General features: G+C 64.0%; 51 protein-coding genes, 1 tRNA gene and 1 riboswitch (1 of these 53 running past the window's edge). Of the genes, 32 read left to right on the top strand and 20 right to left on the bottom strand.

Annotated features, from left to right (window positions below; genetic code table 11):
* Positions 1-2 precede the first annotated feature (2 nt).
* The 7 genes from LB565_RS03550 to LB565_RS03520 all read left to right on the top strand — a co-directional run bounded on the left by LB565_RS03550 (position 3) and on the right by LB565_RS03520 (position 8960).
* Positions 3-467 (top strand): MerR family transcriptional regulator, encoded by a 465-nt coding sequence (locus LB565_RS03550; protein WP_224581939.1) that lies wholly within the window; start codon positions 3-5, stop codon positions 465-467.
* A 231-nt stretch (positions 468-698) separates the two neighbouring features.
* Positions 699-2495, top strand: a complete 1797-nt coding sequence (locus LB565_RS03545; RefSeq protein WP_224581781.1) for an acyl-CoA dehydrogenase — start codon at positions 699-701, stop codon at positions 2493-2495.
* A 51-nt stretch (positions 2496-2546) separates the two neighbouring features.
* Positions 2547-3719, top strand: a complete 1173-nt coding sequence (locus LB565_RS03540) for an acyl-CoA dehydrogenase family protein (RefSeq protein ID WP_224581780.1) — start codon at positions 2547-2549, stop codon at positions 3717-3719.
* A 33-nt stretch (positions 3720-3752) separates the two neighbouring features.
* Positions 3753-4961 (top strand): acetyl-CoA C-acetyltransferase, encoded by a 1209-nt coding sequence (locus LB565_RS03535; RefSeq protein ID WP_224581779.1) that lies wholly within the window; start codon positions 3753-3755, stop codon positions 4959-4961.
* Positions 4962-4973: 12 nt separating this feature from the next.
* Positions 4974-7193, top strand: coding sequence for a 3-hydroxyacyl-CoA dehydrogenase NAD-binding domain-containing protein (locus tag LB565_RS03530; RefSeq protein ID WP_224581778.1), 2220 nt, complete (start codon positions 4974-4976; stop codon positions 7191-7193).
* Positions 7194-7428: 235 nt separating this feature from the next.
* Positions 7429-8070, top strand: coding sequence for a helix-turn-helix transcriptional regulator (locus LB565_RS03525; protein WP_224581777.1), 642 nt, complete (start codon positions 7429-7431; stop codon positions 8068-8070).
* A 5-nt stretch (positions 8071-8075) separates the two neighbouring features.
* Complete coding sequence (locus LB565_RS03520) at positions 8076-8960, top strand: thermonuclease family protein (RefSeq protein WP_411970601.1); 885 nt, start codon at positions 8076-8078, stop codon at positions 8958-8960.
* Here the strand turns inward: LB565_RS03520 and LB565_RS03515 are convergent.
* On the bottom strand, positions 8923-10572 hold the full coding sequence (locus LB565_RS03515; RefSeq protein ID WP_224581775.1) for a lysine--tRNA ligase: 1650 nt from the start codon (positions 10570-10572) through the stop codon (positions 8923-8925). The genes LB565_RS03520 and LB565_RS03515 overlap by 38 nt on opposite strands.
* Before the next feature lie 210 nt (positions 10573-10782).
* On the opposite strand from LB565_RS03515, the gene LB565_RS03510 reads away from it, so the two are divergent.
* The gene (locus tag LB565_RS03510; RefSeq protein WP_224581774.1) at positions 10783-11196 is read left to right on the top strand and encodes a tellurite resistance TerB family protein; all 414 of its coding nucleotides are present in this window, start codon (positions 10783-10785) and stop codon (positions 11194-11196) included.
* A gap of 14 nt (positions 11197-11210) precedes the next feature.
* Here LB565_RS03510 and LB565_RS03505 read toward each other — a convergent pair whose 3' ends face one another.
* Positions 11211-12032 carry a transporter substrate-binding domain-containing protein gene (locus LB565_RS03505; protein ID WP_224581938.1) on the bottom strand — a complete coding sequence of 274 codons (822 nt, stop codon included), beginning with the start codon at positions 12030-12032 and terminating at the stop codon, positions 11211-11213.
* Positions 12033-12310: 278 nt separating this feature from the next.
* Between LB565_RS03505 and LB565_RS03500 the strand changes: the two genes are divergently transcribed.
* From LB565_RS03500 to LB565_RS03490, 3 genes are all read left to right on the top strand, one after another.
* Positions 12311-13042, top strand: coding sequence for a LuxR family transcriptional regulator (locus LB565_RS03500; RefSeq protein ID WP_224581773.1), 732 nt, complete (start codon positions 12311-12313; stop codon positions 13040-13042).
* 98 nt (positions 13043-13140) lie between these two features.
* Entirely contained in the window at positions 13141-13779 is a 639-nt protein-coding gene (locus LB565_RS03495; protein ID WP_224581772.1) for an acyl-homoserine-lactone synthase, read from the top strand.
* A gap of 11 nt (positions 13780-13790) precedes the next feature.
* Complete coding sequence (locus LB565_RS03490) at positions 13791-14540, top strand: enoyl-CoA hydratase-related protein (RefSeq protein WP_224581771.1); 750 nt, start codon at positions 13791-13793, stop codon at positions 14538-14540.
* 100 nt (positions 14541-14640) lie between these two features.
* On the opposite strand, the gene ppk2 is transcribed toward LB565_RS03490, so the two are convergent.
* On the bottom strand, positions 14641-15546 hold the full coding sequence (ppk2, locus tag LB565_RS03485; RefSeq protein WP_224581770.1) for a polyphosphate kinase 2: 906 nt from the start codon (positions 15544-15546) through the stop codon (positions 14641-14643).
* A gap of 201 nt (positions 15547-15747) precedes the next feature.
* Between ppk2 and LB565_RS03480 the strand changes: the two genes are divergently transcribed.
* From LB565_RS03480 to LB565_RS03470, 3 genes are all read left to right on the top strand, one after another.
* On the top strand, positions 15748-17013 hold the full coding sequence (locus tag LB565_RS03480; protein ID WP_224581769.1) for an ATP-binding protein: 1266 nt from the start codon (positions 15748-15750) through the stop codon (positions 17011-17013).
* 108 nt (positions 17014-17121) lie between these two features.
* Positions 17122-17844, top strand: coding sequence for a phosphate signaling complex protein PhoU (gene phoU / locus LB565_RS03475; protein ID WP_224581768.1), 723 nt, complete (start codon positions 17122-17124; stop codon positions 17842-17844).
* 86 nt (positions 17845-17930) lie between these two features.
* Complete coding sequence (locus LB565_RS03470; RefSeq protein ID WP_224581767.1) at positions 17931-18935, top strand: magnesium and cobalt transport protein CorA; 1005 nt, start codon at positions 17931-17933, stop codon at positions 18933-18935.
* A gap of 111 nt (positions 18936-19046) precedes the next feature.
* Here LB565_RS03470 and LB565_RS03465 read toward each other — a convergent pair whose 3' ends face one another.
* Positions 19047-19565, bottom strand: coding sequence for a GcrA family cell cycle regulator (locus tag LB565_RS03465; RefSeq protein WP_224581766.1), 519 nt, complete (start codon positions 19563-19565; stop codon positions 19047-19049).
* A 355-nt stretch (positions 19566-19920) separates the two neighbouring features.
* Here LB565_RS03465 and LB565_RS03460 point away from each other — a divergent pair, with 355 nt between their 5' ends.
* The 3 genes from LB565_RS03460 to LB565_RS03450 all read left to right on the top strand — a co-directional run bounded on the left by LB565_RS03460 (position 19921) and on the right by LB565_RS03450 (position 23200).
* A complete protein-coding gene (locus tag LB565_RS03460) occupies positions 19921-21120 on the top strand; it encodes an aspartate aminotransferase family protein (protein ID WP_224581765.1) in 1200 nt (399 codons plus the stop codon).
* Between the two features lie 16 nt (positions 21121-21136).
* Positions 21137-22048, top strand: coding sequence for an ornithine carbamoyltransferase (gene argF, locus LB565_RS03455; protein WP_224581764.1), 912 nt, complete (start codon positions 21137-21139; stop codon positions 22046-22048).
* 123 nt (positions 22049-22171) lie between these two features.
* Positions 22172-23200 carry an Hsp33 family molecular chaperone gene (locus LB565_RS03450; protein ID WP_224581763.1) on the top strand — a complete coding sequence of 343 codons (1029 nt, stop codon included), beginning with the start codon at positions 22172-22174 and terminating at the stop codon, positions 23198-23200.
* 189 nt (positions 23201-23389) lie between these two features.
* On the opposite strand, the gene apaG is transcribed toward LB565_RS03450, so the two are convergent.
* A complete protein-coding gene (gene apaG / locus LB565_RS03445; RefSeq protein ID WP_095765893.1) occupies positions 23390-23782 on the bottom strand; it encodes a Co2+/Mg2+ efflux protein ApaG in 393 nt (130 codons plus the stop codon).
* A gap of 319 nt (positions 23783-24101) precedes the next feature.
* Between apaG and LB565_RS03440 the strand changes: the two genes are divergently transcribed.
* Positions 24102-25244 carry a ceramide glucosyltransferase gene (locus LB565_RS03440; protein ID WP_224581762.1) on the top strand — a complete coding sequence of 381 codons (1143 nt, stop codon included), beginning with the start codon at positions 24102-24104 and terminating at the stop codon, positions 25242-25244.
* A gap of 82 nt (positions 25245-25326) precedes the next feature.
* On the opposite strand, the gene LB565_RS03435 is transcribed toward LB565_RS03440, so the two are convergent.
* Entirely contained in the window at positions 25327-26517 is a 1191-nt protein-coding gene (locus tag LB565_RS03435) for an O-succinylhomoserine sulfhydrylase (protein WP_224581761.1), read from the bottom strand.
* Between the two features lie 57 nt (positions 26518-26574).
* Positions 26575-26652, bottom strand: a riboswitch (SAM riboswitch).
* Positions 26653-26768: 116 nt separating this feature from the next.
* Between LB565_RS03435 and LB565_RS03430 the strand changes: the two genes are divergently transcribed.
* Positions 26769-27863, top strand: a complete 1095-nt coding sequence (locus LB565_RS03430; RefSeq protein ID WP_224581760.1) for a 2'-deoxycytidine 5'-triphosphate deaminase — start codon at positions 26769-26771, stop codon at positions 27861-27863.
* A gap of 165 nt (positions 27864-28028) precedes the next feature.
* Here the strand turns inward: LB565_RS03430 and araD1 are convergent, their stop codons facing one another.
* From araD1 to chvE, 4 genes are all read right to left on the bottom strand, one after another.
* Positions 28029-29024, bottom strand: a complete 996-nt coding sequence (gene araD1, locus LB565_RS03425) for an AraD1 family protein (RefSeq protein ID WP_224581937.1) — start codon at positions 29022-29024, stop codon at positions 28029-28031.
* A 200-nt stretch (positions 29025-29224) separates the two neighbouring features.
* The gene (mmsB, locus tag LB565_RS03420; RefSeq protein ID WP_224581759.1) at positions 29225-30517 is read right to left on the bottom strand and encodes a multiple monosaccharide ABC transporter permease; all 1293 of its coding nucleotides are present in this window, start codon (positions 30515-30517) and stop codon (positions 29225-29227) included.
* Positions 30514-32049, bottom strand: a complete 1536-nt coding sequence (gene mmsA / locus LB565_RS03415) for a multiple monosaccharide ABC transporter ATP-binding protein (RefSeq protein WP_224581758.1) — start codon at positions 32047-32049, stop codon at positions 30514-30516. The genes mmsB and mmsA overlap by 4 nt, the downstream gene beginning before the upstream one ends.
* Before the next feature lie 173 nt (positions 32050-32222).
* A complete protein-coding gene (gene chvE, locus LB565_RS03410) occupies positions 32223-33293 on the bottom strand; it encodes a multiple monosaccharide ABC transporter substrate-binding protein (protein WP_224581757.1) in 1071 nt (356 codons plus the stop codon).
* Between the two features lie 292 nt (positions 33294-33585).
* On the opposite strand from chvE, the gene LB565_RS03405 reads away from it, so the two are divergent.
* Complete coding sequence (locus tag LB565_RS03405; protein WP_224581756.1) at positions 33586-34575, top strand: LysR family transcriptional regulator; 990 nt, start codon at positions 33586-33588, stop codon at positions 34573-34575.
* A gap of 103 nt (positions 34576-34678) precedes the next feature.
* Positions 34679-35014, top strand: coding sequence for a protamine-2 (modular protein) (locus LB565_RS03400; RefSeq protein WP_224581755.1), 336 nt, complete (start codon positions 34679-34681; stop codon positions 35012-35014).
* A gap of 243 nt (positions 35015-35257) precedes the next feature.
* Here LB565_RS03400 and LB565_RS03395 read toward each other — a convergent pair.
* Positions 35258-35331 (bottom strand) — tRNA-Gly (locus LB565_RS03395).
* A 138-nt stretch (positions 35332-35469) separates the two neighbouring features.
* Between LB565_RS03395 and LB565_RS03390 the strand changes: the two genes are divergently transcribed.
* Positions 35470-35739, top strand: coding sequence for a DUF6460 domain-containing protein (locus LB565_RS03390; protein ID WP_181166832.1), 270 nt, complete (start codon positions 35470-35472; stop codon positions 35737-35739).
* 12 nt (positions 35740-35751) lie between these two features.
* Here LB565_RS03390 and LB565_RS03385 read toward each other — a convergent pair whose 3' ends face one another.
* On the bottom strand, positions 35752-36654 hold the full coding sequence (locus tag LB565_RS03385) for a histone deacetylase (RefSeq protein ID WP_224581754.1): 903 nt from the start codon (positions 36652-36654) through the stop codon (positions 35752-35754).
* A gap of 123 nt (positions 36655-36777) precedes the next feature.
* Here LB565_RS03385 and LB565_RS03380 point away from each other — a divergent pair, with 123 nt between their 5' ends.
* On the top strand, positions 36778-38109 hold the full coding sequence (locus LB565_RS03380) for an MATE family efflux transporter (protein ID WP_224581753.1): 1332 nt from the start codon (positions 36778-36780) through the stop codon (positions 38107-38109).
* Between the two features lie 45 nt (positions 38110-38154).
* Positions 38155-38703, top strand: a complete 549-nt coding sequence (locus LB565_RS29990) for an STM3941 family protein (RefSeq protein ID WP_411970605.1) — start codon at positions 38155-38157, stop codon at positions 38701-38703.
* A 21-nt stretch (positions 38704-38724) separates the two neighbouring features.
* On the opposite strand, the gene LB565_RS03375 is transcribed toward LB565_RS29990, so the two are convergent.
* Positions 38725-39831: a quinone-dependent dihydroorotate dehydrogenase gene (locus tag LB565_RS03375; protein WP_224581752.1), complete on the bottom strand. Its 1107-nt coding sequence runs from the start codon at positions 39829-39831 to the stop codon at positions 38725-38727.
* Positions 39828-40175: a DUF952 domain-containing protein gene (locus tag LB565_RS03370; RefSeq protein WP_224581751.1), complete on the bottom strand. Its 348-nt coding sequence runs from the start codon at positions 40173-40175 to the stop codon at positions 39828-39830. The genes LB565_RS03375 and LB565_RS03370 overlap by 4 nt, the downstream gene beginning before the upstream one ends.
* 112 nt (positions 40176-40287) lie before the next feature.
* Here LB565_RS03370 and LB565_RS03365 point away from each other — a divergent pair, with 112 nt between their 5' ends.
* Complete coding sequence (locus LB565_RS03365; protein WP_224581750.1) at positions 40288-40719, top strand: hypothetical protein; 432 nt, start codon at positions 40288-40290, stop codon at positions 40717-40719.
* A 127-nt stretch (positions 40720-40846) separates the two neighbouring features.
* Complete coding sequence (locus tag LB565_RS03360) at positions 40847-41506, top strand: response regulator transcription factor (RefSeq protein ID WP_224581936.1); 660 nt, start codon at positions 40847-40849, stop codon at positions 41504-41506.
* A 12-nt stretch (positions 41507-41518) separates the two neighbouring features.
* On the opposite strand, the gene LB565_RS03355 is transcribed toward LB565_RS03360, so the two are convergent.
* The gene (locus LB565_RS03355) at positions 41519-43030 is read right to left on the bottom strand and encodes an MFS transporter (protein WP_224581749.1); all 1512 of its coding nucleotides are present in this window, start codon (positions 43028-43030) and stop codon (positions 41519-41521) included.
* A 142-nt stretch (positions 43031-43172) separates the two neighbouring features.
* Here LB565_RS03355 and LB565_RS03350 point away from each other — a divergent pair, with 142 nt between their 5' ends.
* Entirely contained in the window at positions 43173-44075 is a 903-nt protein-coding gene (locus LB565_RS03350; RefSeq protein WP_224581748.1) for a LysR family transcriptional regulator, read from the top strand.
* 39 nt (positions 44076-44114) lie between these two features.
* On the opposite strand, the gene LB565_RS03345 is transcribed toward LB565_RS03350, so the two are convergent.
* Both LB565_RS03345 and LB565_RS03340 read right to left on the bottom strand, forming a co-directional pair.
* Complete coding sequence (locus LB565_RS03345) at positions 44115-45368, bottom strand: MDR family MFS transporter (RefSeq protein WP_224581747.1); 1254 nt, start codon at positions 45366-45368, stop codon at positions 44115-44117.
* Between the two features lie 115 nt (positions 45369-45483).
* A complete protein-coding gene (locus LB565_RS03340) occupies positions 45484-46140 on the bottom strand; it encodes an O-methyltransferase (protein WP_224581746.1) in 657 nt (218 codons plus the stop codon).
* Positions 46141-46220: 80 nt separating this feature from the next.
* Between LB565_RS03340 and LB565_RS03335 the strand changes: the two genes are divergently transcribed.
* Positions 46221-46856 carry a TetR family transcriptional regulator gene (locus tag LB565_RS03335; RefSeq protein WP_224581745.1) on the top strand — a complete coding sequence of 212 codons (636 nt, stop codon included), beginning with the start codon at positions 46221-46223 and terminating at the stop codon, positions 46854-46856.
* Positions 46857-46863: 7 nt separating this feature from the next.
* Here the strand turns inward: LB565_RS03335 and LB565_RS03330 are convergent, their stop codons facing one another.
* Positions 46864-50349, bottom strand: a complete 3486-nt coding sequence (locus LB565_RS03330) for a PAS-domain containing protein (RefSeq protein WP_224581744.1) — start codon at positions 50347-50349, stop codon at positions 46864-46866.
* A gap of 307 nt (positions 50350-50656) precedes the next feature.
* Here LB565_RS03330 and mscL point away from each other — a divergent pair, with 307 nt between their 5' ends.
* Together mscL and LB565_RS03320 are read left to right on the top strand one after the other, a co-directional pair.
* Positions 50657-51079 carry a large conductance mechanosensitive channel protein MscL gene (gene mscL / locus LB565_RS03325; RefSeq protein ID WP_224581743.1) on the top strand — a complete coding sequence of 141 codons (423 nt, stop codon included), beginning with the start codon at positions 50657-50659 and terminating at the stop codon, positions 51077-51079.
* 103 nt (positions 51080-51182) lie between these two features.
* A complete protein-coding gene (locus LB565_RS03320) occupies positions 51183-52349 on the top strand; it encodes a pyridoxal phosphate-dependent aminotransferase (RefSeq protein WP_224581742.1) in 1167 nt (388 codons plus the stop codon).
* An 11-nt stretch (positions 52350-52360) separates the two neighbouring features.
* Here the strand turns inward: LB565_RS03320 and hemA are convergent, their stop codons facing one another.
* Entirely contained in the window at positions 52361-53638 is a 1278-nt protein-coding gene (gene hemA, locus LB565_RS03315; RefSeq protein WP_224581741.1) for a 5-aminolevulinate synthase, read from the bottom strand.
* A 334-nt stretch (positions 53639-53972) separates the two neighbouring features.
* Between hemA and galE the strand changes: the two genes are divergently transcribed.
* Both galE and LB565_RS03305 read left to right on the top strand, forming a co-directional pair.
* A complete protein-coding gene (gene galE, locus LB565_RS03310) occupies positions 53973-54968 on the top strand; it encodes a UDP-glucose 4-epimerase GalE (RefSeq protein WP_224581740.1) in 996 nt (331 codons plus the stop codon).
* Between the two features lie 96 nt (positions 54969-55064).
* Positions 55065-56321 (top strand): D-amino acid dehydrogenase, encoded by a 1257-nt coding sequence (locus tag LB565_RS03305; RefSeq protein ID WP_224581739.1) that lies wholly within the window; start codon positions 55065-55067, stop codon positions 56319-56321.
* Positions 56322-56356: 35 nt separating this feature from the next.
* Here the strand turns inward: LB565_RS03305 and LB565_RS03300 are convergent, their stop codons facing one another.
* Positions 56357-56552, bottom strand: the end of a protein-coding gene (locus LB565_RS03300; protein ID WP_224581738.1) for an FGGY-family carbohydrate kinase. 1163 nt of this gene lie beyond the right edge of the window; only the last 196 of its 1359 coding nucleotides appear in the window; its start codon lies off the right edge, out of view; its stop codon occupies positions 56357-56359.

Genomic DNA, 56552 nt, shown 5'->3' with positions numbered 1-56552 from the left:
CCATGAAACTTGTTTCGCCCGGCGAAGCCGCGGCCAATACCAATGACGTTCCGGCCGAGGCCGGCGAGGAATTCGTGCGCATCGGCGAGATGGCCAAGAAATACGGCGTGACGCTGCGCACGCTGCGTTTCTACGAAGACAAGGGCCTTCTCAATCCGCATCGCGACGGCTCGACCCGTCTCTACACGCGCCGCGACAAGGCCCGGCTGAAGCTGATCCTGCTCGGGCGCAAGGTTGGGTTCTCGCTGCGCGACGTCAAGCAGATGATGGATCTCTACGATCCGACCGGCACCAACACCAAGCAGTTGCGGCTGGCGCTCGACAAGTCCGAGAAGCAACTCGCTCGCCTGCAGAAGCAGCGCGCGCTGATTGATGACGCCATCGGCGAGTTGAGCAATTCGATGTCCATCGTGCGACAGATGCTCAGCGAGCGAACCGCTGCGCCGCAGGCGAGCGCCGCCGGCTGATCGCCCGCTCTCAGTAAATACCCCGGACGTAGAAGCCGCGTGGCTATAGCCGCGCGGCTTTTTTGTCGCCACAATGCCTGCCCGCTCACAAAAATTTTTGGTTGCGACGAAGTTGACGTTTACGCAAACGTCAATATTTGCTATCGGGCATCGACATTGGCCCGGCCTTCTGTCCAGGACATGGGACAGGCGACTTGCTGGCTGGCCGGGACCGTAAGGGCGGAGGAAGGCATGACGATCTACAGGGCGCCGATCCAGGACACGCTGTTCGTGCTCAACGAGGTGCTGGGCTATCAGCGCTATTCCAATCTTCCGGGCTTCTCGGATGCGACGCCCGACGTGGTCGAGGCGATCCTCGCCGAAGGCGCGAAGCTCGCCGAAACCGTCATGCATCCGCTGAATCGCGTCGGCGACATGGAAGGCTGCGTGCGCCATGACGACGGCTCGGTGACCACGCCGAAGGGTTTCAAGGACGCTTACGACCAGTATCGCGAAGGCGGCTGGATGGGGCTTGCGGCACCCGTCGAGTTCGGCGGCCAGGGCCTGCCCTACACGGTGCACCAGGCTGTTTCCGAATATATGGTTTCCGCCAACATGGCGCTGATGATGTATCCCGGCCTGACGCAAGGCGCGATCGCGGCGATCGTCACCCACGGCACGAACGAGCAGAAGGCGACATGGCTGCCCAGGCTGATCGAGGGCACCTGGACCGGCACCATGAACCTGACCGAGCCGCATTGCGGCACCGACCTCGGCCTGCTGCGCACCAAGGCGGTCCCTAACGGCGACGGCACCTACAGGATTTCCGGCCAGAAGATCTTCATCTCCGCCGGCGAGCACGACATGTCGGACAATATCGTCCACCTGGTGCTTGCCCGCGCCGAGGGCGCGCCGGAAGGCGTGAAGGGCATCTCGCTGTTCATCGTGCCGAAGTTCAAGCTCGATGGCTCGGGCAATCCCGGTGAACGCAACACGCTCTCCTGCGGCTCGATCGAGGAGAAGATGGGCATCCACGGCAACTCGACCTGCGTCATGAACTATGACGAGGCCGAGGGCACGCTGCTCGGCGAGTTGAACGGCGGCCTGAAGGCCATGTTCACGATGATGAACGAGGCCCGTCTCGGCGTCGGCCTGCAGGGGCTTTCGGTCTCCGAGATCGCCTATCAGAACGCCGTTTCCTACGCCAAGGACCGGCTGCAGGGCCGTTCGTTGTCGGGCGCCAAGGCGCCGGACAAGAAGGCCGACCCGATCATCGTCCATCCCGACATCCGCCGCTCGCTGATGACCATGAAGGCGTTCAACGAGGCTGGCCGCGCGCTGGCGCTGTGGACGGCGATCAAGTCCGATGTCGCGCATCGCTCCGGTGACGACAAGGATCGCCAGGCGGCCGACGACTACACCGGGCTGATGACGCCGGTGGTCAAGGGCGTGCTCACCGACAAGGGTTTCGATCACGCCGTCATGGCCCAGCAGGTGTTCGGCGGCCACGGCTATATCGAAGAGCACGGCATGAGCCAGTTCGTTCGCGATGCCCGCATCGCCATGATCTATGAGGGCGCCAACGGCATCCAGGCGCTCGACCTCGTCGGCCGCAAGCTGGCGCAGAATGGCGGCCGCGCCGTGCAGGCCTTCTTCAAGGAGGTCGGCGAGTTCTGCGAGGAAAACCGCGTCAACGAGAAGATGGCGCCCTTCACCAAGGCGCTGAAGAAAGGCCTCAACGACCTGCAGGCGGCCACCATGTGGCTGGTGCAGAACGCCATGGCCAAACCCGACAATGCGGGTGCTGCTTCGACCGACTACATGCATCTCTTCGGCCTGGTGGCGCTGGGCTATATGTGGGCGCAGATGGCGAGGTGCGCGCAGGCGAAGCTGGCGGAAGGCGCCAATGGCGCTGGCGCGTTCTACGACGCCAAGCTCACGACGGCCCGCTTCTTCATGGAGCGCATCATGCCGGAAACGGCGACGCGTCTCGCCCGCATTTCGAGTGGTGCGGACACGCTAATGGCGCTGCCGGCGGAAGCGTTCTAGGTTTGGCGGCCGGCTTCGCCGGCGCACAAATGTCGGAACGCGGAGGAAATCGTGGCGACAAATCCAGCCGAAATTCTTGGTCTTCCGAAGCCCGCCTGGGCGGCGGACGAGGTCGGCATGCTCTACGACATGGCGTCCCGCTTCATGGCCGAAGAGATCGCGCCGCGTTACGACGAGTTCGAGAAGAACGAGATGTTCGACCGCGAGAGCTGGCTGAAGGCGGGGGCTGCCGGACTGCTCTGTGCTTCCATGCCGGAGGAATATGGCGGCTCGGGCGGCACCTTCGCGCATGAGAGCGCCATCATCGAGGCGATCGGCCATGTCGGCGTCGACGGCTTCGGCATCGGCCTGCACAATTCGATCGTAGCACCCTACATCCTCCATTACGGTTCGGAAGAGCAGAAACAGAAATGGTTGCCCAAGCTCGCAACCGGCGAGCTGATCGGCGCGATCGCCATGACCGAGCCGGGCGCCGGTTCCGATCTGCAGGGCGTCAAGACCCGCGCCGAGAAGGACGGCAACCATTACAAGATCAGCGGCTCGAAGACCTTCATCACCAACGGCCAGCTCGCCAACCTGATCATCGTCGTCACCAAGACCGATCCCGACAAGGGCGCCAAGGGCACCTCGCTGATCGTCGTCGAGACCGACGAGGTCGAGGGCTTCGAGCGCGGCCGCAACCTCGACAAGATCGGGCTGAAGTCGAACGACACGTCGGAGCTGTTCTTCAACGACGTGCGCGTGCCGACCTCCAACCTGCTCGGCCACGAGGAAGGCAAGGGCTTCGTCCAGCTGATGCAGCAATTGCCGCAGGAGCGTCTGCAGATCGGCACCGGGGCGATCGCCATGATCGAGCGGGCGCTGGCGCTCACCATCGACTACGTCAAGGAACGCAAAGCCTTCGGCAAGGCGGTCATCGATTTCCAGAACACCCAGTTCAAGCTGGCCGAGTTGAAGACGGAGGCCACGATCGGCCGCGTCTTCTACAATGATTGCGTCGCGCGCCATATCGATGGCGGCCTCGATCCGGTCACCGCCTCGATGGCCAAATACTGGCTCAGCGACCTGCAAGGCAAAGTCGTCGACGAATGCCTTCAACTGCATGGGGGCTATGGCTACATGAATGAATACCCGATCGCCCGCATGTACCGCGACGCCCGCGTCCAGCGCATCTACGGCGGCACCAACGAAATCATGAAATTGCTGATCGGGCGCTCTCTCTGAGCGCGGCGGCCGGCAAAGCCAAGGAGCACGAAAATGACTGAGGCTTACGTCTATGACGCCTTGCGCACGCCGCGCGGCAGGGGCAAGAAGGATGGCTCGCTGCATGAGGTGCCGGCGGTGCGGCTCGCCGCAAGGACGCTCGAAGCGCTGCGCGACCGCAACGGGCTCGACACCGGCAATGTCGACGACATCATCTTCGGTTGCGTCGATCCGGTCGGAGAGGCAGGCTCCGTCATTCCGCGCGCCGCCGCCTTCGAGGCCGGCTACGACACCAAGGCGCCCGGCATGCAGATCTCGCGCTTCTGCGCCTCGGGGCTCGACGCCATCAATTTCGGCGCCGCCAAGATCGCGCAAGGGGCGGATGATATCGTCATTGCCGGCGGCGTGGAATCCATGTCGCGCGTCGGCATGGGCATGTCGGGCGGCGCCTGGTTCATGGACCCCTCCGTCGGCCTGCCCGGCTGGTTCGTGCCGCAGGGCATCTCGGCCGACCTGATCGCCACCAAATACGGGTTTTCCCGCGACGACGTCGACGCCTATGCGGTCGAAAGCCAGAAGCGTGCCGCCAAGGCCTGGGGCGAGGGCCGTTTCAAGAATTCGGTGATCCCGATCAAGGACCAGAATGGTCTCACCATCCTCGATCATGACGAGCACATGCGGCCCACGACCGACATGCAGTCGCTGGCCTCGCTCAATCCATCCTTCGTCATGACCGGTGAAATGGGCGGCTTCGACGCGGTCGCGGTGCAGAAGCATCCGGAAGTCGAGGAAGTGAACCACGTCCACCATGCGGGCAATTCGTCCGGCATCGTCGACGGCGCCGCCGCCGTGCTGCTCGGCTCCAAGAAGGCCGGCAAGGCCATGGGGCTGAAGCCGCGCGCCCGCATCCGCGCCTTCGCCAATATCGGCTCGGAACCGGTGCTGATGCTGACCGGTCCGGTCGACGTCACCGAGAAGCTTCTGAAGCGCGCCAAGATGAAGCAGTCGGACATCGACCTGTTCGAGCTCAACGAGGCCTTCGCTTCGGTGGTGCTGCGCTACATGCAGGCTTTCGACATCCCGCATGATCAGATCAACGTCAATGGCGGCGCGATCGCTATGGGCCATCCGCTCGGCGCCACCGGCGCGATGATCCTGGGCACGGTGCTGGACGAGCTGGAGCGCCGCGACTTGAACACCGCGCTGGTCACGCTCTGCATCGGCGCCGGCATGGGCACCGCAACCATCATCGAACGCGTCTGAGGGAAAGAGACGATGAGCTACACCAATTTCACCCTCGACGTCGACGCCGACGGCATTGCGCTGGTCACCTGGGACATGCCGGACCGCTCGATGAACGTCTTCACCGAGGAGGTGATGCGCGAGTTGAACGCCATCGTCGAGAAGGTGACCGCCGATGCCGCCATCAAGGGCGTCGTCATCACCTCGGGCAAGGACACGTTTTCCGGCGGCGCCGACATCAGCATGCTGCAGAAGATGCTCGCCACCTTCGCCGCCGACAAGGAAAAGGATCTCGAGAGGGCGACCAAGGCGCTGTTCGAGAATGCCGGCTATATGACCGGCCTGTTCCGCAAGATCGAAACTTCCGGCAAGCCTTGGGTGTCGGCGATCAACGGCACCTGCATGGGCGGCGCCTTCGAGATGTCGCTCGCCTGCCACGGCCGCGTCGCCGCCGATACCGACAAGGTGAAGATGGCGCTTCCCGAGGTGAAGATCGGTATCTTCCCCGGCGCCGGCGGCACCCAGCGCGTGCCGCGGCTGACCGACCAGCAGCAGGCATTGCAGATGCTTACCACCGGCCAGAACCTGTCGCCGCAGAAGGCGAAGCAGATGGGCCTGATCCACGAGATCGCCGAGCCTTCGAAGCTCGTCGAGACCGCCAAAGCGATGATCAGGAACGGCCTGAAGCCGGTGGCGCCCTGGGACGAGAAGGGTTTCAAACTGCCGGGCGGTCCGATCTATTCGGCGGCCGGCGCCAATCTCTGGCCGCCGGCCATCGCCATCCTGCGCCGCGAGACCTACGGCAACTATCCGGCCGCGGCCGCGATCCTGAAATGCGTCTATGAAGGCCTGCTCGTGCCGTTCGACGCGGCGCTCAGGATCGAGCAGCGCTATTTCACCGAGATCATGCAGTCGAAGGAAGCGGCGGCGATGATCCGCTCGCTGTTCGTCTCGCTGCAGGAACTGAACAAGGGCGCGCGCCGCCCCGCCGGCGTGCCGGAGACCAAATTCAAGAAGATCGGCATCCTCGGCGCCGGCTTCATGGGCGCCGGCATCGCTTATGTCACCGCGCGAGCCGGAATTCCGGTGGTGCTGCTCGACCGCGATCTGCCGTCGGCCGAGAAGGGCAAGGCGCATTCCGACAGCCTGATGGCCGATCAGGTCAAGAAGGGCCGCGCCAAGCCTGAGGACAAGGACAAGCTCCTGTCGCTGATCACGCCGACCGCGGACTATGCCGATCTTGCCGGCTGCGATCTGGTCGTCGAGGCGGTCTTCGAGGATTCAAGCGTTAAGAAGGACGCCACCGAGAAGGCGGAAGCGGTGCTGAAGTCCTCGGCGATCTTCGCTTCGAACACGTCCACGATCCCGATCACTGCCCTGGCGAAGAATTCGGCGCGGCCGAAGAACTTCATCGGCATCCACTTCTTCTCGCCGGTCGACAAGATGATGCTGGTCGAGATCATCCTCGGCAAGAAGACCGGCGACAAGGCCTTGGCCGTCGCCTTCGACTTCGTGCGCGCCATCAAGAAGACGCCGATCGTCGTCAACGACACGCGCGGCTTCTACGTCAACCGCTGCGTGCTGCGCTACATGTCGGAAGCCTACAAGATGCTGATCGAAGGCGTTCCGGCGCCGATGATCGAGAATGCCGCCAAGGCCGCCGGCATGCCGGTTGGCCCGCTGGCGCTGACCGACGAGACGGCCGTCGACCTTGCCCAGAAGATCATGAAGCAGACCATCAGGGATCTCGGCGACAAAGCCGTCGATCCGAAGCAGATGGCGCTGATCAACACCATGGTCGACACGCATGGCCGCTTCGGCCGCAAGAACGGCAAGGGTTTCTACGACTATCCGGCGAAGCCCGCGAAGAAGAAGCTGTGGCCGGGCCTGAAGGATCTCTATCCGCAGCTGAAACCCGAGAAGGTCGACTATGAGGAGCTGAAGCAGCGCCTGCTGGTCACCATCGCGCTGGAAGCGGCGCGGGTGATGGAAGAGGGCATCGTCACCGACCCGCGCGAGGCGGATGTCGGCTCGATCCTCGCCTTCGGCTTCGCGCCTTTCACCGGCGGCGCGCTGTCCTACATCGACGGCATCGGCGCCAAGCGCTTCGTCAAGATCGCCAAGGGCCTGCAGAAGAAATATGGCGCCGAGTTCAAGGCGCCGAAGCTTCTGCTCGACATGGCCGAAAAGGGCGAGACCTTCTACCAGCGCTTCGACCCCCACCAGAAGGGCGAGGTCAGAGAGGCGGCCTGACGAACGAGGCCGGCATGTATGTCTGGGGGCACACGGCCCGCACCATGGCCACGGCGTCGAGCCGTGGCCCTTACAGGGTCGGCGAGGAAAGCCGGCTCGATTGGTGTGCCGAACCAGGCCCATCTGTGCCGGCGTGTCAACTTTCCATCCCGGTTAATCGCTGCTGGTGGACAATGGCGTGGTCGCGCGCTAGACAGGCTTGAGGCATTTTTTCCTGTTTTGAAGGAGAGCGCGCGTGCTCTCACACGACCGCGTCTGGGCCGCAATCGATGCTCTCGCCGAGCGCTATTCGCTGTCGGCTTCCGGTCTTGCCCGGCGCGCGGGTCTCGATTCGACGGCCTTCAACAAGTCGAAGCGCCTGTCGTCCGACGGCCGGCCGCGCTGGCCCTCGACCGAGTCGCTGGCCAAGATCATCGAGGCCACCGGCGCTTCGCTGGAGGAATTCACCGGCCTGGTCGAAGGACGCGGCGGCGTCTCCGCCGCCCACCAGCGCCGCGCCGTGCCGTTGCTTGGCTTCGCCCAGGCAGGCGCGGGCGGCTTCTTCGACGATGCCGGCTATCCGGCGGGGCAGGGCTGGGATCTGGTCGAGCTTCCGGCGCGGGCGACCGAGACGTCCTACGCGCTGCAGGTGCAGGGCGATTCCATGCTGCCGCTCTACCGCAATGGCGATGTGCTGATCGTCGAACCGGGTGCGCCGACGCGCAAGGGCGATCGTGTCGTGGTCAAGACCACCGCCGGCGAGGTGATGGCCAAGGTGCTCGACCGGCAAACGATGAAATCGATCGTGCTGGTTTCGCTCAACCCCGCCCATCCGGACCGTGACATCCCGACACGTGATATCGAATGGATGGCGCGCATCGTCTGGGCGAGCCAGTAGGGCTTATGCGGCTTCTTCAGACAGCCCTGGCGGTTCTGGCAGTTCCCGCGATGGCGGCTCTCGTTGTTGCCGGCGGACACACGGTCAAGGGCCACGAAAGCGCCGTCACGGTCGATCAGATCGATCCCATTGCCGATGCGCTTCCAACCGGCGGCGACACCCTTTCCGGTTCCGATGCGGTGCAAGAGCCGGCGACTGCGGCCATTCCCGCTCCGGCCGCTCCGCAGCCACCGAAGCCCGCCGCTCATTCGAGGGCCATCGATCCCGACGTCGTGGCTCCGCCGGAACTGTCGGACCAGGAACTCGAACGGGTGGAGCCGCGCGCGCCGCTCAGCGATCTGGCGCTGGCCGGGCCGCCCAAGCCGCCCAAAATGAAGATGCCGGACGACTGGAACGGCACCAAATTGTTCCAGCCGGTCGCCACCGCCGCCGGGCTGATCGAGTCGAAGGGCTATGCCGTCGCCGTATCCGGCGTGGATGTCGTCAAAGCTGACGAAACCTGCAGCGACGAGGGCAAGAGCTGGGCCTGCGGCGCGCGCGCCAGGACCGCCTTCCGCGCATTCCTGCGTGGCCGTGCGGTCGCCTGCACTGTGCCGCCGGACGGCGGTCGCGACACCATTTCAGCCGAATGCCATATCGGCAATCAGGACATCGGCCAGTGGCTGGTCGAGAACGGCTGGGCGCGCGCCGCGCAAGGCGGCCCCTATGTAGAGGCCGAGAACAAGGCCCGCACGGCCAGGAAGGGTATTTTCGGCCCGGCGCCGAAGCTTGACGGCCTACCGGCGCTGCCAGCCGCGTCAGGGCCGGCGCCGGTGGTACCGGATTCGATCCTGCCGGCCGATGGCGGCGCCGTTACGCCGCCAGTTGACCAGCCAGCGCCCGCTCAATGAGCGCGCGCGTCTCGGCGATGCCGTAAAGCGCTGCGAAGGAACCGAAGCGCGGTCCGCGCTCCTGGCCGATCAGCACCTGGTAGATCATCTGGAAGAAGGCGACCGACACGCCGGGTCCGCCTTCCGGGCTCTGCTTGGAATGGTCCTGGTAGCGCTCGATCTTGCGCGCCACGTTGAGCGCGGCATTCTGGATCGCCTCGCCGTCGGCGCCTTGCGGCAGCGCACCGAGCGCGTCGGAAAGCTTGGCCAGCGCGTCGCGCTCCACCTCGTCGGCGGCGCGGTAGACCTTGGTCGGCTTCACGAAGTCGTCGAAATAGCGGATCGCATAGCCGGTCAGCCGGTCGAGCTCCGGATGGGTCTTCGGCGTCACGCCCGGCGCATGCCGCGAGATGAAGCCCCACAGCACCGCCTTGTCGTGCGCGTTGGAGGCGCTGACCAGGTTGAGCAGCAGCGCGAAGGGCACCGGCAGGTCGATGGCCGGCGGGTTGCCGTCATGCATATGCCAGACCGGATTGCCGAGCCGCTCCTTCCAGTCCTGGCGCGGATAGGCGCCAAGGAAAGCGTAGTACTCGTCCACCGCCTTCGGGATGACGTCGAAATAGAGCTTCTTCGCCTGCCGCGGCCGCTGGTACATGTAGAGGCCGAGGCTCTCCGTCGGCGCGTAGGTCAGCCATTCGTCGATGGTCAGGCCATTGCCCTTCGACTTCGAGATCTTCTGGCCTTCCTCGTCGAGGAACAGCTCGTAGACGAAATGCTCCGGCGCGCGCCCGCCGAGGATGTTGCAGATGCGGTCATAGATTACCGCATTGGTCTGGTGATCCTTGCCGAACATCTCGAAATCGACGCCGAGCGCCGCCCAGCGCATGCCGAAATCCGGCTTCCACTGCAGCTTCACATGGCCACCGGTGACAGGCAGGGTCGTCTCGGTGCCTTCGTCGTCGAAGGTGATGGTGCCGGCCTTGGCGTCGACATTTATCATCGGCACGTAGAGCACGCGGCCGCTCTTCGGCGAGATCGGCAGGAACGGGCTGTAGGTCGCCTGGCGCTCCGGCCCGAGCGTCGGCAGCATCACGCCCATGATCTCGTCATAGCGTTCGGCGGCGCGCAGCAGCACTTCGTCGAAACGGCCGGCCTTGTAGTACTGCGTCGCGCTGGCGAACTCGTAGTCGAAGCCGAACGTATCGAGGAACCGGCAGAGCATCGCGTTGTTGTGATCGGCGAAGCTCGCATAATCGTCGCCGAACGGGTTGGGGACCGCCGTGAGCGGCATATGCAGGAAGGGCTCGAGCGCGGCGCGATCCGGGACGTTGTCAGGGATCTTGCGCATGCCGTCCATGTCGTCGGAGAAGCACAGAAGCTTGGTCTTGACCTTGTCCTGCGTCAGCACCCGGAAGGCATGCCGCACCATGGTCGTACGCGCCACCTCGCCGAAGGTGCCGATATGCGGCAGGCCGGACGGGCCGTAGCCGGTCTCGAACAGGACGGTTTCGGGAAAATCCTTGTTCTTGTAGCGGGCGATGATCTTCTTGGCTTCCTCGAACGGCCAGGCCTTGCTCTCGGCCGCCGCGGCGAGCATCTCGAGATTGAGATCGATGATGTTTGATCCCGTCATGTCGAAGTTCCAGTCATGGCCGTCAGCGCGGCGGATAAAATTGTCGACCGGTCTCTAGGCGTGCGAGGCCGGAGCGTCAACGATTTGCGGCGGTTTTCCTTGCGGCGCCATAATGGCGTTCCTACGTTGGAGCGCTATTATCCTGTGCATGTCGCCCCAAAGCGCCTCGCGGTTTGGGGGAAACGACATGCACGCTTCCAGGAGTTTTGAATGCCTTCATTGACGCCGCACGAAGCCCTGATCCACCTGATGGTCATCACATCGGCTTCCGATCGCGACATGAGCGATGTCGAGCTGGCGCGGATCGGCGACGTCGTCCGCTCCTGGCCGGTGTTCGTCGATTTCAACCAGGACAGGCTAGTTCAGGTGGCGCAAGCCTGCCAGAAGGCGCTGCATGAGAAGGACGGGCTGGAAGGCGTGCTGGCGCGCGTCGCCGAAGCGCTGCCGGATCGGCTGCGCGACACCGCTTATGCGGCTGCTTTCGAGGTTGCCGCAGTCGATCTCGAGATGCGCATGGAGGAGGTGCGCGTCCTGCAGCTCATCCGCCTCAAGCTTGACCTCGACACGCTGACGGTCGCGGCAATCGCGCGTGCCGCGAAGGCGCGTCTGCGCACGCTCACCTGAAGAAGCTGACAGGCCTAAAAAAAGCTCACCGGGAAATAACGCAGATAAAACTCGGCGAAGGTGCCTTTGATCGAGATTTCCTGCAGCGCGTAGTCGAAGGCGGCGGCAAGCGCGGCGTCCTTCTTGCGGGTGGCGATCGCCATGCCCGAGCCCAGATATTCCGGCGCCAGATACGGACCGCCGGCGAAGCGGCAGCAGCCGGCGGCGTCGGAGCCGCCCAGCCAGAAGGCAAAGCGCATGCCGTCGCCGAAGGCGGCGTCGATCTTGCCGGCCTTGAGGTCGGCATAGAGGTCTTCCGGTGTGTCGAAGGTCACCACCTGCACGGTGTTGAAGTAGTCGCGCAGCATTTTCTCATGCGCCGAGCCGCCGATGACGCCGACCCGCTTGCTGCGCAGCTTGTCGAGGATCGGCTCGGCGAAGGCCTTCGCCTTGGGCATGATGAAGCGGGCCGGGAATTGCATGTAGGAGCGCGAGAAGGCGTATTTCTCCCGGCTCTCCGGCGTCGCGGCGATGCCGGCGATGATCGCCTCGCCTTCGCCTTTCTGGAGAGCGTCCTCCAATTCGTTCCACGGCAACGCCTGGACCTGGCATTTCTCGACGATGCCCAGCTCCGCGCAGATCGCCCGCGCCAGATCGATGTGGAACCCCGACAGCCGGCCCGAGCCGTCGAGGAAGTTGAAGGGCGGAAAATCGGTGGTGGTGAGGAATCTAAGCCGCGGCAGCGCGGAGAGGTCGGGCTTCGGCAGCCGCTCTTTGGCGTCCCACAATACCGGCACCTGCGGCTCCGCCGCCTGAGTCGCGCCGGAAAAGGGCAGCACCCCACCCAGCGCCGACATCAGGGCCAGAAATATCCACCGCAAGATCACGATATGGCTCCGCACCTGTCCCCGTTCCTTGGCTTTTCGTATGAAAACGGGGCAGGCACAACGGTTTTTGATTTCAAGCGGCCGAATTAGGCGTATGCTTTAGCGTGTTTGCAAGTGACCTTGCGTGCCGGGAGCGCAGCTGCCGGCTTTGTTGAGGAGATTGCGACGCGGGGGTTGATGGCGAAGGGGTGTTCGGGCATCTACCGTCGGTAACGAAAAAGCAGAAGCAACATGGGGTAGATGTTGCGATGGGCCTGTTCGACAGAACTCTGGAATACATAGACCAGTTGCAGCATGCCGGCACCGCAGCCGCGGTTTGCGAGCGGCTGCTCGGCGTCACCTCGAACTTCGGCCTGACCGCTCTGATGGCGGGAACCGTGCCGCAGCCGGGCACGCCGCGCGGCCGGCAGAAACAGCATGTGATGCTTTGCGATTGGCCCGGCGAATGGCTGGAGCGCTATGTGGCGCGCAACTATGTCGATCACGATCCGGTCGTCAGTCACATGAAGCAGCTTCAGGCGCCGTTCCAATGGCGGGACGCCTCCAAGAATGCCCTGATCGACAAGAGCAGCGACGAAGTCATGGGCGACGCCCGCGAGTTCAAGCTGCGCGACGGCCTGGCGTTTCCGCTGGTCACGCTCGACGGACAGATCGTCATGGTCTCGCTGGGCGGCGAATCCGTCGAGCTGTCGGATGCGGAATTCGGAATGGTCTCGCTCGCGTCGACATATGCGATCGGCCGCGCGATGCAACTACACACCAAGGCCGACAGCGTCATCGATCACATAGAATTGACGGCGCGTGAGCGGGAATGCCTGCAATGGGCGGCCGTCGGCAAGTCCGAATGGGAGATATCTCAAATTTTAGGCATCTCGGAACACACTTCCGAGAAACATCTTCTTAACGCCAAGAGCAAACTCGGCGCAGCCAACCGCGTGCAGGCAGTCGCGGAGGCGATTCGGCGCGGCTATATTAGCTAGGTCGGCCGTGCCGACCTAGAAATTCTTGCCTGCGCCTTCGCGCAATATTTTAAGGGACATCACGGCCGTATCTTCCTCTCAAGCCCAGGAGACGGCTAATGCTTTTTGCCCTTACCACTCAGGAATTGATGGAACGTCCCGATCTTTGGGAGGCGGTCCATCGCCTGCGCTACAAGATCTTCGTCGAGGAGATGGGATGGGCCGATCTTGATCGTCCCGACCAGCTCGAAATCGACCAGTTCGATCATGACGAGGCCGAACACCACCTCGTCATCCGCAACGGCGAACTGGCTGGCTACCAGCGCATGCTGCCGACCACCCGGCCGCATCTTCTGACGGACGTCCTGTCGGATCTCTGCGAGGGGCCCTCCCCCTCGGGGCCGAATGTCTGGGAACTCACCCGCTACGCGGTGGCTCCGGGTTTTCGCGACGGCAAACGCGGCGTCTCGACGGTCGGCACCGAACTCATCGCCGGCTTCGTCGAATGGGGCCTGAAGCGCAACGTCAACCAGGTCATCATCGAGTTCGAGCCGATGTGGGTGCTGCGCGCTCTGCAACTGCACTTCCTGGCGACGCCGCTCGGTTACCAGCGCACCTATGGCAACCAGCAGGTCGTGGCGACGCTGCTCACCTTCACCGAGCATACGCTCGATGTCGTGCGGGCCCGCCGCAACCACCACCTGCCGGTGCTGAACCGGGGCTATCCCGGTCTGCTCGGCCTCAAGCAGGCTTCGTGATGGAGGCGGTCATGAGTTTCCATCCCGAACCGGAACTGCGCGGCCATACGCTGGTCGTCACCGTGTCCTCGCATGATGGTCGGCCGGTGCTCGACAGGCATGCCTATGCGAGCCTCGCCAGAACCTTGCACGAGGCGGCGGTCAATGAGGAGGTCCGCGTCGTCATGCTGCGCGGCCTTGCCGGATGCTTCTGCCTTGGCGGCGACTTCTCGGAGTTCCTGGACGCCACCAAGCACCGAGAGCTGATCGCCGCCGTCACCGACATGTTCCGCATGTTGGCGACCTTTCCCAAGCCGGTGCTTGCCTGCGTCGACGGCGATGCCGTCGGCGTCGGCTGCACAATCCTGTTCCATTGCGACATGGTGATCGCTTCCACGGGCAGCACCTTCAGGGTGCCGTTCGTCGATTTCGGCCTGGTGCCGGACGCGGCGACCAGCATTCTGGCGCCCCAGAAGCTCGGCTATGCCGGCGCCTTCCGCTTCTTCTGCCTGGGCGACACGCTCGGCGCCGAAGACGCCAAAGCGCTCGGCCTGGTCGGCGAGATCGTGACGCAAGGCAGCGCCGAGGAGGCAACGCTGGCGAGGGCGAAACAGCTGGCCAAGAAACCTGTGGCGGCATTGCTGCAGACGCGTAGCCTGCTCAAGGGCGATACGGACGTCTTATGCGACCGCATCGAACACGAGATCACGCTGTTCCAGCAGGCGCTCCAGGACGACACCACGCTGAAGCGCCTTCAGCGGATCGCTCGCCTGGCCGCCTGAGCGGCCGGCATAACATCAGCGCCGCGCGGAAGGCGCGCGGCGCTGTAATCGCTCAGGAACTGCTTAAAAACGGAAGCTGGCCAATCCCGGTGTGGCAACGCTAGTCTTTAAGGAACCCTGGCCCCTCGCCGATGATCTTCTTGTCGGGCTTGCCGACGGCGTCGAGGTCCCTTCCGTCATAGGGCAGGGAAAGCAGGATACGCTGCATCACCGCGAGCCGGGCGCGGCGCTTGTCGTTGGCCCGCACGACGATCCAGGGCGAGAACTCCTTGTGCGTGCGCTCGATCATCTGGTCGCGCGCCTTGGTGTAGTCGTCCCATTTGCTGACGCCGGCGATGTCGATCGGCGAGAACTTCCAGTTCTTCAGCGGCGACCAGCGGCGGTCGTGGAACCGTTCGAGCTGCGTCTCGCGGCCGATATTCAGCCAGAATTTGAAGAAATGGATGCCTTCGTTGCAGATCATCCGCTCGAAATGCGGCGTCTCGTCGAGGAATCTCTCGTGCTGCTCCGGCGTGCAGAACCCCATGACCGGCTCGACGCCGGCGCGGTTGTACCAGGAGCGGTCGAAAGTGACGAACTCGCCCGAGGCAGGGAAATGGTCGACATAGCGCTGGTAATACCATTGCCCGGCCTCCGTCGGCGTCGGCTTGGGCAGCGCGACGTTGCGTGCGGTGCGCGGGTTCATATATTGCCGCAGCACGAAGATCGTGCCGCCCTTGCCGGCGGCGTCTCTGCCCTCGAACAGCGCCATCACCCGCTTGCCGGTCGCCTGCAGCCAGGCCTGCGCCTTGACCAGTTCGATCTGCAGCCCTTCGAGCTCCTTTTCGTAGTCCTCGCTCTTCATCTTCTTGTCGTAAGGATAGCCGCCGGCCGTGAGCTTGTTGTCCTCGATCCAGTCAGGCAGCACCGGATTGTCGATGTCGAACGCGCGCTCCTTGCCGTCGATCTTGATCTTGATCGATGCCGTGGCTGGCACCGCGTCAGCCGTTTCCTTGGCCTTTTTCATCCGGACGAACCTTTCCAGTTTGCGGACTCATGCTATGGAGCCTGTGGAGCGCAGCGCGCATTCGGGCGCAAAGACGCTGCAGCATTTTGATTTTGCGCATGAACCTTCGCGAAAATCGATCCTGATTTCCAGGTCCCATGCGTCAGGCCGGTCCAGCGGGCCGGCTGACCGGTCGAACGGGATGCGGGGTGGCGCGGGCCTATGACAGAGACGGGCGCGGGACGAGACAACAAGGGGCAAGCCTGGGCGGCGCGGCTGTCGCGCAACCGCTGGCTGCTTGGCGCGAGTGTTCTCGCGGTCCTTGCCGTTTATTTTTTCGCCGGCGTCTCCGTCTATGTGCTGGTGCTGGCCCTGGCTGCGCTAGCGGCCGCAGCGATGCTGCCCACGGATGCCGGGCGCCAGCCGGCCGATGCAGGAGCAGCGATCGAGGCAAGCGGGCTGCAGAGGCTATCGGGCGAGTATCTGGCGGCCGCGGTCGCCGATCCGCTGATCATCTTCGACCATTCCGCCACCATCGTTCACGCCAACGCCGCCGCCTTTGCCGCCTTCGGCGGGCTGGCGCCGGGCATGTCGTTGTCATTGAAGTTCCGCGCGCCGGAAATGCAGGCGCTGCTGGATGGCATCCTGTCGGGACAGGTCGCCGCCGATGCGGTCGACTACACCGAAAAGCTGCCGGTGGAACGGACCTATCGGGTCAGCGCGTCCACGGTCGGCCATGCCACCGGCCTTTATGTGCTGGTATTCAAGGATCAGAGCGAGACGCGCCGCATCGACCGCATGCGGGCCGATTTCATTGCCAATGCCAGCCACGAGCTGCGCACACCGCTCGCCTCGATCGCCGGCTTCATCGAGACGCTGCGCGGGCCGGCCCGCAACGATGCGGCGGCGCGCGACCAGTTCCTGCAGATCATGCAGAACCAGACCGGCCGCATGGCCCGCCTGATCGACGATCTGCTCTCGCTGTCGCGGTGGGAGATGAAGCCCTATCTGGGGCCGGGCACCGAGGTCGACCTTCGCCAGACGATCGACAGCGTCATCGATTCGCTCGGGCCGCTGGCCGGTGAGAATGGCGTCATAATCGAGCGGGAGTTCGCCAATGGACCGCTTGTCGTTCCCGGCGATCGCGACGAACTGTTCCAGGTTTTCGAAAATCTCCTGGAGAACGCCTGCAAATACGGCCAGTCGGGCGGGCGCGTCACCGTATCGATCGCCGGCAGCGAGGATGGCCAACAGCCGGGCTTCGACGTCACGATAAGGGATTATGGTCCGGGCATCGCCGAAGAACACATCCCGCGCATCACCGAGCGCTTCTACCGTGTCGATGTCGAAAGCAGCCGCACCCAGAAAGGCACCGGGCTTGGCCTTTCGATCGTCAAGCATATATTGACTCGTCATAACGCAAGACTGTCCATCAAGTCGGAAGTCGGCAAGGGCGCGGCGTTCACGGTTCATTTGCCGGCTCGATGATCGTGTATCGGTTGCTCACCGGGATTTTCTTCATTCTGTCATGCGGTTCACGTATCAGCGACGGGATGAGGGAAAGCACCAGCCGGCACAAACCGGGAAGGCATATCCATGCAGTCCGTCCATATTGTCAGTGCCTATGACGAAGAACTGAAATATCTATCGAAGCGCATCGCCGCGATGGGCGGGCATGCAGAACGCATGGTCGAACAGGCGGTGGCGGCTCTGGTGAACGTCGATCACGGCCTCGCTCAGAAGGTCATCCAGGACGATCTCGTCCTCGACGAGGGGCAGCGCGAGATCGACGACAAGGCCATCATCATCATCGCCAGGCGCCAGCCGATGGCGACGGACCTTCGCGAGATCGTTGGCGCCATCCGCATCTCGGCCGATATCGAGCGTGTCGGCGATTTGGGCAAGAACGTCGCCAAGCGCGTTGCCTCCGTCGACGGCCGCCAGCCGAACAGCCTTTTCCGCGGTATCGAGGCGCTTGCCAACCTGGCGCTGACGCAGCTCAAGGAAGTGCTTGACGTCTATGCCTCGCGCTCGGTCGAAAGGATCGGCTTGGTGCGCGACCGGGACGACCAGATCGACGCCATGTATACCTCGCTGTTCCGCGAGCTTTTGACCTATATGATGGAAGATCCGCGCAACATCACGCCCTGCACGCATCTTCTGTTCTGCGCCAAGAATATCGAGCGCATCGGCGACCATGCCACCAACATCGCCGAGACGATCTATTATATCGTCACGGGCGAACAGATGCCCGCCGACCGGCCGAAGGGCGACAAGACCGACAAGATCGTGCTTCCCGGCACGGTGCCGGCTAAGTGAACGGGCGCCTCTCGAACGGCTTCCTAATTTAGGTTAAGCTCCTCCAGGGACAGCGATTTGTCAGTCGCAGTCTCGGGAGGTTTGCGATGGAACAAGTTCGGAACCTGACCCCGGCCCCAATTTCGGGCATCATAGCATCCAGCGTCTATTCGGGCGGCAAGCGCATCGCCGACATCGCCATCGAACAGGCCGGCGAATGGGCGGCAAAACCCGGCCATGTCGTCTGGATCGGCCTGCTCGAGCCCGATCGCAACCTTCTGCTCAGGGTGCAGTCACAGTTCCATCTGCATGACCTTGCGATTGAGGACGCCGAGCATCCGCATGCGCGCCCGAAAATCGAGCAATATGGCGACGCTCTCTTCATCGTTGCCCGCACCGCGCAATTGATCGACGGCCGCGTCACCTTCGGCGAGACGCATCTGTTCGTCGGCACCGGCTACATCGTCAGCGTCCGGCACGGGCCGTCGACCTCCTACGCCGCCGTGCGCCAGCATTGGGAAAGCTGCCCGCATTCGCTGGCCAAGGGCGAGGATTTCGTCCTCTACGCCATCCTCGATTTCATCGTCGACAACTACATGCCGGTGCTGGAGCAGATCGAGGACGAGGTCGAGGCGATCGAGGACAAGGTGCTTTTGAAGCCGATGACCGGTTCCGACATCGAGCGTCTGTACATGCTGCGCCGCGATCTGCTGCGCCTGCGCAATGCGGCGCTGCCGCTGGTCGAGGTCTGCCGTCGGCTGACCAGCGCCGATCTGCCGCAGATCCATGCCGCCATGCATCCGCTGTTTCGCGACGTGACCGACCATATCCGCACCGTTCAGGAAAAGATCGATAGCCTGCGCGAGGTTCTGGCCTTCGCTTTCGAAGCGAGCCTGCTCGTGGGACAGAGCCAGGAAACCGCCATTTCCAAGAAGCTCGCCTCGTGGGCCGCCATCCTGGCGGTGCCGACAGCCTTCGCCGGCATCTACGGCATGAACTTCGCCGACATGCCGGAACTGAAGATGGAATATGGCTATCCGACCGTCCTGGTGGTCATCGCGCTGATCTGCGCGTTCCTGTACTGGCGGTTCAAGAAGAATGGGTGGTTGTGAAGTAGGGGAGTAAGGGAGTAGGGCAGTAAGGGAGTAGGTAATACGGAGCGATTGACTGGCGAAATGTCGCGCGTGAAGCGCTTTTTCCCCTACTCCCCTGCTCCCCTAATCTTACCTTGCCCTGCGCCGCTCCGCCGCTGGCTGGAACGCAACCCGTGAATGATACTTGCAGTAGGGCCCAGTTTCGGCGGCGTCGTTGCCGCAGAAGCTGAAGTCTTCCGAGAGCGGATCGCCGTTCGGCCATTTGCAGGTCCGTTCGTTCAATTCGACGAGCTGCAGGTTGCGCGAGATCGGCACCACGACGTTCTCGACCGGGCGGATATAGTGGCGCGCGACCGGCTCGGCGTCGAACTGCACCTGCAGCGCGGTGGCGCCGATCGTCGTCGTCACATGACGTGTGGCGCTTGCGGCGCGGGTCACCGATTTCTGCATCGAGGCGCCTTGCGTCGCCTTCTTCTGGCGCGCCGGGGCGGCCGTCGCGCGGCCGCGTCCCGACAGCTTCAGGCGATGCACCTTCCCGATGACGGCGTTACGGCTCACTCCGCCAAGCTGTGCGGCAATCTGGCTGGCACTCAGGCCCTCCGACCACAGTTTCCTGAGAAGTTCTACCCGCTCGTCAGTCCAATTCATGGGGCGCGCTCCTGCTGAGGCGTGCGGTAGTCAGAATCCGTTCCCGACCCGGCTCTCGCCGGGCAAACGACACCACATATACCGGGTGATTAGGTCCGCCGCACGAAATCTAGTTATTTCTCGACTACAAATACCTTATGCGCTGACTCGGTGACAAGAGTCCCCAGGGCAACACGATTCGGTTTTTTCGGTTTTCCCCAACTTGCCGCTCGACTTATGAGCCGGCATGGCGTCAGGGCTTTGCCACGCGCTTCTGCATGACGTTTTCGTTGACTTCATGGCCGAAAAACATGATAAGCCGCAAAGGCCGCCGCATTGGCGGCTTTTTTGATTTCCGGTTCCGGAGACGCATATAATGAGCGGTTCGGCGCTTTACGAGACCTTTGCTCGCGCACCCCTGGCTTTCGACCGCGGGGAGGGGACCTGGCTGGTCACCGACAAGGGCGAGCGATACCTCGACTTCGCGGGCGGCATCGCGGTGAATTCGCTGGGCCACAGCCATCCGCATCTGGTTGCTGCACTCACCGAACAGGCCGCCAAGCTCTGGCACGTCTCCAATCTCTACGAGATCCCGGAACAGCGCCGGCTGGGCGAGCGGCTGGTCGACGCCACCTTCGCCGACAAGGTGTTCTTCACCAATTCCGGCGCTGAGGCGCTGGAATGCGCCATCAAGACGGCCAGGCGCTATCATTTCGTCAAGGGCCATCCCGAACGTTTCCGCATCATCACCTTCGAGGGCGCCTTTCACGGCCGCACGCTGGCGACGATTGCCGCCGGCGGCCAGTACAAATATCTCGAAGGCTTCGGCCCGAAGGTCGAGGGCTTCGACCAGGTGGCTTACGACGACATCGACGCGGCCGAAAAGGCGATCACGCCGGAGACCGCGGCAATCCTGATCGAGCCGGTGCAGGGGGAGGGCGGCATCCGCCCGGTGCCGACGCAGTCATTGAAGCGGCTGCGGCAGCTTTGCGACCAGCACGGCCTGCTTTTGATCTTCGACGAGGTCCAATGCGGCATCGGCCGCACCGGCAAGCTGTTCGCGCATGAATGGGCCGGCGTCACGCCCGACCTGATGGCGATCGCGAAGGGCATCGGCGGCGGCTTCCCTATGGGCGCCTGCCTTGCCACGGATGAGGCGGCGACAGGCATGACGGCCGGCGTGCACGGCACCACCTTCGGCGGCAATCCGCTGGCGATGGCGGTCGGCAACGCCGTGCTCGACGTGGTGCTGGCCGACGGCTTCCTCGAGGACGTGCAGCGCAAGGCGCTGCTTCTGAAGCAGGGGCTGGCCAGCGTCGCGGATGAATTTCCCGAGGTCATCGAGGGCATCAGGGGAACCGGCCTGATGCTCGGCCTGAAATGCGCCATGCCCAACACAAAGGTGAACATGGCGCTGCGCGACCAGCACCTGCTTGCCGTGCCGGCGGGCGACAACGTCATCCGCCTCCTGCCGCCGCTGACCGTCACCGACGAGGAGATCGGCGAGGCGCTAGAGCGCATTCGCGTCGGCGCCAGGGGCCTGACCGACGCGATTGCGGCCGAAGCCGCGAAATAATTTCTGGAACCTGTCGATGAGCGTTCGCCACTTCACCGATCTGTCCGCCGTTTCGGCGGGCGACCTGCGCATCATGCTGGACGACGCGGTGGCGCGAAAGACCAGGCTCAAGGCAGGCGAGCGTTCAAAACCGCTCGACGGCAAGGTGCTGGCCATGATCTTCGACAAGCCGTCGACGCGCACACGCGTGTCCTTCGATGTCGGCATGCGCCAGCTCGGCGGCGAGACCATCATGCTGACCGGCACCGAGATGCAGCTCGGCCGCTCGGAGACCATTGCCGACACGGCAAAAGTGCTGTCGCGCTATGTCGACGCCATTATGATCCGCACCACCTCGCATGACCGGCTGCTGGAGCTCACCGAGAACGCCACCGTTCCAGTCATCAACGGGCTGACCGACGACACGCATCCCTGCCAGCTCATGGCCGACATCATGACCTATGAGGAGCATCGCGGTCCAGTGGCCGGCAAGACCTTCGCCTGGACCGGCGACGGCAACAATGTGCTGCATTCGCTCCTCGAAGCCTCGGCGCGGTTCCGCTTCAACCTCAATGTCGCGGTGCCGGAGGGCAGCGAGCCCTTCGAGAAATATGTCGACTGGTCGAAAGCCAATGGCGGCAAGGTCCGGTTTGCCAAGTCCGCCGAGGAAGCCGTCGACCAGGCCGACTGCGTCGTCACCGACAGCTGGGTGTCGATGGGCCAGGAGCACCGCGCGCGCGGCCACAACGTCTTCCTGCCCTATCAAGTGAATGCGGCGCTGATGGCAAGGGCCAAGCCCGATGCGTTGTTCATGCACTGCCTGCCCGCGCATCGCGGCGAGGAAGTCACCGACGAGGTGATCGACGGGCCGCATTCGGTGGTCTTCGACGAGGCCGAGAACCGGCTGCACGCCCAAAAAGCGGTGCTGGCCTGGTGTCTGGGCGCTTGATAAGGGCGGACCTGAGAGCTTCCGGTCCGATCGGGGTAAACTTGATCTGGGGATATGTGATGCCTATGTGCGGGCCATCACGTAAATTGAACGCGCTTCGACGCATGCGGCTCATCGGGCGGCATGGCTGCGCCCTGGAGTTTTGTCATGTTGGAAACCCATACCTTGGCTGAGCACAAACCCCAACTCGGTGAATTCGGCTTCGCCGGCGACGATCACGTCGTGCCTTACGAGGTCGCGCCGCTCGATGTGCGCGGCCGCACGGTGCAGCTTGGGCCGATGCTCGACGCTATCTTGAGCCGCCACAATTATCCTGAGCCGGTCGCCCGCCTGCTGGCGGAAGCCTGCGTGCTCACCGTGCTGCTCGGCACGTCGCTGAAGTTCGAAGGCAAGTTCATCCTGCAGACCCGCACCGACGGTCCGGTCGACATGCTGGTGGCCGATTTCGCCACGCCGCATGCGCTGCGCGCCTATGCGCGCTTCGACGCTGACCGGCTGCAGGCGCTGACCGCGGCCGGCGAGGTCTCACAGCAGACACTGCTTGGCAATGGCGTGCTGGCTTTGACCATCGACCAGGGCGCGCATATGCAGCGCTACCAGGGCATCGTCCAGCTCGACGGCACCTCGCTGGAAGACGCCGCGCGCACCTATTTCCGCCAGTCGGAGCAGATCCCGACCGACATCAAGATGTCGGTCGCCAAGCTGGTGACGCCCGGCCCGGCCGGCACGCGCGAGCAGTGGCGCGCCGGCGGCATCCTGGCGCAATTCCTGCCGCAGGCGCCGGAGCGCATGCGCATTCCCGATATTTCGGGCGGCGACGGCGATGACCGCGAGCTTACGGACCATCCGGCCGACAATTCCTGGCAGGAATTGCTGGCGCTGCTCGGCACCATCGAGCCGACGGAGCTGATCGACCCGACGGTGGGCGCCGAGCGGCTGCTCTACCGGCTGTTCCATGAGCACGGCGTACGCGTTTTCAGCAGTGTGCCGGTCGCCGATCAGTGCTCCTGCTCGCGCGAGAAGATCCGCGGCATTCTGGAAGGCTTTTCGGCCGAGGAGATCAAAGACTCGACAGAGGACGGCGGCATCCACGTCGCCTGCGAGTTCTGCTCGACGCAATACGACTTCGATCCGGCCGAGTTTGCGAAGTAGCGTCTTGACCTTCTCCCCGTTCCACGGGGAGAAGGTGCCCGAAGGGCGGATGAGGGGCGGCACCAATGTTGGCGGTGATAGCGACCCCACTGGCGACGCAGTCGTCCGCCTCAATGAAAATCTCAGAAGCCCGGCGCTGCCCTCATTGCCCTGCCGGGCATTTCTCCCCGTTGAACGGGGAGAAAAACGCTAATTCACCGTCCGCCTTGTGCCCGGCATGTCCAGCGAAAACGCCGGAATGGCGATATCGAACGTCTCGCCGCGGCCGTTGCGCATCGTGTAATGGCCGACCATGATGCCCGACGGCGTCGAGAGCGGGCAGCCCGACGTGTACTGGTAGCTGTCGCCGGGATTGAGTTCCGGCTGATCGCCGACGACGCCGGCGCCGCGGACCTCCTCGACCCGGCCTTGGCCGTCCGTGATGTGCCAATAGCGCGAAACAAGCTGTACGAATTCGTCGGAGCGGTTGTCGATCGTCACCTGATAGCCCCAGACATAGCGGTTCTCGGACGGATCGGAACGGTCCTCCAGATAGAAGGGCCTGACCAGCACTTCGATGTTGCGCGTCACTGCGCGATACATGGGCCACTCCGGTTGCCGCCGCGGAATATATGTCACGCTCCGCTCCTATCGACGTAGCGCCGACCATCCTGCCAGCCTTGTAAGCGCAGGTGCCGAAAAACAATGTCATTTAAGTGACATACGACAATGTTGGTGTGCACAGACCGTGCCGGGCGACTCGGGCGCTCTGCAACTGATGAAACGGCGGCATGCGGCCTAGAGGAATTCCAGGAAAAGTGTGAGCGGTTTTCCGTCCGGAATTGCGTGAAAACAAAGAGATAGAGCGGTTCGCCGTTTCCGTGAAACGGTGAAACTCTCTATCGGGAGTGACCAGATCTCGATGGAACTGACTATCGCAGCCGGCCTGGCCTCGTCAGCCCTTCTTCTCTTCAATCTCGCCAGCATCCTGCTCGCGTCGTCGCGGCTGAAACGGCGGCATGACATTGCGTCGCCCGTTGGCGCGCAGCCGGTCTCGATCATTGTTCCTTCGCGCGGCGCCGAGCCGTTCACGCAGGAGACCCTGCAGCGCGCCTTCTCGCTCGACTGGCCGCGTTATGAGCTGATCTTCTGCGTCGCGCATGCCGACGACCCGGTGGTGAGGCTCATCGATGCGGCGATCGTGCGCCACCCCAAGGTTCCGGCGCGGCTCCTGATCGGCGACGACCGAATCAGCGCCAATCCCAAGCTCAACAATTGCGTCAAGGGCTGGCAGGCGGCGCGGCACGATTGGGTGATCCTCGCCGATTCCAACGTGCTGATGCCGCGGGACTATGTCCAGCACCTGATGGCGGCATGGCGGCCGCACACCGGCCTCGTCTGCTCGACGCCGATCGGCTCGCGGCCAGACGGTTTTTGGGCGGAAGTCGAGTGCGCCTTCCTCAACACGCTGCAGGCGCGCTGGCAGTATGCCGGCGAGGCGGTCGGCCTCGGCTTCGCCCAGGGCAAGAGCATGCTGTGGAACAAGCCGATGCTCGACGCCAGTGGCGGCATCCAGGCTTTGGCCGCCGAGATCGCCGAGGACGCGGCCGCCACCAAGCTGGTCAACAGCCTGGGCCTGCGCGTCAATCTCGTCGCCTCGCCTTTCGAGCAGCCGCTCGGCCAGCGCAGGCTCGCCGAGATCTGGTCGCGCCAGACGCGCTGGGCGCGGCTGCGCCGTGTCACGTTCCCGCTGTTCTTCGCGCCGGAGATTCTGACCGGCGCGGCGATGCCGCTGCTGCTGGCAGTGATTGCCGCGGCAGCCGCCGGCGTCAGCCTGCCCACAACGGCCTTGTGCGTGCTGGCGGTCGCCTACCTGCCGGAGTGCCTGCTGGCCTCCGCCAAGGGCTGGTACCTGTCGCCGCGCAGCATCACCGCGATGATCGTGCGCGACTTCATGCTGCCCGCCATCTGGGCGCGCGCCTGGTTCGGCGGCGCCGTCGAATGGCGCGGCAATGCCATGACCATTCGCACCAAGGCGATGACCGAGCTGGAGGAGCTCGCCTAGAGCAATTCCAGGAAAAGTGTGAAACGGTTTTCCGTCCGGAATTGCGGCTCTGGAAGGCTCCGGCCGCGGCGGTCTCAGCCTTCTATTTTGCCGCCTTCAGCGCCTGTTCGATATCCTCCAGCAGATCGTCGGTGTCCTCCAGACCGACGGAGAGCCTGAGCGTGCCGGGGCCGATGCCGAGCTCGGCGCGTGCCTCGTCGCTCAGGTTCTTGTGCGTCGTCGTCGCCGGATGGGTGATCAGGCTCTTGGCGTCGCCGAGATTGTTGGAGATCAGCACGATATCGAGCGCGTTCTGGAAGGCGAAGGCCGCCTGCTTGCCGCCCTTAACGTCGAGGCAGATCAATGTCGAGCCGCCAGACATCTGCTTCTTGACGACATCCGCCTGCGGGTGATCGGGCCGGCCTGGATAGATGACGCGGGCGATCTCCGGCCGCTCGGCCAGGAAATCGGCGATCTTGCCCGCGCTCTCCGTCTGCTGGCGCACGCGCAGCGGCAGCGTCTCCAGGCCTTTGAGCAGCGTCCAGGCGTTGAAGGGCGACAGGCTCGGGCCGGTGTGGCGGAAATAGTCGTGCAGGTTCTCGTCGATCCACTTCTTGTCCGACAGAATGACGCCGCCCAGGCAGCGGCCCTGGCCGTCTATATGCTTGGTCGCCGAATAGACGACGATATGGGCGCCGAGCAGCAAGGGCTTCTGCTGCAGCGGCGTGGCGAAGACGTTGTCGACGATCACCCGCGCGCCGATCGAATTGGCGAGCTTGGCGACCGCGGCGATGTCGACCACCTCCAGCGTCGGATTGGTCGGGCTTTCCAGGAAGAACAGCTTGGTGTTCGGCCTTACCGCCTTTTCCCAATTGGCGATGTCGGTGCCGTCGACCAGCGTCGCCTGGATGCCGTAGCGCGGCGCCAGCGTCTCGACCACCCAGCGACAGGAACCGAAAAGCGCGCGCGCCGCAACAATGTGGTCGCCTGCCTTGACGCTGCAGAGCAGGGCGGCGGAAACGGCGGCCATGCCGGAGGCAGTGGCGCGGGCATCCTCGGCGTCTTCCAGCGCGCACATGCGCTTTTCGAACATGTCGACGGTCGGGTTGGCGTAGCGGGAATAGATGAAGCCCGGCTCCTCGCCCTTGAAGCGGGCTTCCGCCGCCTGTGCCGTCTCATACACATAGCCTTGGGTGAGGTACATCGCCTCGGAGGTCTCGCCGAAGCCGGAACGCAACGTTCCGCCATGCACGAGTGCCGTCTGAGGTTTCCAGTTGCGCTTCTTGATGCTCATAGCCCTGCTTTCAGACACAAAAAAAACCGGCCGCGAAGTCGCAACCGGTCCATATAGCCTTGCGGCTCGACGGTCCTTTAGCGACTTGTTTAACGTGGCTGCAAGCCGACCGGCCAAATCACCACGGGATAACGACCCTTTAGACCCGCGCCGCGCTTGCGTCAATTGCCGGCTTCATTAAGAGGTTTGTACCAGCCGGGCGGCAAGAGCCTGCTTAGGTCCTCGCCCGGCCTTGTGAACGGAGCCAGCCTTTGCGGCAGACAGGCATTCTTCCGGATCAGGACATCGCGGCGCTGTTTCAATCCGGCGCGCTGAAGTCGCCGCGCGCGCTGGACTCGGATCAGATTCAGCCAGCCAGCCTTGATCTCAGGCTCGGCGACAAGGCGTTTCGCGTGCGCGCTTCCTTCCTGCCGGGGCCCGATCATCTGGTCGCCGACAAGCTTGAGCGGCTGAAGCTGCACGAGATCAACCTCGCCGAGGGCGCGGTGCTGGAAACCGGCTGCGTCTACATCGTGCCGCTGCTCGAGAGCCTGGCGCTGCCTTCGAAGGTGTCGGCCTCGGCCAATCCGAAGAGCTCGACCGGCCGTCTCGACATCTTCACGCGCGTCATGACCGACCGCGGCCACGAGTTCGACAAGATCGCCGCCGGCTATAACGGACCGCTCTATCTCGAGGTCAGCCCGCGCACTTTCCCGATCGTCGTGCGCGCCGGCTCGCGCCTGTCGCAGATCCGTTTCCGCACCGGCAATGCGGTGCTGTCGGAGAGTGAACTGCGCGACCTTCACCGCGCCGAGATGCTGGTCGCTACCGAGCCGCCCAATATTTCCGGCGGCGGCATCGCGCTGTCCATCGACCTCGACGGTGACAAGGACGGCCTCGTCGGCTACCGCGGCAAGCACCACACCGGCCTGGTCGACGTCGACAAGCGCGCCGCCCAGGATGTCGTCGATTTCTGGGAGCCGATCTACAAGAGCGGCGCCGGCGAACTGGTGCTGGATCCCGACGAATTCTACATCCTGGTCTCACGCGAAGCGGTGCATGTGCCGCCGCTCTACGCCGCCGAGATGACGCCGTTCGATCCGCTGGTCGGCGAGTTCCGCGTCCATTATGCCGGCTTCTTCGATCCGGGCTTCGGCCACTCCGCCGCCGGCGGCAGCGGCAGCCGCGCCGTGCTCGAAGTGCGCAGCCACGAAGTGCCTTTTATCCTCGATCACGGCCAGATCGTCGGTCGCCTCGTCTACGAGCATATGCTGAAGCGGCCGCAGGCGCTTTACGGCACCGATCTCGGCTCGAACTATCAGGCGCAGGGCCTGAAGCTCTCCAAGCATTTCAGGGCAGCGCGCTGAAGCTGCTGATCTCCCCCCTCGAGGGGGAGATGCCCGGCAGGGCAGAGGGGGTCGTCTCACATAGAGCGCGGCGCCCTGCGGATGCGAAGAGTTGGCGCTCTACGACGAGGGACCCCCTCTGTCGCCGTCGGCGACATCTCCCCCTCAAGGAGGGAGATCACGCTCTCACAGCGCCTTCACCGCCACCTTCACCGGCTTCTCGATCTCCAGCGGATTGCGCAGCGGCAGGCCGAAATCCGGCGCCTCGATCTCGAACGTGTCGCCGGCCTCGGTCTTGATGCCGTCGGCGAAGGAGAGCGTCGCGGTGCCGAACATATGCACATGCACGTCGCCGGGCTGGCGGAAGGCCGAATATTTGAAATGGTGGTGCTCGAGATTGGCGATGGTGTGCGACATGTTCGCTTCGCCCGATAGGAACGGCTTTTCCCAGAGCAGCTTGCCGTCGCGCCAGATGCGCGAGGCGCCGCGGACATCGGCGGGCAGGTCGCCGATCAGGATTTCGGGGCCGAACGAGGCGTTGCGCAGCTTGGAATGGGCGAGGAACAGATAGTTCACCCGCTCGGTGACGTGATCGGAAAACTCGTTCGACAGCGTGAAGCCGACTCGGAACGGCGCGCCGTCATCGCCGATCACATAGATGCCGGCGATCTCCGGCTCCTCGCCCCCGTCCTGCGCGAAGGCCGGCGACATCAGGGGCGCGCCCGGCGCCACCGCCATCGTGCCGTTGCCCTTGTAGAACCATTCCGGCTGCACGCCGACCTGGCCTTTGGCCGGCTTGCCGCCTTCCAGACCCATGCGGAACATCTTCATGGAATCGGTGAGTTCCGCCTCGCCGCCTTCGCTGAGCTTCTTGTGCATGGAATCGCGCGTTGCCGCGGAGCCGAGATGCGTGAGCCCGGTGCCGGTGAGATGCAGATGCGCGGGATCCGGATGGTTGATCGGCGAGACCAGCCTGCCCCTCTTATAGGCGGCATCGAGATCGACCGTCTCGCCGTAGCCCTTGCGCTCGATCAATGCCTCGAGGCCTGTGCCGGTGCGCGCGGCCTCCATCGCCAGCGAATAGACACTGCGCGCGCCATTGATGATCCTGGTCTTGCCGCCGCCATTGCGGGCGACGACGCGGATCGTCTCGGCGTCGTCGAGGATCTGGGAGATCAGCATGTTCAATCCTCTCTCATTTCTACGGCTGCCTGCGGGCAAACCTTACCGGGCGCGGCGTGGAGCGATCCACGCCACGGTTGAAATTCTTCGTCCGGATTGCGCTCGCGAGCCTGGTCCTTGTCGGGACTTCTTGATGCCGACGGGCTGCCGGCAGCTTCGCGATCTGAAACCCGTATGCCTCCTGAACTTTGTTCCGGCCCTTAAGCCTTGTTCTTGTTGTAGACGTCGAAGATGACCGCGCCGAGCAGCACCAGGCCCTTGACCACCTGCTGCCAATCGACATTGACGCCCATGATAGACATGCCGTTGTTCATCACGCCCATGATGAAGCCGCCGACCACGGCGCCGATCACCTGGCCGACACCGCCCATTGCCGAGGCGCCGCCGATGAAGACCGCCGCAATGACGTCGAGCTCGCTGCCGAGGCCCGCCGCCGGCACGGCCTGACCGAGACGCGCCGCGATAATCAGGCCGCCCAGCGCCGACAACACGCCCATGTTGATGAAGACGAGCAGCGTCAGCCTTTCGGTGTTGATGCCCGAGAGCTGCGCGGCCTTGGCGTTGCCGCCCATGGCATAGATGCGGCGGCCGATGGTCATGCGTTTGGTGACGAAGACGAACAGCGAGATCAGCACGCCCATCACCAGGAGCACGACCGGCAGGCCCCTGTAGCTGGCGAACTGGAAGACCAGGAACAGGGCCAGCGCGCTGCCGACCAGCGTCTTGATGACGAACAGCGGGAAGGGCTCCGCCTCATAGCCATGACGCTCCCGCTTGCGCCGCGTCCGGAAGCCGAAATAGGCATAGGCGAGGACCGCGATCAGGCCGAGCACGACCGTCGTCATGTGCAGCGTCAAGCCGCTGCCGACGATCGTCTTGCCGGCGGCATTCACCGTCGGCGGGATCAGCGTCAGCGGGCCGATGACGTCCGGGATGAAGCCCGAGCTCAGCGCCTTGAAGCTGTCCGGCAGCGGGCCGACGGAGGAGCCGCCGCCAAGCAATGCCTGGCAGATGCCGCGGAAGATCAGCATGCCCGCCAGCGTCACGATGAAGCTCGGTATGCGGTGATAGGCTATCCAGTAGCCTTGCGCGGCGCCGATCAGCGCGCCGACGATCAGGCACACGATCGAGACCACCAGCGGATTCGAGAATATTCCGAGCGGCCAGATGACCATCATCATCGCCGCCAGCGCGCCGATGAAACCGGCCACCGATCCAACGCTGAGGTCGATATAGCCGGCGACGATCACCAAGAGCATGCCGAGCGCCATCACGATGATGAACGAATTCTGCTGCACCAGATTGCTGAGGTTGACCGGTTTGAACAGCGTTCCCGACGTCGTGTACTGGAAGAACAGCATGATCACGATCAGCGCGATGATCAGGCCGTATTCGCGCAGGTTCGCCGTTAGCGCCGACACGGCGACACGTGGACCCTGCTTGACGTCTTCGGCGACGCCGCTCTGCGGCGCGGGAGCGCTTTCTGTGCTCATGATGCTTTTTTTCCTTCTCCCCGAACGATGGCGCGCATGATTTTTTCCTGGCTGGCGTCGCTTGCCGCCATTTCGCCGACGATGCGTCCTTCGTTCATCACATAGATACGGTCGGTGATGCCGAGCAGTTCAGGCATTTCCGACGAGATGACGATGATCGCTTTGCCCTCGGCGGCGAGACGCGCGATGATCGTATAGATTTCGTACTTGGCGCCGACGTCAATGCCGCGCGTCGGCTCGTCGAGGATCAGCACTTCCGGATCGGCGAACAGCCATTTCGACAGCACCACCTTCTGCTGGTTGCCGCCCGAGAGATTGCCGGTCAGCTGATAGACGCTGGAGGCGCGGATGTTGGTCTTCTTGCGGTAGTCGTTGGCGACGCTCATCTCGCGCATGTCGTCGATGACGCCGCGGCTGGAGACGCCGGAGAGGTTGGCCAAAGTCACATTGTGCTTGATGTGGTCGATGAGGTTGAGGCCGTAGGTCTTGCGGTCCTCGGTGACGTAGGCGATGCGGTTCTCCACCGCTCTGCTCACCGATGAGAGGTCGAGCGGCCTGCCTCTGAGCAGAACCTCGCCTGTGATGTGCCGGCCATAGGAGCGGCCGAACAGGCTCATCGCGAATTCGGTGCGGCCGGCGCCCATCAGCCCGGCAATGCCCACCACCTCGCCCTTGCGCACATTGAGGTTGACGTTCTTGATCACCTGCCGTTCGGCGTGGATCGGGTGGTAGACCGACCAGTCCTTGACCTCGAAGATGACCTCGCCGATCTGCGGCTCGCGCGGCGGATAGCGGTCGTCGAGCGAGCGGCCGACCATCGAGGTGATGATGCGGTCTTCCGAGATGTCTTTCCTCGGCAGGGTCTCGATGGTGCGCCCGTCGCGGATCACCGTCACCTTGTCGGCGACCCGGTTCACTTCGTTGAGCTTGTGCGAGATCAGGATCGAGGTCATGCCCTGGCGCTTGAACTCGAGCAGAAGGTCAAGCAGCGCCTGGCTATCCTTTTCGCTGAGCGACGCCGTCGGCTCGTCGAGGATCAAGAGCTTCACTTCCTTGCTCAGCGCCTTGGCGATCTCGACCAGCTGCTGCTTGCCGACGCCGATATTGGTGATCAGCGTCTTGGGATCCTCCTTGAGCCCGACCTTCTTGAGCAGTGCGGCCGTGCGCGTCTCGTTGGCGTCCCAGTCGATGACGCCATAGGTGGCGTGCTCATTGCCGAGGAAGATGTTTTCCGCGATCGACAGCATCGGCACCAGCGCAAGCTCCTGGTGGATGATGACGATACCGATATGTTCGCTGTCGTGGATGCCTTTGAAATGGCATTCCTGGCCGCGGAAGATGATCTGGCCTTCATAGGTGCCCGACGGATAGACGCCCGACAGCACCTTCATCAGCGTCGACTTGCCGGCGCCGTTCTCGCCGACGACGGCGTGGATCTCGCCTTCCTCGACGCTGAGATTGACGTTCGACAACGCCTTCACGCCGGGAAACGTCTTGGTGATGTCGCGCATCTCCAAAATCGTCGAGGCCATGAGGTTCTGCTCCTTGGGCGCACGGCTCCGGATCGGACTCCGGAAGGGCTCATGCGCGACATCAACATACTGCGGCGGGTGGCGCCACAGAAGCCGGCAAAGACAATACCGGGGTCGTTTTTGAACGAAAAGGGGTCCTGCGGCCGCGCAGGACCCCTTCCTGTAAGACTGGATTACTTCAGCTCTTCGGCCTTGATGTAGCCGGAGTCGACGACCAGCTTCTCGTAGTTCGACTTGTCGACCTCAACCGGCGTCAGGAGGATCGAGGGAACGACCTTGACGTCGTTGTTGTAGGTCTTGGTGTCGAGGCCCTCAGGCTTGCCGCCGGAGAGCACCTTGTCGACCAGTTCCACGGTCGACTTGGCCAGCTCGCGGGTGTCCTTGAACACGGTCGAGTATTGCTCGCCCGAGATGATCAGCTTGACCGAGGCGGTCTCGGCGTCCTGACCGGTCACGATCGGCCAGGGCTGTGCCGCCGTGCCGTAGCCGACGGCGCGCAGCGAGGCGGTGATGCCGCGCGACAGGCCGTCATAGGGCGACAGAACGCCATCGACGCGGCTGCCGTCCGAGTAGTTGGCCGAGAGCAGGTTGTCCATGCGGGCCTGGGCGGTGGCGGCGAGCCAGCGCAGCGTGCCGACCTTGTCCATTCCCATCTGGCCGGACTTGATCTTGATCGAACCGTCGTCGATCAGCGGCTGCAGGACCGACATCGCGCCATTGTAGAAGAAGAAGGCATTGTTGTCGTCCGGCGAGCCGCCGAACAGTTCGACGTTCCACGGCTTGGTGTTCGGGAAGCGCTCCTTGAGGCCCTTGACCAGCGAATTCGCCTGGATCACGCCGACGCCGAAATTGTCGAAGGTGGTATAGTAGTCGACATTCGGGGTCTTCTTGATCAGACGGTCGTAGGCGACGACGACGACGCCTGCGTCATTGGCCTTCTGGAGCGCGTCGGCCATGGTGGTGCCGTCGATCGAAGCGATGATCAGCGCCTTCGGGCCCTTGGTGATTTCGTTTTCCAGCTGGCTGAGCTGGTTCGGAATATCGTCCTGCGCATATTGCAGGTCGACGGTGTAGCCGAGCTTCTCGAGCTGGGACTTGACGGCGTCGCCGTCGTTGATCCAGCGCTGCGAGGTCTTGGTCGGCATCAGCACACCGATGAGGCCCTTGTCGGCTGCGTGCGCCGAATAGCTCATGGCGGCAATGCCAAGGGCCGCCACGGCGGCCAGCGTCTTGATGATCTTCACATTACTCTCCCTGGTTGATGGACGCGACACCTCGGGGCTTCGCGGGCCGCGCAGTCGAACAGGTGCGCTGGCGCGCCACTGTCGGCTTTATCGATCTCCGGTATCCTCCCAATCGGTCCCGCGACGCAGTTTCAATCGATACGAATTTGCTCGTTGCCGACTGTTGCGTCTCGGAACGCGCGAAGGGTGGGTCCCTTTGACATAACTGTCAAATGCGATCTTTGCTGGTTGCTATATCGAAACCGGTATAGCTTAAACGGCAGATAGAAATCCGGCGGAGAGGCTTCAAATCATGGCGGCATTGCATGATCCTGATGTGATTTCAGTGAGTTACGAGAAATTGCCGGGAGACGGCGAGACGCTGCTGCGCAGCGGCCTCAGTCTCCGGCATATGCGCATGATCACCGCGCTGGACGATCACGGCCGGGTGAGCGCCGCTGCCCAGGTCATGAACATTTCCCAGCCGGCAGCCTCGCGCATGATCGCCGAGATGGAGGCGGTGCTCGACGTCAAGTTGTGCGAGCGGCTGCCGCGCGGCGTGACGCTGACCCCTTACGGCCAGGCGCTCGCTCGCCGCGCCCGCTCGATTTTGCTGGAGATGCGCGAGGCCGACCGCGAGATTGCCGAGCTCAAGGCCGGCAAGGGCGGCTCGGTGTTCCTCGGCGCGGTGACGGCGCCGGCCATCGAGCTCGCGGTGCCGGCGATTCGCGAGATTCGCCGCATCTATCCGCGCATCGAGATCACCATGCAGGTCGAAACTTCGAACGTGCTCGCCCGCGAGCTGATCGCGTCGCGCCACGACTTCATCATCGCCCGCATCCCCGACGACCTCAATCCGCGGCTTTTCGAATCGCGCGTCATCGGCGTCGAGAAGGCCTGCCTCATCGTGCGCCGCGGCCATCCGCTGGCGAGCGGCAAGGCGGTGAGGCTGGAAGACACGGCAGCCTATGACTGGGTGTTCCAGTCCGGCGGCTCGCCGCTGCGCCAGGCGATGGAAAGCAACTTTTTGAACCGCGACATCCCGCTGCCCGACCGCATCCTCAACACCTCTTCGCTGCTGCTCACCTTGGTGATGGTGGCGCAGTCCGACGCCATCGCGCCGGTCTCGATCCAGGTCGCCAAGTTCATTCAAGGCGGCGACGGGCTGGCCGGCGCCATCGACGTCGTCCAGACCGAGTTCGACATCGAAGTCCGGCCCTACAGCCTGATCACGGTCAAGAACCGCGTGCTCTCGCCCGCAGCCAAAATGCTGCACGACTTCATTTTGCGCGAGGTGGGCTAATGGAACGAGAATGCTACTTGTACGTTCAAACCGATCGGTCGCTCGCTGGAGCCCGTTGCGGGTGAGGGAAGGCTGCCGATGCTCAACAGCTCGGGAGGTTTCGATGGAACGTCGGTTGTTTCTGACTGGAATGCTTGGGGTTGCGGGGGCGGCAGCGCTTGCAAGCCTGGCCGGACCAGCCAAGGCGGTTGCCGGCATCCCCAAAGGCAACGGGATTCTCGATGAATTGGATAAGCCGGATCCGGCCATCTACGAGGAGGATGACCAGGCCGATCTGCTGCAGCCAGCTCAGTACTACCGCCGTCGGTATTACCGTGGCCGGTACTACCGCCGCCGCCGGCGCCACGTTTGGAGAAGGGTCTGCCGGCGCTACTGGCGCCATGGCCGGCGCCATGTCCGTTGCTGGCGCCGCCGTGTCTGGATCGGCTTCCGGCTCTAGGTCGATAGCAACCACATATCCGGTGCCTGCCGGGTGAATCACTGACTGGGTCTTGCATTGGTGTGCAAGACCCAAACGCTCGCCTTACAAACAGCCGAATTCACCCTCGCGCAAACTGCTCGGCCTGGGGGTCGATCCAGTGCAATTGCGCCCCGCAATCCCAGGCAGCCGACGCGAATCGGCCGCGCAATCTGGCCCTTGGTGAGGTCTGACTCAAATCCTTGCGCCGCAGGAAGTAGAAGGTGGAGCGGGTAGCGGGAATCGAACCCGCGCGTTCAGCTTGGGAAGCTGACAAGCTACCATTACATCATACCCGCGTCGGCCACCTCGTTAACACGAGGCCCGGGCTGCAAGCAATCGGCAAAGCGGAACCCGCGGCTCCATTGCTTGATGCCTTTCCGCGGAATGCGTATCTCTGTTGTCGTGCCGCCGAATCGGACGGCTCGAACCGGAGAATGGCCTTGTCCGCACTGACGCGCTTTCTTGGCGACACGCCGCTCAGGGTGTTCCTGAAGCTGCTCGTGGTCTCCTTCCTCGTCGGCCTCGTCATGCATGCCTTCGGCTGGTCGCCTATGGACGTCTTCTATGGCATCCGTCAGTTCTTCGTCGATTTGTGGAATCTCGGCTTCCACGCCATCGATCGCTTCCTGGGCTACATCCTGCTCGGCGCGGCGATCGTCGTGCCGGTGTTTATCCTGCTCAGGATCGCCAGCTACCGGAAATAGCTCGGCCTGGCATCACGCATATCGCGACGCCACCTCGAACAGGATGGCGTGGCGCGCGGCCAGCGCCGGCACGTCGGTCGAGTAACCGCCGCCGATGACCCCGCACAGCGGCACGCCCTGCTTGCGGAAATGGCCGATGACCATATCTTCGCGGGCTTTGAGGCCATTGTCGGTGAGCGCCAGCCGGCCGAGCCTGTCCTCGGCATGGACGTCCACGCCCGCATTGTAGAAGACGATGTCCCAATGCCTTTGCCCGGAGAGCTCCGGCAGGATGGCGGCGAGCCGCCCGAGATAGGCATCGTCGCCGGTGCCGTCCGGCAAGGCGACGTCGAGGTCGGAGGCGATCTTGCGCGCCGGGTAGTTGCGCTCGCCATGCATGGAAAAGGCGAAGGCGCGCGGTTCGTCCTTGAGAATGTCCGCCGTGCCGTCGCCCTGATGCACGTCGAGATCGACGACCAGCACATTTTCGGCGGCGCCTTCGGCCAGCAGCGCCAGCGCGGCGACGGTGACATCGTTGAAGGTGCAGAAGCCGGCGCCCTGCGCGCGCCTGGCGTGATGGCTGCCGCCTGCCGCATTGCAGGCAATGCCGTGTTTCAGCGCCAGCCTGGCGGCCAGCACCGTACCCGCCGTAGCGAGCTGCGCCCTCAATGACACGCGCGGGCCGATCGGAAAGCCGATCTCTCGCTCTATTTTCTCCGGCACCTGGCAGGCGATCACCTGATCGACATAGTCGGCCGCATGCGCAAGCTTCAGCCATGCGGCCGGTGCCGGCTCCGGCATCGAAAGCGCGCCCGGCACGGCTAGACCGCGTAAGCGCAAAGCCTCTATCAAAAGCGGATATTTGCTCATCGGAAAGCGATGGTTGACGGCGAAGCCGGCATCATAGTCGGGGTGATGGACGATCTGCAGCGGCATGAATTGGGGGCTGCGCCAGGTTTGCAATTCGGTTGGCAGTCCGGCGGATATGGTTGCGTGATGCCGGCAAACTGGGGCACATCGGGTCCTCGATCAAGCCGCAATCGGACAGGCAGCAATCCCTTGGACGCGACTCAAGCCAACGCCAGGTCTTTCGTCGTCACCAACCGCTCGGTGCTGGCGATCGCCGTGCCGATGACGCTTGCCTATCTGACGACGCCGCTGCTCGGCATTGTCGACACCGCGGTGGTCGGCCAGTTCGGCGATGCGGCCCTGCTCGGCGGCCTGGCGGCGGGGTCGCTGGTGTTCGACGTCGTCTTCACCAGCTTCAACTTCCTGCGTTCGGGCACCACCGGCCTCGTCGCCCAGGCCTTCGGGCGCGGCGATGCGCTGGAGGAGCAAGCGGTGCTGTGGCGCGCCGTGCTGATCGCGGTCGTCGCGGGCGTCGTGCTTGCCGCCCTTGCGCCGCTCTTTGCCGTCGCCGGCCAATGGTTCATGGGCGCCGAGCCGCGGGTCAGCGCCGCGATGTCGGTCTATATCCGCATCAGGCTATTGGCAGCGCCCTTCTCGCTGATCAACTACGCCATACTGGGCTACGTGCTGGGACGCGGCGAAGGCGGGCTCGGGCTGATGCTGCAGGCGGTGCTCAACGGCATCAACATCGCGCTCTGCTTCTTGCTCGGCCTCGAGCTCGGCTGGGGCGTTGCCGGCGTCGCCTGGGCGACCGTCACCGGCGAGTTCCTGGCCATGCTGCTTGGCCTTGTCATCGTGCTCAGCCGTTTCCGCAAGCTGGAGCGGCCGTCGCGCCGGCGTATCCTCGACCTGCCGGCCTACCGGCGCATGCTGTCGCTCAACCGCGACATCATGATCCGCTCCTTCTCGCTGCTTGCCGCCTTCGCGCTGTTCACCAGGCAGGGCGCGCAGTTCGGCACGGTGACGCTCGCCGCCAACGCCGTGCTGATGAATTTCTTCCTCATCGCCGGCTATTTCCTTGACGGCTTCGCCACCGCCGCCGAGCAGCTCGCCGGCCGCGCCATCGGCGCGCATGCGCCCGCTCCGTTCCGGCAGGCGGTGCGGCTGACGCTGATCTGGGGCTTTGGCCTCGCCGGTGTCGCCACGCTCACCCTGTTGACCGCCGGCGCCAGTCTGGTGGCGCTGGTGACGACATCCCCGGAGGTCCGCGCGGCCGCCGACACCTATCTGCCCTGGGCCGCCTTCACTGCGCTGAGCGGCGTGCTGGCCTTCCAGATGGACGGCGTCTTCATCGGTGCCACCTGGTCGCGCGACATGCGCAACATGATGCTGTTGTCGTTCCTCATCTTCAGCGCTGCGCTCATCACCCTGGCGCCGGCATTCGGCAACAGCGGCCTGTGGGCATCGCTGCACGTTTTCCTGCTGGTGCGCGGCTTGAGCCTGCTGACGGTGCTCAGGCTCAGGGTGCGCACGGCGTTTTGATTTGCCCCGGCGTAAGGAGTAGTCTTGAATACCCTTAGTCATGGGATGGATAAAGTGCCGGGGGTGGCAATGAGAGATGTATTCGAACCGCTTGAGCCCAGGATTATAAAGGGCTCGCGGGTGAAAGTGTTTCTATGCCTTCTTGGATGTGCTGCTTTCGTTTGCGTAGGGATTCTCATGGTCCGGAACCCTCCGGCTCATCATGAGTCACTGGCAGGATTTAAACAAATCGCTGGCGGATGGCTTGGTATTGTCTTTTTTGGATTGTGCTCTCTGATTTACGTCCGGCTGCTAGCCCATCCGCATGTTCTGATTCTTGATGGCAATGGCTTTGTGTTGAGTGGTGGTCTTATTCGATCGCCTAGGAAGATTGCTTGGCGAGACGTTCAAGGCTTTCATGTCCGCAGACAGCGACGTACAAAGTCTATCGGCTACAGCCTGGTATCTGGAGGTGCGATCGGTTCGTCTCTGAAACGAGCTGAGCGGAGGCTGCCCGCGGGTTGGTCGCTATCCATTGAGAATATGGTCGATGTCCTGAACATCTACCGGCTACAGACCCTGGCTCTAGAGGCTGAGCTCGCCCGGAGGGCCTAACGCGCAGCAGAGGACCCCTGGCTAGTTCGGCTCTGCCGCCGAGAGTGATTTAGCGGCCCAATGCTCAAGATTGCTGTCGCGCAACTCGCGTATCGACTTCAGCCTCTCTCGCCCAACAAAGCGCGCCATGTCGGCAACGAGGCGTCCGGGCAGCGCCGGCCCGGCATAGATCATGCCGGTATAGAGCTGGACCAGATCGGCGCCGGCGCGGATCTTCTCCAGCGCGGTTTCCACCGAGTCGACGCCGCCGACCCCGACGATCGTCACTTGTGGGCCGAGCAGCTTGCGCATCCGGGCGAGCACGGCCGTCGAGCGCTCGAACAGCGGCTTGCCTGACAGCCCGCCGGCTTCGCCGGCCAGACTTGCGCTGCGCAACCCGACCCGCGCCAGCGTCGTGTTGGAGACGATGACGCCGTCGATCTTCTTCTCGATGACCTCGGCGGCGATGTCTTCCAGCTCCGCCTCGACCAGGTCCGGCGCGATCTTGAGGAAGACCGGCGGCTGCGCCGACGCTCCCGTCCTTGCCGCCATCACCCGCGACAACAATTCGCCGAGTTGCTCGCGCGCCTGCATGTTGCGCAAGCCGGGCGTGTTGGGCGAGGAGATGTTGACGGTCAGATAGCTCGCATAGGGCGCAAAGCGGGCGACGCCGCGCTCATAGTCGGCGATGCGGTCGGCGCTGTCCTTGTTGGCGCCGATGTTGACGCCGACGATGCCTGGCCGCCCCTTGCGCGCGGCAAGGCGCTTTTCGGCGGCCGCATGGCCCTCATTGTTGAAGCCCAGCCGGTTGATCACCGCTTCGTCCGCAGTCAGCCGGAAGATGCGCGGCTTCGGATTGCCGGGTTGCGGCAGCGGCGTGATTGTGCCGACCTCGGCGAAGCCGAAGCCAAGCCCGAGCAGCGCGTCCGGCACTTCGGCGTTCTTGTCGTAGCCGGCGGCCATGCCGAGCGGGTTGGGGAAATCGAGGCCGCAAAGGCTGACCTTCAGCCGCGCGTCATGCGTCGGGCGCCGCGGCGCCGTCGCGCCGACCGGCAGCCCGCAGCGCAGCGCCGCGATCGACAGGCCGTGCGCGGTTTCCGGATCGAAGGAGAAAAGCAGCTTTTGGCCGATCCGGTCGAGCACGCTCATTCGCCCTCCAGCGCCGGGAATTCGTGGCCGCCTGCGCCGAGCGGCAACGGCTTTACCCAGAGAACGGCATCAAGATCGAGCTCGGCGTAGAGATGCGGGAACAGGGCGCCACCGCGCGAGACCTCGTATTTCAGCGCATCACCCAGCCTTGCCGCGTCGATGGCGATCAGCAGCAGGTCCGTCTGCCCGGCGAAATGCCTGGCCGCCGTCTCGCCAACTTGGCCGGCGGTGGAGAAATGGATGAAGCCGTCGGCGATGTCGACCGGCGCGCCGGTGAAGCGCCCGTTCCGTTCAGCTTCGCGCCACAGCGCCTCGGGCGCGATCTTGTAGATAATCTGAGACATTGTCGCGCTATAGTCCGAACCGAAGGTGCGGGGAAGGCTCGAAGCTCGACTCTTCCCCATTTCCGGCGCAAACCTGTGATAGCCCGCCTTCACTGGCTCATGGAGGAACAACATGCGTCTGCAGCACATCGTGATCCCCGCGGCGCTTTGCTCGCTGGTTGCCGCATCCGCCTATTCCGAGGAAACCGACCACTACCGTTTGGAGAAGTCGGCCAACGGCTATGTCCGCATGGATGCAAGAACTGGCGCCATGTCGATCTGCGAAGAGCGCGCCGGCCAGCTCGTCTGCAAGATGGCCGCCGACGAGCGCGCCGCCTACCAGGACGAGATCGACCGGCTGGATAATTCGGTCAAGGCGCTCGACGCGCGTGTCGCCAAGCTCGAGAACTCGCTGTCCGCCCGGCTGGAATCGCAACTGCCCAGCGAAGAGGATTTCAATAAGACGATGGGCTACATGGAGCGCTTTTTCCGGACCTTCAAGGACATCGTCAAGGACCTGGACAAGGACGACGGCGACGGCAAGCTGAACCAGCAGAAGACCTGATTGCAAAGCTGCATTGGGGAAAACCTCGCACGCGGTCTTTGCCGCTTGAAAACGCGCCGCGCCGCCGCATAATCATTCCGGTCCCCGCAAGAAGCACACAATGATGATGGGATCGGGGGAGGACTATTTGCCGTCGGGCCACACTTTCGTCATTGCCGACGACCATCCGCTTTTTCGCGGCGCGCTGAAGGAGGCGCTGGCCGGCATCGGCGACGTTGCTGCCATCTACGAAGCCGGCGATTTCGAAAGCGCCAAGGCGCTGGTGCTTGCCAATGAGGATGTCGACATGGTGCTGCTCGACCTGTCGATGCCGGGCGCCAGCGGCCTTTCCGGCCTGATCTCGCTGCGCGGCATCCATCCGGCGGTGCCGCTGGTGGTGGTCTCGGCGCATGACGATCCCGTCACCATCCGCCGCGCGCTCGATCTCGGCGCTTCCGGCTTCATCTCCAAATCGGCCAGCATGGAAGAGATCCGCGCCGCCGTGCAGGCGGTGCTTGCCGGCGATATCGCGGCGCCCGCCGGCATCGAGCTCGGCGTCGAGCGCGATCCGGAAATCTCCGACCTGATCAAGCGCCTGCAGGCGCTGACGCCGCAGCAGACGCGGGTGCTCGGCATGCTGGCGGAGGGCCTGCTCAACAAGCAGATCGCCTATGAGCTCGGCGTCTCCGAGGCCACCATCAAGGCGCATGTCTCGGCCATCCTGCAGAAGCTCGGCGTCGACAGCCGCACCCAGGCGGTCATCCAGCTGTCGAAGATCGGCGGCGACCCGCTGCAGCCGGTCGGCTGACCAGCATCCGGTTCAGTCCGGGCGCTGAACCGCCTCCTGCCGCGCCGGTCGTGCCTTGAAGATGGCAAAGCCGATTGCCGCCATGACCCAGACGCCGATACCGCCATAGAGCATCACCCAGCCAAAGCCGTTTGCCAGCGCGTCATGCGCGACCTTGTCCGGCAACCCCGGCACCGGATTGCCGGCCGCGATCGCCTCGGCGAATAGATAGAGCCTTGCGCTATCGAGATCGGGCAGCGCTGCCATGAGATACGCGAGCGCGCCGCTCGCCAGGATAAAGCCCATCACTGCGATGTTCACGGCAAGCGAGATCATGCGCGCGCTCATGTCTATGCCGGATGCCATCCCGACGCGATCACGCGAAACCGAGCCGGTGGTCGTGTTGGTTACCGGCGTGTTGGTGATGCCGAGGCCGGTGCCCGCGATCAGGCAGCCGGGCAGCATGGTTAGCCAGCTGGCATGGGCTGCCGCGCTGCCCCACCTCATCAGCAGGAAGCCAATGCCGATGATCGCGAGCCCTGCCGGAATGATGGCGCCGGGCCGGTAGCGCAGCGACAGCCGCTCGGCCAAAGGCGGCATCACCAGCGTCGGCAGCGTGTAGGCGAGCAAGGCAAGGCCGGTGGCGAAGCCGTCGAGACCCAATCCGGCATGAAACCAGATCGGCAGATAGATCATGAACGGCCAGTAGCTGATGTTCATTGCCGCCGAGCCGACGATCGCGCCGAAAAACGGGCGGATACGAAAGACCGAAAAGTCGAACATCGGCCGCTTGCTGATCCTTTCGGCAATAAAGAACGCCATGAAGCATGCGATCGACAGGCCAAGGATCGCCAGGGCGGCCAGGTTGGCGAAGCCAAGCTCCGGTCCTTGCGTGATATAGAAAACGAGGCAGAAGACGGCAGGCGACAAGGTCAGGATGCCGGCGAGATCCAACCTGCCTGCTTGCGGGTCCTTGGATTCATGGACGCCGGTGAGCGCAAGCGCGAAGGCGACGATCGCGATCGCCACATGGATGAGGAACACCCACTGCCAGCTCGACACGGCGACGATGCCGCCACCGACGATCGGGCCGAAGCCGAGGCCGATGCCGAAGATGACGCCCCACCAGCCCCAGGCCACGGCGCGCTCTCGGCCTTCCTGGAATTCATGCGACAGCACGGCGAGCTGGCAGATCAGCATCGCGCCGCCGCTCAACCCCTGCAGGAAGCGCGCGACGATCAGCGTCGAGACATTGCTCGCCAGACCGCAGATCAGCGAGGTGAGACCAAAGGCGGCGATCGAGACCAGGAAGACGCGCTTGCGTCCATAGCGATCGGCCATGGTGCCGACCGCCATCAGCACGGTCGTGACGGCGATGGTGTAGGCGTTCATCACCCATTGCAGTTGCCTGAAGTCCGCGTCGAGCACCTGTTCCAGCGTCGGCAGGACGGTTGGGACGCTCGATATCTCCAGCCCGAACATCAGGCAGGCAAGACATGCGGCAAACAGAACGACGATGCCCCGGCGGGTGAGGACAGGTGCCATGGTCAAACCTCTTGAGTTTCTTGGGCAGGGCGCAACCGGATGGCCGTTCGCCGCTGCGCGCTCAACCCAAGTTAGCGGAGGCTTGATCATTTTAAAATTGCATGGTTGGATATTTCAGTGACAACAAAATGAGATAGATGATATGACGCTGGACATAGATGCGGTGAAAGCCTTCCTCACCGTCGCCGACTTGCGCAGCTTCACGCGCGCCGCCGAAGCCCTCGGCAGCACGCAAGGCGCGATCAGCGTCAAGCTGAAGCGGCTGGAGGATCGGATCGGCGAAAAACTGATCGAGCGAACGCCGAGGCTGGTGCGGCTGTCGGCGCGCGGCACTGTGTTCCTCGAGCCCGCGCGCGAGCTGCTTGCCGCGCATGACCGCGCGGTCGCCAGCCTCACCGCCGTCCGCCGCCATTTCCGGCTAGGGATCGCCACCCATGTCGGCGGCGCCGAAGTGCCGACCCTGCTGGCGCGGCTCAATGCGCATGATCCGGCTTTGACCATCGAGGTGCAGCTCGACGACACGCGCGACCTGCTAGCCGCCTTCGATCGCGGCGAGCTCGACGCCGCGATTGTGCGTCGCGACGATGACCGCCGCGACGGCGAGGTGCTGGCGCCGGAGCAATTCGGCTGGTACGCGACGCCGGATTTCGTCTACCGCGCCGGCGAGCCGCTGCGGCTGGCCGCCTCCTCACCATCCTGCAGCATCCGCGACATCGTCACCGGTGCGCTCGACGCGGTCGGCATCCCGTGGACGCAGGTTTTCCTGGGCTGCGGCTCCTTCGCGGTTGCGGAAGCCGTTTCGGCCGGCCTTGCCACGGCGGTCTTCTCCTGTCGGCTCGCCCCGCCGGGCACGATCGAGGTCAGCCGCAAATTCGGCTTGCCGCCGCTGCCGGCGACCGAAATCCTGCTGCTTTCCACGCTCTCCGATCCGCAATCGCGCGAGGCGCTGCGCGCCCTTGCCATGGCATTTCGCGAGCACCGTCCTGCGTCCAATGGCGCGAGGCCTCGGTTCCGCAATTCGCAAATGGCCGACAGCTCCATCTGAAGCTGCCGGCCGATGTGGTCTTGGCGCAGTGCTGAAGGCTCAGCGATAGTTTTCGACGGCCGAGCCCGGCATCGCATCGTCGTCGGCGGTATCCGCGGAGCTTCGCGCCCGCCCGATCGCGGCGCCGAGGCCCAGCGAAGCGACCGCCACCAGCGGAATGCCGACGACCCAGGGCAGGCGCGGCGTGAGCGCATAGAGCGCCGTGCCGATCGACGGTCCGAGCGAGTCCTTGAGGTCGACCGCCACAGACGAGGCGGCCATATAGGAAGCGCGTCGCGGCGATGGCGCGAGCGCGTTGACGGCGGTCGGCACGAGCGGCCCGACCAGCATCTGTCCCACCGAGCAGAGGCTGACTGCGACGACCAGCGAAAGTATCGCCGGCGAGGTCGCCAGCAGGGCAAAGGCGGCGATAGTCGAGATGCCGGCACCGGCTGCCAGCCAAAGTGCCGATCGCGTCTCGGCAAAGCGGCTGACCAGCATCTGCAAACCGACCGTCAGGGCGGCCGCATAGGCAAACAGCGCGCCGACACCGGACGGGGTGAGCGTGCCGGCATCCTGCGCATAGAGCGGGATGACCGCTTCAATCCAGTTGCCGGAAATCTCGAACAGCACGACCCAGGCGAGCAGCTTTGCCAGGCGGCCGTCGCGGAAGGCCGGCAGCAGCGCGGACAGGCCTTCCTCTTCCTCCGTTTCCTCATGGTCGGCTGCGGCATGGCCGCGCGTCTCGGCGAATGCGGCAAGCATGACGACGCCGCCGAACAGCAGCATACCGCCGCCGGCCAAGAACACGCTGCCACGCGAAACGAGCGCCAGCAGCGCGCCGCAGGCCGGGCCGAGGATCTGCCCGGCGCTCGAGCTCACCCTTGCCATGCCGAACCAGCGCGGATGCGCTGAGGGCTCCGTCACATCGGCGATTGCCGCGAGGATCGTCGGATGCAGCACCGACTCGCACATGCCGGTCAACAGCAGGACGATCGCAGTGGCGGCGACGCCGTGGACGAAGAACAGCGCGACGAAGCCGCAGCCGACGCCGAGCGACGACAGGACCAGCACCGGCCGCCGGCCGACCCGGTCGGCGATGCCGCCGATCAGCGGCGCGGCGATCAATTCGCCGCCGGCATAGCAGGCAAACAAAAGGCCGATCGCGCCGATCGGGATATTCGCCTCGCTGCTTGCCCAGAGCGGAAAGAAAGGCACCAGCGCGCCGTCGGCGAAACCGGCGCAGAAGAACAGGAAGAGGCCGAGTAGCGCCGGGCGGGGCAGGCCGTGCCAAGACGATGGGAGGAGGGTCATGATGTCACCTACGCGTCAAAGGCCCGAAGGCCGGGGCCCGAAGGCCGGGATTGCGCGTTGGTTGACGTAAACGCCTACGGCTGCCTCAGAAGCAGCATGGAGTAGTTTCGAGGCCTTAGCCGAGCCGCATCGACAGCTCCACGTCGTCGCCGAACGGCGTCGACATATAACCGCCGGCCGGCCCGCGCACCCGCTCCAGATATTCGGGCGAGAAGTCGGCATTGTCGGCAATGACCAGCGCGCCTGGCCTGAGCCGGCTCTCGACCAGGTTCAATATCTCCGGATAGAGCGCCTTGGCGCCGTCGAGCAGCAGCAGGTCTATCCGGTCAGGCAGGTCGGTGCTGAGCGTTTCCAGCGCGTCGCCCTCGCGGATCTCGACCAGATCGATGAGGCCGCCTTCCGTCAGGTTGGATTTGGCCCGCACCACCTTGGACGGCTCGAATTCCGTCGTGATCAGGCGGCCGCCGCCATTGTCGCGCAGCGCCGCGGCGAGATAGAGCGTCGAGATGCCGAACGAGGTGCCGAATTCGACGATGATGCGCGCGCCGGTGCTGCGCGCCAGCATGTAGAGCAGCGTGCCCGTCTCCGGCGAGACGGCGAGCCAAAGGTCCTTCATGCTGCCGTAGAACTGGCGATACTCGGTCTTGCTGTGAAGCAGGCGCGTCCGTTCTTCGCGCGAGTACCGTGCGATCGCCGAACTGGTCGACGCGTCGGCTTCCTTGAACAGGCGGGCGAGCAGCGGGGCCAAAGGGGTTGCGGTCAAGGTGGTCATGGCTGTCTCCGGGGTTCTTGTGTTGCTTCAAAAATACGAATAATCCTTCAGGTTTCCAATTCGCATTCCCGAGCGTCGCGATGATCCAACGCCCAAGTCCTTCAATTTCCACCCGAAAACAGCCAAAGCAGGCGCGCGCCACGGAGCTGGTCGCGGCGATTTTAGCGGCGGCTGCTCAGGTTTTGGCTGCTGAAGGCGCGCAGCGTTTCACCACCACGCGCGTCGCCGAAAGGGCGGGCGTCAGCGTCGGTTCGCTCTACCAGTATTTCCCGAACAAGGCGGCGCTGCTGTTCAGGCTGCAGAGCGACGAATGGCGCCAGACGACAGAGCTGTTGTGCGGCATTCTCGAAAACACCGGGCTATCACCGCTCGAGCGGATAAGAACGCTGGTCCACGCCTTCATCCGCTCCGAATGCGAGGAGGCGGCGGTGCGCGGCGCACTGAACGACGCAGCGCCGCTCTATCGGGATGCGCCGGAGGCGCAGGAGGCAAGGGCGACGGCGAACCGGACCGTCGAAGCCTTCATGCGCGAGACGCTTCCCGACGCGCCGGGTTCCGGCCGCGCTCTGGCCGGCGAACTGATCATAAAGACGCTGAGTACCGTGGGAGCGGATTTCTCGGAAAAGGAGCGGACGTCCGGCGAGATCGAAGCCTATTCCGATGCGCTCGCCGACATGTTTTGTGCCTATCTCAAAAGCCTCGGCTATAGCGGCTGAGCTTGGGTCACTCCGCCGCCGGCGCCAGTGGCCTGACGCGCCCCATCATCGAGCGCAGCACGGCCGGCTTCAGCGGTTTGTTGATCACCGGAATGTCGAGCCGGCCGGCAGCCGCGCGCACCTCGCTGGAGCGGTCGGCGGTGACCAGCACGCAGGCGAGGTCCTGCCCATAGGCGGCGCGCAGCGTGGCGATCGCATCGAGCCCGGTGCCGCCGTCGAGATGGTAATCTGCCAGCACGAGGTCCGGCTTCGGCGCGCCGGGTTTCAGGAGATCGCCTGATCCCGAAGCCGTCTCGACATGGCATCCCCAGCCTTCGAGCAGCAGCCGCATGCCGTCGAGAATGCGCGCGTCATTGTCGATGCACAGCACATTGAGCCCGGCAAGCGTCGAGGCGGAGCGGGACGGCACCTTGCCGGCCTCGCGCGGCGGCGCGGCGACCGCTGCGACCGGCAGGATGACGGAAAAGCGCGTGCCCTTGCCGGGATTGGAGTAGATGCGGATTTCGAGCCGCAGCACCCTGGCGATGCGGTCGACGATTGAAAGGCCAAGGCCGAGCCCCTCGGCCTCGCGTACGCCCTCGTCGAGGCGTGTGAACTCATGGAAGACGGTGCTGAGCTTGTCGCCGGCAATGCCGATGCCGGTGTCGATCACCTGGATCTCCGCCAGTTCGCCGCGCCGCCGCACGCCGACCAGGATGCGGCCGTGGCGCGTGTATTTGATGGCGTTGGAAACGAGGTTCTGGATCAACCGGCGCAACAGGTTCCGGTCGGTCATGACGCCGAGCGACGACGGCACGATCTTCAGGTGAAGCTTCTTTTCGGCGGCCAGCGGGCGAAAATCGTTGCCGATCTGACCGAGCAGTCCGCCCAGGTTGAAAGCGGTATTGTCCGGCTTCATGGCGCCGGCATCGAGCCGCGAGATGTCGAGCACCGCGCCGAGGATGGTCTCGACCGATTCCAGCGAGGACTCGATGTTCATCGCGGGCTTGCCGGCCGGTCCCTTGCCTGCCTTCTCGATCAGCGACGAGCAATAGAGCCGGGCGGCGTTCAGCGGCTGCAGGATGTCGTGGCCGGCGGCGGCGAGGAAGCGCGTTTTGCCGAGGTTTGCCTCCTCGGCCAGCATCTGCGCCTGCGCCAGTTCCTCGTTGACGCGGGTGAGCTCGACGGTGCGGGTCTTGACCCGCTGCTCCAGCGATTCATTGGCCCGCTTCAGCGCCAGGTCCTGTTCGACGCGGCCTGAAATGTCGGCATAGGTTGCGACGATGCCGCCGTCGGGCATCGGGTTGGAGCGCAGCTCCAGGATGCGGCCGCTGGTCTTCAGCTCCATCTGCCATGGGCCGGCGAAACTGGTCAGCCGGTTGAGCATCGTCACGCGCTGGTCGGCGGGAATATCGCCGCGCTCGGCGAGATGGCGGAGGATCCGGTCGAGCGAGACGCCGACCTGGCCCATCTCGTCCGGCAGGTCGAACAGCAGCCGGTATTGCCGGTTCCAGCAGATCAGCCGGAAATCGCGATCGAAGACGGTGATGCCTTGCTCCATCTGGTCGAGCGCGATCTGCAGCAGGTCGCGATTGTGCTGCAGCGCCTCGGTGGCGTCGTCGAGCAGCTTGAAGGCATCCTTGGAGTCGCGATCATTGCGGCGGAAGAGCAGCGACAGGATCAGCCGCGCCGAGGACGAGCCGACGGCGCTCGCCAGCAATTGCTCAGAGAAGCGGATGACATCCATGCTGGCCTGTTCGGTGCCGTGCAGGGAGACTTTCGCGTCCCTCTCGAAGGACTGGAACGAGCGCTCCGTGCGCTCGACGCCGAGATAGCGTGAGATCGTGTCCTTCAGGTCATTGACGGTGACGGCGGTGCGGAAGCGTCGGAGGCTGGGCATCGGGCCGGCCTCGCGCGGCACGAAGAGCGCCGCCTGGATGCGCTCCAGCGGCACGGATGCGCGCGAGAGGGAGCCCAGGACGAAAAACAGCGCATTGACCGAGAGGCTCCACAGCACGCCGTGATTCAGCGGCTCGCCGACGGTGCCGAACAGCGCCTGCGGCCTCAGCGCCTCGAAGCCGAACAGGCCATGGACGACGATATCGGTAGAGGGGCCGACGAGTGAAGGGAGGAGCAGCGTGTAACCCCAGACGGCGATGCCGGCGACCATGCCGAGGGCTGCGCCCCGGCCGTTGGCGCGGCGCCAGATCAGCCCGCCGATCAGTGCCGGCGCGAATTGGGCAATCGCGGCAAACGACATCAGGCCGATCGAGGACAGCCGCGCGCTATTGGTGCTCTCGCGATAATAGAGGAAGGCGATGAACAGCATGATGAAGATCGAGGCGCGGCGCACGTTGAGGATCAGCGTCGACCAGTCTTCGTTCTCAGAGGAGCTCGTCTTGATCACGCGACGCACGAACAGCGGGATGACGAGATCGTTGGAGATCATGATCGACAGCGCGACGCTCTCGACGATCACCATGGCGGTCGCCGCCGACAGGCCGCCGACGAAGGCGGCCATCGCCAGCAGGTCGTGCCCGCTGAGCAGCGGCAGCGACAAAACATAGAGGTCGCTGCTGGTCTTGCCGCCGATCAGCGACAGGCCGGCAAAGGCGATCGGCAGCACGAAGAGATTGATCGCCACGAGGTAGAGCGGGAACAACCAGGTCGCCGTGCGCAGCTCCGCCTCGCTGCGGTTCTCGACGATGGTGACGTAGAACTGCCGCGGCAGCATCAGCACGGCAAAGCCGCTGAGACCGGTCAGCACCAGCCAGGTGGCCAGCGAGGTACTGTAGCTCATCGCCTGGCGCACCTGGCCGTTTCCGGCGAGCTTGGCGAACATGTCGCCGGGACCGCCGAAGATCAGGAACATCACCATAAGGCCGATGGCGAGGAAGGCGGCGAGCTTGACCACGGTTTCGACCGCCACCGCCAGAACCAGCCCATCCTGATGTTCCGTGGCGTCGGCATGGCGTGTGCCGAACAGCACCGCGAACAGCGCCAGCAACATCGCCACCACCAGCGAGATATCGCTGACGAACGGATCGAAGGAAGGCGGCGAGCCGGTATAGTGCTCGACCATCAGGCTGACGGAGCCCGAGATCGCCTTGAGCTGCAGCGCGATATAGGGCACCGCGCCGATGGTGGCGATCAGCGTCGCGATCGCCGCGACGGTGAAGCTCTTGCCGTAGCGGGCGCCGAGGAAGTCCGCGATCGAGGTGATCTTCTCGCTTTTTGCCAGCCGGATCATGCGGTTGAGCAGCGGGAAGCCGAACACAAAGACCAGCACCGGGCCGGTATAGATGCCGAGGAATTCGAGGCCGCGCTCAGAGGACAGCCCGACCGAACCGAAGAAGGTCCAGGAGGTGCAGTAGATGGCGAGGCTGAGCGCATAGATGAAGGGCCGTGCCCGTCCGAGCCCGGCTGCCACCGAGCGCCGGTCGCCGACGCTGGCGATGGCGAAAAGCAGCGTCACATAGGCGATCGCGATAATGACGACGAACCAGCCTTGCACGGTCCGCACTTCCTCCTAGAGCATGATGCCGAAAAGTGGGAAGCGGTTTTCGGGCGACATCATGCTCTATTTCTTGACTAAAACCGGTACCTCATCCGGTTCCTACAACGCAATCACAGCTCCAACCGCGAGTCCACCGCGGCTTTCGGCGCATATGTGCTTGATGATGATGTGCGGAAACACAAACCGGTGCTTTGGCCCTTTTTCCGGTTTTGCAACTGGGGGTTTTTGTTATGGTGGGTCCAGGGCCGGCACCGAAGGACACTGGTGAGGCGGCAGCGCGGCCCGTCACGGCAAGGAGGGTCGAATGCTGAAAGAATTCCAGGAATTCATTTCCAAAGGCAATGTGATGGACTTGGCCGTCGGCGTCATCATCGGCGCCGCCTTCGGCAAGATCGTCACCTCGCTGGTCGACGACATCATCATGCCGATCGTCGGCGCGATTTTCGGCGGATTGGACTTCAACAATTACTTCTTCAGGCTGTCCTCGAACGTCCACTCGACCGCGCTGGCTGATGCCAAGAAAGAGGGCGCCGTTTTCGCCTACGGCTCGTTCATCACCGCCGTGCTTAACTTCCTGATCCTGGCCTTCATCATCTTCCTGATGGTCAAGGCGGTGAACAATCTGCGCAAGCGGCTGGAACGCGAGAAGCCGGCTGCCGCCGCCGCGCCGCCGCCCGCCGACGTGCAGTTGCTGACCGAAATCCGCGACCTGCTCGCCAAGAGATAACGCAGAGCGGGTGCTCTGGACCAAAACCCCGGCCCCCTGCGGCCGGGGTTTTCCGTTTTGCGATCTGGTAAGAGCGCTGACGAGACGAATACGGATTTTGCCCATGACCCTTGTCGAGACCTTGCGCGCGGAAGCCCGCGCTGCGCCCGAAAGCGGCATCGTCGCCGTCATCAATCATGGCCGTCTGCGCGAAGGCCTGATCCCGCTCTGGGCCGGCGAGGGCGACCTGCCGACGCCTTCCTTCATCAGCGATGCCGCCGCGAAGGGACTGGCCGACGGCGAGACGTTCTACACCTGGCAGAAGGGCATTCCCGCGCTCAGGCAGGCGCTCGCCCGCTACTACGCCAGGCATTTCGGCAAGACCTTCGCCGAGGAAGAGTTCATCGTCACCGGATCCGGCATGCATGCCATCCAATTGGCCATCGACGCGATCGCCGGCAGCGGTGACGAGGTGATCTACCTCTCGCCCGCCTGGCCGAATTTCGCCGCGGCCGCCGGTGTGGCGGGCGCCGTGCCGGTGCCGGTTATCCTCGACCAGTCCGGCAATGGCTGGTCCTGCGACGTCGACAAGATCACAGCGGCGATCACGCCGCGCACGAAGCTTCTGTTCATCAACACGCCGTCCAACCCGACCGGCTGGACCGCCGATAGGGAGACGCTCCAGGCGATCCTCGATCTCGCCCGCCAGAAGGGCCTGTGGATCATTGCCGACGAGATCTATTCGCTGTTCCACTACGGCCATGGCCGCGCGCCGTCCTTCCTCGACATCGCCACGCCCGAGGACCGTATCCTGTTCGTCAACAGCTTCTCCAAGAACTGGGCGATGACCGGCTGGCGTGTCGGCTGGATCAAGACCCATCCCGCCCTGCAGCAGGTGTTCGAGAACCTGGTCCAGTACTCGACCTCGGGCGTCGCGCAGTTCATGCAGCGCGGCGCGGTCGCCGCCCTCGACGAGGGTGACGGCTTCATCGCCGAACAAGTGGAGCGTGCACGCGCCGCGCGCGACCTCGTCTGCGGCATCCTCGGCGAAACCGGCAAGGCGCGTTTCACCGTGCCGCAGGGCGCCTTCTACCTGTTCTTCAGGGTCGACGGCCTCACCGATGCTCGAAAAGCCGCCTTCGAGATCGTCGACAACGCCAATGTCGGCCTGGCGCCCGGCACCGCCTTCGGTCCCGGCGGCGAAGCCTTCCTCAGACTATGCTTCCACCGCCGCCTCGATCAGCTCGAGGAAGCGGCGCATCGCCTGGCGAGGTGGATGAGGACGGTGTGAGAAAGGCGGCGTCAGCCGCCTGACTTCGGCACCAGCAGCGGAATGATCCGGTCGCTCTTGGCGACGGCGGGACGGCCGGAGCTGGCATAGGGAATGCCCAGCGCATCCCAGGTCTCGACCAGCGCGTCCTGCAATTCGGCGATCAGCGCATCCGAATGGAAGGGCGTGGGCGTGATGCGCAGCCGCTCGGTGCCGCGCGGCACCGTCGGATAGTTGATCGGCTGGATATAGATGCCGTGCACGCCGAGCAGACGGTCGCTGGCCATCTTGCAAAGCTCGGGGTCGCCGACCAGCACCGGCACGATATGGGTGGCCGAGTCCATCACCGGCAGGCCCGCGGCGGCAAGCACCTGCTTGGTGCGTGCTGCCTGGCGCTGCTGCGCGTCGCGCTCGGCCTGCGAGCGCTTCAGATGCCGGATCGAGGTGGTGGCGGCCGCCGCGATCGCCGGCGGCAGCGCGGTGGTGAAGATGAAGCCCGGCGCATAGGAGCGCACCGCGTCGATGACGGCGCTGGTGCCGGCGATGTAGCCGCCCAGCGTGCCGAAGGCCTTGGCCAAAGTGCCCTCGATGATGTCGATGCGGTCGGCAAGGCCTTCGCGTTCGGTGATGCCGCCGCCGCGCGGTCCGTACATGCCGACAGCATGGACCTCGTCGATATAGGTCATGGCGTTGTAGCGTTCGGCGAGCTCGACGATCTGCCTGATCGGCGCGATGTCGCCATCCATCGAATAGACGCTTTCGAAGACGATCAGCTTGGCGCGTTCGCGCCCCGCGGCCTGCAGCAGGCTTTCCAGATGCGCAACGTCGTTGTGGCGGAAAATCTTCTTCTCCGCGCCCGAGCGGCGCACGCCTTCGATCATCGAGGCATGGTTCAGCTCGTCCGAGATGATCAGGCAGTTGGGCAAGAGCCGGGCAATGGTGGAGATCGAGGCCTCGTTGGAGACGAAGCCGGAGGTGAAGACCAGCGCCGCTTCCTTGTCATGCAGGTCGGCCAGTTCCTGCTCGAGCTCGACCAGCGGGTTCGAGGTGCCGGAAATGTTGCGGGTGCCGCCGGCGCCTGATCCCATCTTGCCGGCCGCGTTCTGGAAGGCGGCAATCACGTCCTCGTTCTGGCCCATGCCGAGATAGTCGTTGGAACACCATACGGTGATTTCCTGGGCGCGGCCGTTGGAACGCCAGATGGCGCGCGGGAACTTGCCCACAATGCGCTCCAGGTCGGCGAAAACGCGGTAGCGACGCTCGGCGTGGAGCTGGTCGATCGCATCCTCGAAGAACCGCTGATAGTTCATGTCGACTTCCCAATTTTGGGCCGGATCATAATCACTGCCCCATGCCGCGTCCACCGCGCCCAACCGGTCAAAATGCCACGCCCTTGCCCTGTTCCTAACGATGCCGGATCGTGGCCTATTCCCGGCTGTTTGAGGCAGTTTTGTTTCAATACGATGCCTCGGACGGGAGGAACTGTTACGGAGTTAACATTATAGGGAGGCCAATGCATATCGCCCAGAAGTGCACAGCGGTTTTGGGGGAACGACATGGACTTTTTAATGGGCTTGCGGCGGGGTTTCCAGCACGGTGGCTGTTGAGACAGTTTCCGATAAATCTTGATCAGCGAGGTAGATGATGACGGTTTTGGTGACAGGCGGTGCCGGTTATATCGGCAGCCACATGGTCTGGGAACTGCTGGACGCCGGCGAGAGCGTCGTGGTGCTCGACAGGCTTTCCACCGGCTTCGAATGGGCGGTCGCCCCGGAAGCAAGGCTGGTCGTCGGCGATGTCGCCGATCGCGACCTGGTCGGCCGGATCATCCGAGACAACAAGGTCGACGCCATCATCCACTTCGCCGGCTCGATCGTGGTGCCTGAATCGGTCGCCGACCCGCTTGGCTATTACGAAAACAACACCTGCAAGACCCGCACGTTGATCGAAACGGCGGTGCGCGAGGGCGTGCCGCACTTCATCTTCTCCTCCACCGCCGCCGTCTATGGCGGCGCCGGGCTGGAGCCGGTGCGCGAGGATGCCCGCCTTGCGCCGGAATCGCCCTATGGCCTTTCCAAGCTGATGAGCGAATGGATGCTGCGCGACGCGGCGCTGGCGCATGACATCCGCTACACGGCGCTGCGCTATTTCAACGTCGCCGGCGCCGATCCAAAGGGCCGCACGGGACAATCGACGCCCGGAGCCACGCATCTGATCAAGGTCGCCAGCGAGACCGCGCTCGGCAAGCGTCCCTTCATGCAGGTCTTCGGCACCGACTATTCGACGCCGGACGGCACCTGCATGCGCGATTACATCCATGTCAGCGATCTCGCCGCGGCGCACCGGCTGGCGCTGCAGCGGCTGCGCGATGGCGGCGGGAGTCTCGTCGCCAATTGCGGCTACAGCCACGGCTATTCGGTGCTCGAAGTGATCGACAGCGTGCGCCGCGTCTTCGGCCATGACTTCGATGTGCGCATGGGGGACCGCCGGCCGGGCGACGCCGCCGCCGTGGTGGCCAATTCCGAGCTTGCCCGCAAGGAACTCGGCTGGACGCCGCAGCGTGACGATCTCGACCTGATCGTCAACGACGCGCTGGCCTGGGAACGGATTCTGACGACCAAGAACTCCATCGGAAGCTGACTATTGGGCCAAGGGCTCGTCCGGCGCGTCCGTACACGGTATTGAGACTCATTCAGCGGCGCGCAGAGGCGCGCGCCGCCGCAATGAGGGAACGGCATGAAGGTCTTGGTCCTCGGCGCCGGCGTGGTTGGCACGGCGGCCGCCTATTATCTGGCAAAAGACGGTCACGAGGTGATGGTGATCGAGCGCCACGAAGCGGCGGCGCGCGGCACCAGCCAGTCGAATGCCGGTCTGGTGTCGCCTGGCGACGCCACCGCCTGGGCTTCGCCCGCCGCGCTGAAGACCTTCCTGCGCGCGCTCTGGAACCATGATCTCGGCATCAAGGTCAGGCTGCGCCTCGATCCCTATTTCTATGCCTGGAGCCTGCGCTTCCTGCGCGAATGCACGGTGGCGCGGCTGCGCGCCAACACCGACATCAAGCTGAGATTGGCGCTTCATTCCCGCGACTGCATCAATCAGCTGTCGGAGGAGACCGGCATTCATTACGACGAGCGCAAGAAGGGCATTCTCTACTTCTTCCGCTCGCAAAAGAGCCTCGACACCGGCACCGACAATTACCGCTACCTCGGCGAGCACGGCCTGCCTATCGAGATCGTCGGCCGCGAGCGTCTGGTCGAGCTGGAGCCAGGGCTTGCCGGCGTGAAGGAAAAGATCGCCGGCGGCATCTATTCGCCGATCGATCAGACCGGCGATTCCAAGCAGTTCACCGACAGGCTCGCCGCCTATGCCGCCGAGAAGCTCGGCGTCAAATTCCTGTTCGGCACGACGGTCCAGGGCCTCGACATCGAGGGCGACCGGGTGCGCGCCGTCATGACCTCGGCCGGGCCGGTCACGGGCGACGCCATCGTCATCTCCATGGGGCCGGAAAGCGGCCTGCTCGGCCGCCGCTACGGCATCGACCTGCCGGTCTACCCGGTGAAAGGTTACACCGCGACCATCCCGCTCGAGGACGAGAGCAAGGGGCCGACAATGGGCGGCGCCGACGAGGACCGGCTGATCGGCTATTCGAGGCTCGGCAATCGTCTGCGCATGTCCTCGACGGCCGAATTCACCGGCTTCGACCGCAGCTTCAAGCCGGGTGATTTCAGGACCATCCTGGAAACCGGCAAGGATCTTTTCCCCGGCGCATTCGACGAGAAGAAGGCCGTGCTGTGGGCCGGCTTGCGGCCGATGATGCCCAATTCGGTGCCGGTCATCGGCCAGGCGAAATACCGCAACCTCTATCTCGACACCGGCCACGGCCATGTCGGCTGGACCATGGCCTGTGGCTCGGGGCAGTTCCTGGCTGACGTCGTCGCCGGCAGAAAGCCGCAGATCGATCCCAAAGGATTGCTGTACGGTACAGCGCGCTGAATGGTTTTAATGCTGATCTGTCAGATAGTGATCGGTTACGCCTGAACAGCCAGCTGCCACACCCTTGCATAGTCGCCCCAAGTCGGATCGGCCGGCGGCTCGGTCTGCTCGCCCTTGCTCCTGGCGGCCGCGCCGTCGAACGCCAGCAGCGCGGCGCCGATGCTGGTCCCAGTCGAGGTCTCGGAGGCAACCACCGGCCTCTCCGTCGCTGCCGCCAGCATGCGGATGAAA

Source organism: Mesorhizobium sp. CA14 (assembly GCF_020165195.1).
Taxonomy (GTDB): domain Bacteria; phylum Pseudomonadota; class Alphaproteobacteria; order Rhizobiales; family Rhizobiaceae; genus Mesorhizobium.
This window is presented reverse-complemented; position numbering and strand designations above follow the sequence as displayed.

Bases quoted from the DNA above. Each gene is read 5' to 3' on its own strand.
- LB565_RS03550 (WP_224581939.1), top strand. From the start codon at position 3: ATGAAACTTGTTTCGCCCGGCGAAGCCGCGGCCAATACCAATGACGTT.
- LB565_RS03545 (WP_224581781.1), top strand. From the start codon at position 699: ATGACGATCTACAGGGCGCCGATCCAGGACACGCTGTTCGTGCTCAAC.
- LB565_RS03535 (WP_224581779.1), top strand. From the start codon at position 3,753: ATGACTGAGGCTTACGTCTATGACGCCTTGCGCACGCCGCGCGGCAGG.
- LB565_RS03530 (WP_224581778.1), top strand. From the start codon at position 4,974: ATGAGCTACACCAATTTCACCCTCGACGTCGACGCCGACGGCATTGCG.
- LB565_RS03520 (WP_411970601.1), top strand. From the start codon at position 8,076: ATGCGGCTTCTTCAGACAGCCCTGGCGGTTCTGGCAGTTCCCGCGATG.
- LB565_RS03515 (WP_224581775.1), bottom strand. From the start codon at position 10,572: ATGACGGGATCAAACATCATCGATCTCAATCTCGAGATGCTCGCCGCG.
- LB565_RS03510 (WP_224581774.1), top strand. From the start codon at position 10,783: ATGCCTTCATTGACGCCGCACGAAGCCCTGATCCACCTGATGGTCATC.
- LB565_RS03505 (WP_224581938.1), bottom strand. From the start codon at position 12,032: ATGTCGGCGCTGGGTGGGGTGCTGCCCTTTTCCGGCGCGACTCAGGCG.
- LB565_RS03500 (WP_224581773.1), top strand. From the start codon at position 12,311: ATGGGCCTGTTCGACAGAACTCTGGAATACATAGACCAGTTGCAGCAT.
- LB565_RS03495 (WP_224581772.1), top strand. From the start codon at position 13,141: ATGCTTTTTGCCCTTACCACTCAGGAATTGATGGAACGTCCCGATCTT.
- LB565_RS03490 (WP_224581771.1), top strand. From the start codon at position 13,791: ATGAGTTTCCATCCCGAACCGGAACTGCGCGGCCATACGCTGGTCGTC.
- ppk2 (WP_224581770.1), bottom strand. From the start codon at position 15,546: ATGAAAAAGGCCAAGGAAACGGCTGACGCGGTGCCAGCCACGGCATCG.
- LB565_RS03480 (WP_224581769.1), top strand. From the start codon at position 15,748: ATGACAGAGACGGGCGCGGGACGAGACAACAAGGGGCAAGCCTGGGCG.
- phoU (WP_224581768.1), top strand. From the start codon at position 17,122: ATGCAGTCCGTCCATATTGTCAGTGCCTATGACGAAGAACTGAAATAT.
- LB565_RS03470 (WP_224581767.1), top strand. From the start codon at position 17,931: ATGGAACAAGTTCGGAACCTGACCCCGGCCCCAATTTCGGGCATCATA.
- LB565_RS03465 (WP_224581766.1), bottom strand. From the start codon at position 19,565: ATGAATTGGACTGACGAGCGGGTAGAACTTCTCAGGAAACTGTGGTCG.
- LB565_RS03460 (WP_224581765.1), top strand. From the start codon at position 19,921: ATGAGCGGTTCGGCGCTTTACGAGACCTTTGCTCGCGCACCCCTGGCT.
- argF (WP_224581764.1), top strand. From the start codon at position 21,137: ATGAGCGTTCGCCACTTCACCGATCTGTCCGCCGTTTCGGCGGGCGAC.
- LB565_RS03450 (WP_224581763.1), top strand. From the start codon at position 22,172: ATGGCTGCGCCCTGGAGTTTTGTCATGTTGGAAACCCATACCTTGGCT.
- apaG (WP_095765893.1), bottom strand. From the start codon at position 23,782: ATGTATCGCGCAGTGACGCGCAACATCGAAGTGCTGGTCAGGCCCTTC.
- LB565_RS03440 (WP_224581762.1), top strand. From the start codon at position 24,102: ATGGAACTGACTATCGCAGCCGGCCTGGCCTCGTCAGCCCTTCTTCTC.
- LB565_RS03435 (WP_224581761.1), bottom strand. From the start codon at position 26,517: ATGAGCATCAAGAAGCGCAACTGGAAACCTCAGACGGCACTCGTGCAT.
- araD1 (WP_224581937.1), bottom strand. From the start codon at position 29,024: ATGCTGATCTCCCAGATCCTCGACGACGCCGAGACGATCCGCGTCGTC.
- mmsB (WP_224581759.1), bottom strand. From the start codon at position 30,517: ATGAGCACAGAAAGCGCTCCCGCGCCGCAGAGCGGCGTCGCCGAAGAC.
- mmsA (WP_224581758.1), bottom strand. From the start codon at position 32,049: ATGGCCTCGACGATTTTGGAGATGCGCGACATCACCAAGACGTTTCCC.
- LB565_RS03405 (WP_224581756.1), top strand. From the start codon at position 33,586: ATGGCGGCATTGCATGATCCTGATGTGATTTCAGTGAGTTACGAGAAA.
- LB565_RS03400 (WP_224581755.1), top strand. From the start codon at position 34,679: ATGGAACGTCGGTTGTTTCTGACTGGAATGCTTGGGGTTGCGGGGGCG.
- LB565_RS03390 (WP_181166832.1), top strand. From the start codon at position 35,470: ATGGCCTTGTCCGCACTGACGCGCTTTCTTGGCGACACGCCGCTCAGG.
- LB565_RS03385 (WP_224581754.1), bottom strand. From the start codon at position 36,654: ATGCCGCTGCAGATCGTCCATCACCCCGACTATGATGCCGGCTTCGCC.
- LB565_RS29990 (WP_411970605.1), top strand. From the start codon at position 38,155: ATGGATAAAGTGCCGGGGGTGGCAATGAGAGATGTATTCGAACCGCTT.
- LB565_RS03375 (WP_224581752.1), bottom strand. From the start codon at position 39,831: ATGAGCGTGCTCGACCGGATCGGCCAAAAGCTGCTTTTCTCCTTCGAT.
- LB565_RS03370 (WP_224581751.1), bottom strand. From the start codon at position 40,175: ATGTCTCAGATTATCTACAAGATCGCGCCCGAGGCGCTGTGGCGCGAA.
- LB565_RS03365 (WP_224581750.1), top strand. From the start codon at position 40,288: ATGCGTCTGCAGCACATCGTGATCCCCGCGGCGCTTTGCTCGCTGGTT.
- LB565_RS03355 (WP_224581749.1), bottom strand. From the start codon at position 43,030: ATGGCACCTGTCCTCACCCGCCGGGGCATCGTCGTTCTGTTTGCCGCA.
- LB565_RS03350 (WP_224581748.1), top strand. From the start codon at position 43,173: ATGACGCTGGACATAGATGCGGTGAAAGCCTTCCTCACCGTCGCCGAC.
- LB565_RS03345 (WP_224581747.1), bottom strand. From the start codon at position 45,368: ATGACCCTCCTCCCATCGTCTTGGCACGGCCTGCCCCGCCCGGCGCTA.
- LB565_RS03340 (WP_224581746.1), bottom strand. From the start codon at position 46,140: ATGACCACCTTGACCGCAACCCCTTTGGCCCCGCTGCTCGCCCGCCTG.
- LB565_RS03335 (WP_224581745.1), top strand. From the start codon at position 46,221: ATGATCCAACGCCCAAGTCCTTCAATTTCCACCCGAAAACAGCCAAAG.
- mscL (WP_224581743.1), top strand. From the start codon at position 50,657: ATGCTGAAAGAATTCCAGGAATTCATTTCCAAAGGCAATGTGATGGAC.
- LB565_RS03320 (WP_224581742.1), top strand. From the start codon at position 51,183: ATGACCCTTGTCGAGACCTTGCGCGCGGAAGCCCGCGCTGCGCCCGAA.
- hemA (WP_224581741.1), bottom strand. From the start codon at position 53,638: ATGAACTATCAGCGGTTCTTCGAGGATGCGATCGACCAGCTCCACGCC.
- galE (WP_224581740.1), top strand. From the start codon at position 53,973: ATGACGGTTTTGGTGACAGGCGGTGCCGGTTATATCGGCAGCCACATG.
- LB565_RS03305 (WP_224581739.1), top strand. From the start codon at position 55,065: ATGAAGGTCTTGGTCCTCGGCGCCGGCGTGGTTGGCACGGCGGCCGCC.